Source organism: Metaclostridioides mangenotii (genome assembly GCF_018917235.1).
Classification (GTDB): Bacteria; Bacillota; Clostridia; order Peptostreptococcales; family Peptostreptococcaceae; genus Metaclostridioides.
The window spans coordinates 1-57671 of record NZ_JAHLOF010000008.1; the positions used below are offsets into that span (position 1 = coordinate 1).

The 57671-nt window shown below is 30.1% G+C and carries 68 protein-coding genes (1 of these 68 running past the window's edge); 22 read left to right on the plus strand and 46 right to left on the minus strand.

All coding sequences use genetic code 11. The annotated features are described in order from the left end of the window. Positions 1 to 471 precede the first annotated feature (471 nt). Positions 472 to 660, minus strand: coding sequence for a hypothetical protein (locus tag KQI18_RS14590; protein WP_216468146.1), 189 nt, complete (start codon positions 658 to 660; stop codon positions 472 to 474). Position 661: 1 nt separating this feature from the next. Continuing rightward, positions 662 to 2578, minus strand: coding sequence for an anaerobic carbon-monoxide dehydrogenase catalytic subunit (cooS, locus tag KQI18_RS11455; protein ID WP_216468007.1), 1917 nt, complete (start codon positions 2576 to 2578; stop codon positions 662 to 664). Between the two features lie 277 nt (positions 2579 to 2855). Here cooS and KQI18_RS11460 point away from each other — a divergent pair, with 277 nt between their 5' ends. Genes KQI18_RS11460 through KQI18_RS11470 form a run of 3 tightly spaced genes read left to right on the plus strand, consistent with a single transcriptional unit; the run spans position 2856 to position 3965 of the window. Further along, positions 2856 to 3107, plus strand: a complete 252-nt coding sequence (locus KQI18_RS11460; RefSeq protein WP_216468008.1) for a spore coat associated protein CotJA — start codon at positions 2856 to 2858, stop codon at positions 3105 to 3107. Beyond that, complete coding sequence (locus tag KQI18_RS11465) at positions 3097 to 3369, plus strand: spore coat protein CotJB (protein WP_216468009.1); 273 nt, start codon at positions 3097 to 3099, stop codon at positions 3367 to 3369. Before KQI18_RS11460 ends, KQI18_RS11465 begins: the two co-directional genes overlap by 11 nt. A gap of 23 nt (positions 3370 to 3392) precedes the next feature. Beyond that, positions 3393 to 3965 (plus strand): manganese catalase family protein, encoded by a 573-nt coding sequence (locus tag KQI18_RS11470; protein ID WP_216468010.1) that lies wholly within the window; start codon positions 3393 to 3395, stop codon positions 3963 to 3965. Between the two features lie 898 nt (positions 3966 to 4863). On the opposite strand, the gene KQI18_RS11475 is transcribed toward KQI18_RS11470, so the two are convergent. Further along, a complete protein-coding gene (locus tag KQI18_RS11475; RefSeq protein ID WP_216468011.1) occupies positions 4864 to 5553 on the minus strand; it encodes a hypothetical protein in 690 nt (229 codons plus the stop codon). A gap of 327 nt (positions 5554 to 5880) precedes the next feature. Between KQI18_RS11475 and KQI18_RS11480 the strand changes: the two genes are divergently transcribed. Together KQI18_RS11480 and KQI18_RS11485 are read left to right on the plus strand one after the other, a co-directional pair. Next, positions 5881 to 6960, plus strand: a complete 1080-nt coding sequence (locus KQI18_RS11480; protein ID WP_216468012.1) for a hypothetical protein — start codon at positions 5881 to 5883, stop codon at positions 6958 to 6960. Positions 6961 to 8241: 1281 nt separating this feature from the next. Then, positions 8242 to 8739, plus strand: a complete 498-nt coding sequence (locus KQI18_RS11485) for a ferritin-like domain-containing protein (RefSeq protein WP_216468013.1) — start codon at positions 8242 to 8244, stop codon at positions 8737 to 8739. A gap of 213 nt (positions 8740 to 8952) precedes the next feature. On the opposite strand, the gene KQI18_RS11490 is transcribed toward KQI18_RS11485, so the two are convergent. Next, positions 8953 to 9201 (minus strand): hypothetical protein, encoded by a 249-nt coding sequence (locus tag KQI18_RS11490; RefSeq protein WP_216468014.1) that lies wholly within the window; start codon positions 9199 to 9201, stop codon positions 8953 to 8955. Positions 9202 to 9203: 2 nt separating this feature from the next. After that, positions 9204 to 9458, minus strand: coding sequence for a hypothetical protein (locus KQI18_RS11495; protein ID WP_216468015.1), 255 nt, complete (start codon positions 9456 to 9458; stop codon positions 9204 to 9206). Between the two features lie 1222 nt (positions 9459 to 10680). Here KQI18_RS11495 and KQI18_RS11500 point away from each other — a divergent pair. The 6 genes from KQI18_RS11500 to KQI18_RS11525 all read left to right on the plus strand — a co-directional run bounded on the left by KQI18_RS11500 (position 10681) and on the right by KQI18_RS11525 (position 19715). Further along, positions 10681 to 13707, plus strand: coding sequence for a cell wall-binding repeat-containing protein (locus KQI18_RS11500; RefSeq protein WP_216468016.1), 3027 nt, complete (start codon positions 10681 to 10683; stop codon positions 13705 to 13707). Between the two features lie 753 nt (positions 13708 to 14460). Beyond that, positions 14461 to 15051: a rubrerythrin family protein gene (locus KQI18_RS11505; RefSeq protein ID WP_216468017.1), complete on the plus strand. Its 591-nt coding sequence runs from the start codon at positions 14461 to 14463 to the stop codon at positions 15049 to 15051. A gap of 1066 nt (positions 15052 to 16117) precedes the next feature. Beyond that, positions 16118 to 16861, plus strand: coding sequence for an amino acid ABC transporter ATP-binding protein (locus KQI18_RS11510; RefSeq protein WP_216468018.1), 744 nt, complete (start codon positions 16118 to 16120; stop codon positions 16859 to 16861). Between the two features lie 14 nt (positions 16862 to 16875). Next, positions 16876 to 17541 (plus strand): amino acid ABC transporter permease, encoded by a 666-nt coding sequence (locus KQI18_RS11515; RefSeq protein WP_216468019.1) that lies wholly within the window; start codon positions 16876 to 16878, stop codon positions 17539 to 17541. 53 nt (positions 17542 to 17594) lie between these two features. Next, a complete protein-coding gene (locus KQI18_RS11520) occupies positions 17595 to 18437 on the plus strand; it encodes a transporter substrate-binding domain-containing protein (RefSeq protein ID WP_236887751.1) in 843 nt (280 codons plus the stop codon). Between the two features lie 66 nt (positions 18438 to 18503). Further along, complete coding sequence (locus tag KQI18_RS11525; protein ID WP_216468020.1) at positions 18504 to 19715, plus strand: M20 metallopeptidase family protein; 1212 nt, start codon at positions 18504 to 18506, stop codon at positions 19713 to 19715. Positions 19716 to 20036: 321 nt separating this feature from the next. On the opposite strand, the gene KQI18_RS11530 is transcribed toward KQI18_RS11525, so the two are convergent. The 19 genes from KQI18_RS11530 to KQI18_RS11615 all read right to left on the minus strand — a co-directional run bounded on the left by KQI18_RS11530 (position 20037) and on the right by KQI18_RS11615 (position 26892). Further along, complete coding sequence (locus tag KQI18_RS11530; protein ID WP_216468021.1) at positions 20037 to 20372, minus strand: sigma factor-like helix-turn-helix DNA-binding protein; 336 nt, start codon at positions 20370 to 20372, stop codon at positions 20037 to 20039. Between the two features lie 286 nt (positions 20373 to 20658). Then, a complete protein-coding gene (locus KQI18_RS11535) occupies positions 20659 to 21153 on the minus strand; it encodes an RNA polymerase sigma factor (protein ID WP_216468022.1) in 495 nt (164 codons plus the stop codon). Positions 21154 to 21256: 103 nt separating this feature from the next. Beyond that, the gene (locus KQI18_RS11540) at positions 21257 to 21523 is read right to left on the minus strand and encodes a hypothetical protein (protein ID WP_216468023.1); all 267 of its coding nucleotides are present in this window, start codon (positions 21521 to 21523) and stop codon (positions 21257 to 21259) included. A gap of 13 nt (positions 21524 to 21536) precedes the next feature. Then, the gene (locus KQI18_RS11545; RefSeq protein ID WP_216468024.1) at positions 21537 to 21884 is read right to left on the minus strand and encodes a DNA adenine methylase; all 348 of its coding nucleotides are present in this window, start codon (positions 21882 to 21884) and stop codon (positions 21537 to 21539) included. 69 nt (positions 21885 to 21953) lie between these two features. Then, positions 21954 to 22103 carry a hypothetical protein gene (locus KQI18_RS11550; protein WP_216468025.1) on the minus strand — a complete coding sequence of 50 codons (150 nt, stop codon included), beginning with the start codon at positions 22101 to 22103 and terminating at the stop codon, positions 21954 to 21956. A 62-nt stretch (positions 22104 to 22165) separates the two neighbouring features. Next, on the minus strand, positions 22166 to 22294 hold the full coding sequence (locus tag KQI18_RS11555) for a DNA adenine methylase (protein ID WP_216468026.1): 129 nt from the start codon (positions 22292 to 22294) through the stop codon (positions 22166 to 22168). Positions 22295 to 22297: 3 nt separating this feature from the next. Continuing rightward, positions 22298 to 22531 (minus strand): hypothetical protein, encoded by a 234-nt coding sequence (locus KQI18_RS11560; protein ID WP_216468027.1) that lies wholly within the window; start codon positions 22529 to 22531, stop codon positions 22298 to 22300. Positions 22532 to 22534: 3 nt separating this feature from the next. Then, positions 22535 to 22861 carry a hypothetical protein gene (locus KQI18_RS11565; RefSeq protein ID WP_216468028.1) on the minus strand — a complete coding sequence of 109 codons (327 nt, stop codon included), beginning with the start codon at positions 22859 to 22861 and terminating at the stop codon, positions 22535 to 22537. 3 nt (positions 22862 to 22864) lie between these two features. After that, entirely contained in the window at positions 22865 to 23290 is a 426-nt protein-coding gene (locus KQI18_RS11570; protein ID WP_236887752.1) for a DUF3850 domain-containing protein, read from the minus strand. 42 nt (positions 23291 to 23332) lie between these two features. Next, the gene (locus KQI18_RS11575) at positions 23333 to 23485 is read right to left on the minus strand and encodes a hypothetical protein (protein WP_216468029.1); all 153 of its coding nucleotides are present in this window, start codon (positions 23483 to 23485) and stop codon (positions 23333 to 23335) included. Position 23486: 1 nt separating this feature from the next. Beyond that, complete coding sequence (locus KQI18_RS11580; protein ID WP_216468030.1) at positions 23487 to 23672, minus strand: hypothetical protein; 186 nt, start codon at positions 23670 to 23672, stop codon at positions 23487 to 23489. Between the two features lie 12 nt (positions 23673 to 23684). Next, the gene (locus KQI18_RS11585) at positions 23685 to 23897 is read right to left on the minus strand and encodes a hypothetical protein (RefSeq protein ID WP_216468031.1); all 213 of its coding nucleotides are present in this window, start codon (positions 23895 to 23897) and stop codon (positions 23685 to 23687) included. Positions 23898 to 24115: 218 nt separating this feature from the next. Further along, positions 24116 to 24349, minus strand: coding sequence for a hypothetical protein (locus KQI18_RS11590; RefSeq protein ID WP_216468032.1), 234 nt, complete (start codon positions 24347 to 24349; stop codon positions 24116 to 24118). Further along, positions 24339 to 24470 carry a hypothetical protein gene (locus tag KQI18_RS14355; RefSeq protein ID WP_272876229.1) on the minus strand — a complete coding sequence of 44 codons (132 nt, stop codon included), beginning with the start codon at positions 24468 to 24470 and terminating at the stop codon, positions 24339 to 24341. Before KQI18_RS14355 ends, KQI18_RS11590 begins: the two co-directional genes overlap by 11 nt. Further along, positions 24471 to 24629 carry a hypothetical protein gene (locus tag KQI18_RS11595; RefSeq protein ID WP_216468033.1) on the minus strand — a complete coding sequence of 53 codons (159 nt, stop codon included), beginning with the start codon at positions 24627 to 24629 and terminating at the stop codon, positions 24471 to 24473. It lies immediately after the preceding gene. Positions 24630 to 24663: 34 nt separating this feature from the next. After that, complete coding sequence (locus tag KQI18_RS11600; RefSeq protein ID WP_216468034.1) at positions 24664 to 25524, minus strand: helix-turn-helix domain-containing protein; 861 nt, start codon at positions 25522 to 25524, stop codon at positions 24664 to 24666. 16 nt (positions 25525 to 25540) lie between these two features. Further along, positions 25541 to 26440: a phage recombination protein Bet gene (gene bet, locus KQI18_RS11605; RefSeq protein ID WP_216468035.1), complete on the minus strand. Its 900-nt coding sequence runs from the start codon at positions 26438 to 26440 to the stop codon at positions 25541 to 25543. Beyond that, positions 26415 to 26693 carry a hypothetical protein gene (locus tag KQI18_RS11610; protein WP_216468036.1) on the minus strand — a complete coding sequence of 93 codons (279 nt, stop codon included), beginning with the start codon at positions 26691 to 26693 and terminating at the stop codon, positions 26415 to 26417. Before KQI18_RS11610 ends, bet begins: the two co-directional genes overlap by 26 nt. Further along, a complete protein-coding gene (locus tag KQI18_RS11615; protein ID WP_216468037.1) occupies positions 26668 to 26892 on the minus strand; it encodes a helix-turn-helix domain-containing protein in 225 nt (74 codons plus the stop codon). The genes KQI18_RS11610 and KQI18_RS11615 overlap by 26 nt, the downstream gene beginning before the upstream one ends. Positions 26893 to 26962: 70 nt before the next feature. Here KQI18_RS11615 and KQI18_RS11620 point away from each other — a divergent pair, with 70 nt between their 5' ends. Next, positions 26963 to 27499, plus strand: a complete 537-nt coding sequence (locus tag KQI18_RS11620) for a hypothetical protein (protein ID WP_216468038.1) — start codon at positions 26963 to 26965, stop codon at positions 27497 to 27499. Between the two features lie 204 nt (positions 27500 to 27703). On the opposite strand, the gene KQI18_RS11625 is transcribed toward KQI18_RS11620, so the two are convergent. The 6 genes from KQI18_RS11625 to KQI18_RS11645 are packed head-to-tail and all read right to left on the minus strand — an operon-like array spanning position 27704 to position 29583. Continuing rightward, a complete protein-coding gene (locus KQI18_RS11625; RefSeq protein ID WP_216468039.1) occupies positions 27704 to 27952 on the minus strand; it encodes a hypothetical protein in 249 nt (82 codons plus the stop codon). Between the two features lies 1 nt (position 27953). After that, on the minus strand, positions 27954 to 28076 hold the full coding sequence (locus KQI18_RS14360; RefSeq protein WP_257430762.1) for a hypothetical protein: 123 nt from the start codon (positions 28074 to 28076) through the stop codon (positions 27954 to 27956). 24 nt (positions 28077 to 28100) lie between these two features. Beyond that, positions 28101 to 28265, minus strand: coding sequence for a hypothetical protein (locus KQI18_RS11630; RefSeq protein WP_216468040.1), 165 nt, complete (start codon positions 28263 to 28265; stop codon positions 28101 to 28103). Positions 28266 to 28280: 15 nt separating this feature from the next. Continuing rightward, complete coding sequence (locus KQI18_RS11635) at positions 28281 to 28577, minus strand: hypothetical protein (RefSeq protein ID WP_216468041.1); 297 nt, start codon at positions 28575 to 28577, stop codon at positions 28281 to 28283. Positions 28578 to 28607: 30 nt separating this feature from the next. Continuing rightward, complete coding sequence (locus KQI18_RS11640) at positions 28608 to 29357, minus strand: ORF6C domain-containing protein (protein ID WP_216468042.1); 750 nt, start codon at positions 29355 to 29357, stop codon at positions 28608 to 28610. Between the two features lie 16 nt (positions 29358 to 29373). After that, on the minus strand, positions 29374 to 29583 hold the full coding sequence (locus KQI18_RS11645) for a helix-turn-helix domain-containing protein (protein WP_236887753.1): 210 nt from the start codon (positions 29581 to 29583) through the stop codon (positions 29374 to 29376). A gap of 160 nt (positions 29584 to 29743) precedes the next feature. Between KQI18_RS11645 and KQI18_RS11650 the strand changes: the two genes are divergently transcribed. The 4 genes from KQI18_RS11650 to KQI18_RS11665 all read left to right on the plus strand — a co-directional run bounded on the left by KQI18_RS11650 (position 29744) and on the right by KQI18_RS11665 (position 32036). Then, a complete protein-coding gene (locus KQI18_RS11650; RefSeq protein ID WP_216468043.1) occupies positions 29744 to 30157 on the plus strand; it encodes a helix-turn-helix domain-containing protein in 414 nt (137 codons plus the stop codon). A 14-nt stretch (positions 30158 to 30171) separates the two neighbouring features. Beyond that, positions 30172 to 30615: an ImmA/IrrE family metallo-endopeptidase gene (locus KQI18_RS11655; protein WP_216468044.1), complete on the plus strand. Its 444-nt coding sequence runs from the start codon at positions 30172 to 30174 to the stop codon at positions 30613 to 30615. Positions 30616 to 30624: 9 nt separating this feature from the next. Next, complete coding sequence (locus tag KQI18_RS11660) at positions 30625 to 30837, plus strand: hypothetical protein (protein ID WP_216468045.1); 213 nt, start codon at positions 30625 to 30627, stop codon at positions 30835 to 30837. Between the two features lie 71 nt (positions 30838 to 30908). Then, positions 30909 to 32036, plus strand: a complete 1128-nt coding sequence (locus tag KQI18_RS11665) for a tyrosine-type recombinase/integrase (protein WP_216468046.1) — start codon at positions 30909 to 30911, stop codon at positions 32034 to 32036. 430 nt (positions 32037 to 32466) lie between these two features. On the opposite strand, the gene KQI18_RS14595 is transcribed toward KQI18_RS11665, so the two are convergent. The 6 genes from KQI18_RS14595 to purR all read right to left on the minus strand — a co-directional run bounded on the left by KQI18_RS14595 (position 32467) and on the right by purR (position 38382). Further along, the gene (locus tag KQI18_RS14595) at positions 32467 to 32916 is read right to left on the minus strand and encodes a prepilin peptidase (protein ID WP_216468153.1); all 450 of its coding nucleotides are present in this window, start codon (positions 32914 to 32916) and stop codon (positions 32467 to 32469) included. Between the two features lie 15 nt (positions 32917 to 32931). Next, positions 32932 to 34023, minus strand: coding sequence for a type IV pilus twitching motility protein PilT (locus KQI18_RS11675; protein WP_216468047.1), 1092 nt, complete (start codon positions 34021 to 34023; stop codon positions 32932 to 32934). A gap of 354 nt (positions 34024 to 34377) precedes the next feature. Next, positions 34378 to 35328, minus strand: a complete 951-nt coding sequence (locus KQI18_RS11680; RefSeq protein ID WP_216468048.1) for a ribose-phosphate diphosphokinase — start codon at positions 35326 to 35328, stop codon at positions 34378 to 34380. A gap of 37 nt (positions 35329 to 35365) precedes the next feature. Next, a complete protein-coding gene (gene glmU, locus KQI18_RS11685; protein WP_216468049.1) occupies positions 35366 to 36742 on the minus strand; it encodes a bifunctional UDP-N-acetylglucosamine diphosphorylase/glucosamine-1-phosphate N-acetyltransferase GlmU in 1377 nt (458 codons plus the stop codon). Between the two features lie 290 nt (positions 36743 to 37032). Then, positions 37033 to 37311 carry a septation regulator SpoVG gene (spoVG, locus tag KQI18_RS11690; RefSeq protein WP_024621149.1) on the minus strand — a complete coding sequence of 93 codons (279 nt, stop codon included), beginning with the start codon at positions 37309 to 37311 and terminating at the stop codon, positions 37033 to 37035. A 138-nt stretch (positions 37312 to 37449) separates the two neighbouring features. Next, positions 37450 to 38382 carry a pur operon repressor gene (purR, locus tag KQI18_RS11695; protein WP_216468050.1) on the minus strand — a complete coding sequence of 311 codons (933 nt, stop codon included), beginning with the start codon at positions 38380 to 38382 and terminating at the stop codon, positions 37450 to 37452. Positions 38383 to 38635: 253 nt separating this feature from the next. Between purR and murC the strand changes: the two genes are divergently transcribed. Then, the gene (gene murC, locus KQI18_RS11700) at positions 38636 to 39982 is read left to right on the plus strand and encodes a UDP-N-acetylmuramate--L-alanine ligase (RefSeq protein ID WP_216468051.1); all 1347 of its coding nucleotides are present in this window, start codon (positions 38636 to 38638) and stop codon (positions 39980 to 39982) included. 137 nt (positions 39983 to 40119) lie between these two features. Here the strand turns inward: murC and KQI18_RS11705 are convergent, their stop codons facing one another. The 8 genes from KQI18_RS11705 to KQI18_RS11740 all read right to left on the minus strand — a co-directional run bounded on the left by KQI18_RS11705 (position 40120) and on the right by KQI18_RS11740 (position 51327). Next, positions 40120 to 42780 (minus strand): cation-translocating P-type ATPase, encoded by a 2661-nt coding sequence (locus KQI18_RS11705; protein WP_330654414.1) that lies wholly within the window; start codon positions 42778 to 42780, stop codon positions 40120 to 40122. 151 nt (positions 42781 to 42931) lie between these two features. Continuing rightward, a complete protein-coding gene (locus KQI18_RS11710) occupies positions 42932 to 43387 on the minus strand; it encodes a MarR family winged helix-turn-helix transcriptional regulator (protein WP_216468053.1) in 456 nt (151 codons plus the stop codon). Positions 43388 to 43756: 369 nt separating this feature from the next. Continuing rightward, on the minus strand, positions 43757 to 44545 hold the full coding sequence (locus tag KQI18_RS11715) for a hypothetical protein (RefSeq protein WP_216468054.1): 789 nt from the start codon (positions 44543 to 44545) through the stop codon (positions 43757 to 43759). A gap of 286 nt (positions 44546 to 44831) precedes the next feature. Then, positions 44832 to 45947, minus strand: a complete 1116-nt coding sequence (locus KQI18_RS11720; protein WP_216468055.1) for a M20/M25/M40 family metallo-hydrolase — start codon at positions 45945 to 45947, stop codon at positions 44832 to 44834. Between the two features lie 185 nt (positions 45948 to 46132). Next, positions 46133 to 47557 (minus strand): hypothetical protein, encoded by a 1425-nt coding sequence (locus tag KQI18_RS11725; RefSeq protein WP_216468062.1) that lies wholly within the window; start codon positions 47555 to 47557, stop codon positions 46133 to 46135. A 65-nt stretch (positions 47558 to 47622) separates the two neighbouring features. After that, complete coding sequence (gene rsmA / locus KQI18_RS11730) at positions 47623 to 48492, minus strand: 16S rRNA (adenine(1518)-N(6)/adenine(1519)-N(6))-dimethyltransferase RsmA (protein ID WP_216468064.1); 870 nt, start codon at positions 48490 to 48492, stop codon at positions 47623 to 47625. 31 nt (positions 48493 to 48523) lie between these two features. Beyond that, positions 48524 to 49060 carry a ribonuclease M5 gene (gene rnmV / locus KQI18_RS11735; protein WP_216468066.1) on the minus strand — a complete coding sequence of 179 codons (537 nt, stop codon included), beginning with the start codon at positions 49058 to 49060 and terminating at the stop codon, positions 48524 to 48526. A gap of 239 nt (positions 49061 to 49299) precedes the next feature. After that, positions 49300 to 51327, minus strand: a complete 2028-nt coding sequence (locus KQI18_RS11740) for a thioredoxin domain-containing protein (RefSeq protein WP_216468068.1) — start codon at positions 51325 to 51327, stop codon at positions 49300 to 49302. A gap of 197 nt (positions 51328 to 51524) precedes the next feature. Here KQI18_RS11740 and KQI18_RS11745 point away from each other — a divergent pair, with 197 nt between their 5' ends. Continuing rightward, positions 51525 to 52238, plus strand: coding sequence for an MBL fold metallo-hydrolase (locus KQI18_RS11745; protein WP_216468070.1), 714 nt, complete (start codon positions 51525 to 51527; stop codon positions 52236 to 52238). Between the two features lie 65 nt (positions 52239 to 52303). On the opposite strand, the gene KQI18_RS11750 is transcribed toward KQI18_RS11745, so the two are convergent. Beyond that, the gene (locus tag KQI18_RS11750) at positions 52304 to 53029 is read right to left on the minus strand and encodes an L-2-amino-thiazoline-4-carboxylic acid hydrolase (RefSeq protein WP_216468072.1); all 726 of its coding nucleotides are present in this window, start codon (positions 53027 to 53029) and stop codon (positions 52304 to 52306) included. Positions 53030 to 53253: 224 nt separating this feature from the next. Here KQI18_RS11750 and KQI18_RS11755 point away from each other — a divergent pair, with 224 nt between their 5' ends. The 4 genes from KQI18_RS11755 (at position 53254) to KQI18_RS11770 (ending at position 55898) form a co-directional block, all read left to right on the plus strand. Further along, positions 53254 to 53697, plus strand: coding sequence for a MarR family winged helix-turn-helix transcriptional regulator (locus tag KQI18_RS11755; RefSeq protein ID WP_216468076.1), 444 nt, complete (start codon positions 53254 to 53256; stop codon positions 53695 to 53697). 64 nt (positions 53698 to 53761) lie between these two features. Beyond that, a complete protein-coding gene (locus KQI18_RS11760; RefSeq protein ID WP_216468078.1) occupies positions 53762 to 54361 on the plus strand; it encodes a nitroreductase family protein in 600 nt (199 codons plus the stop codon). A gap of 62 nt (positions 54362 to 54423) precedes the next feature. Next, positions 54424 to 55266, plus strand: coding sequence for a pirin family protein (locus tag KQI18_RS11765; RefSeq protein ID WP_216468085.1), 843 nt, complete (start codon positions 54424 to 54426; stop codon positions 55264 to 55266). Between the two features lie 251 nt (positions 55267 to 55517). After that, on the plus strand, positions 55518 to 55898 hold the full coding sequence (locus tag KQI18_RS11770; protein WP_216468086.1) for a YxeA family protein: 381 nt from the start codon (positions 55518 to 55520) through the stop codon (positions 55896 to 55898). 85 nt (positions 55899 to 55983) lie between these two features. On the opposite strand, the gene KQI18_RS14475 is transcribed toward KQI18_RS11770, so the two are convergent. Next, positions 55984 to 57671, minus strand: the 3' portion of a protein-coding gene (locus tag KQI18_RS14475; protein WP_216468088.1) for a cell wall-binding repeat-containing protein. The gene runs 601 nt beyond the window's last position; the window shows 1688 of its 2289 coding nt (coding positions 602–2289); the start codon falls outside the window, past its right edge; it ends in the stop codon at positions 55984 to 55986.

Genomic DNA, 57671 nt, shown 5'->3' on the forward strand with positions numbered 1-57671 from the left:
ACGTTGGAGTTACAAATGCTTCATCAGATCCTATAAAAATATCAAATGTTTCATTTACATTCTAATATTAATTTAATTTACATATTTACTATCTAAACATATTTAATTTTTTTATTTATGGGTTCAGACTTTAATACAAATTATAGTAATCAAAAATAAAAAAGCAAATTGTAATTAATAGACAAATCACTATTTTTCGATAATTTAATCGCTTAATTCATTTAAAAAAGCTACCATATATTACAGTGGTAGCTTTTTTATTGCAAAAATTCATTATTTGCAATATCTGTCAAGCTAAGGGTAGGTGGTGGATTACAAGATCCATCCGATAAATTTTTGATTTCAAGTATTAAGCATAATATCTAATGAAATTAATTACGCTAACTTATTATCTTAAATAACCCTCTTTTCAAAAAAATCCGCAAACTCAGGTATAATTAAAAATAAGGGTAGCAATTAAGCTACCCATGTTTACTCTCTACATTCATTCGGCAATTTATCTTCTCTTATTCCCTTTAATACTGGTTGCCTTAAACTGCCCTTATCATTCGGCATATACTCTACTGTACATACTAGGGTAGGCTCTATCCAAACTCCATATTCATTATTAGAACCACTAGATACGTACTTAATTAGTGGATTAAACCAATTAATAAAAATATTATTTAAGTCTAAGTTTTTGTCTTTTGCTAATTATATGTGCTTCCATAGACTTCGCAGCTTCAATTGGATCATCTCCTAAAGCTACTTTCCCCCCTGTTAATCCCTCAACATCTTCAGTAAGAAGTTTTACTAATTTAGGAGCACCAGTAACAAACGGAGTAGGAGATAAGTGTGTATATGCCCCATATGCTACAGCAAATATCCCATCTATAGTAGCCTTTTGTTCCATCCACTCTGGAGCAGTAACTGCTATAGGAAGGTCTGGTATATCAACTTCAAGATGATCTGCTAATGCCGTAACAAGCATTGATATTCTACCTGTATCGGTACAAGTACCAAAACTTAGTACTGGAGGTATTTTAAGCATATTACATATTTCTTTTAAACCATCTCCTGCATATTTATCTACAGAATCTAAGTTACATAATCCTGCTACTTCAAGAGCATGATTACCACAACCTCCAGCTACTACTAATATATCTTTTTTTATTAACTCTTTTGTTATATTAACTGTATTCCAGTCTTGAGGCCCATTTCTTAATGTAGAACAGTTTGCAAGTGCAACGATACCTTTTACTTTCCCTGAAGCTATTACATCAACTAATGGATCAATTTTATTTCCAAGAGCACTTAAAACAGCTTCTGTTGAAAATCCTGCTATTGCCTTTGTAACATGTTTAGGCACCATAGGCTCTATTTTACCATGTCTTTTCTTAAAGTTATCTATTGCTATTTCGATTAAATTATCTGACATTTCATTAGCCTTTTCAGGATAATACGGAATTTTATGTTCTGTACCAGGTACACCTATTATTGTGCTTATGCTAACTAATGCAACTTGATATTTTTCAGCATATTGATCTATGGCTGGTGGCGAACAGTTTTCATCCATAGCAATTGCATCTACCGTTCCTGTAGCTAGGAGTGGCTCTATAGCCAACCAATTGCCCATAAGACCTACGAAAACATCGTCTACTTCATATCTTTGTAATAACTCTTGTCCTGTTTCTATAGAACCAACTACCCTAATACCTTTAGCTCCTGCTGCTATAGCCTTATCTTTATATTCACCTCTTCTAAGTTTTTCTATAGTAAGTGCTCCCACCCAAGGTTGATGCCCATTAAAAACTATATTTACATAGTCGGGATCCATTATGCCTAAGTCAACATTAACTTCATGAGGCATAGGAGTTCCAAATAATATATCTTGCACCATTTCAAGTCCTATTTGTGCTGTGTATATAGTGGATAGTCCTAATCTAAGTGCTTTTGTAGCAAGTGATACATAATCACCATCTACATTTGTTAAACAGCTTGCAATTGTGTTTTCTACTTCATGTTGAACACCAGAAGGATAAATATGAAGCTCTTTCCATACTGGTTTTCTTTTTTGCGGGGCAAAAACTTCTGTCATTATACTAGGTTGATCAGGGCCTACTTTCATTTCTTTGTCAAGTAAATCAGCTAATTGAACAGCAAGTTTATTGATGTCTTGATTAGCATCAATTCCAACTTTTTCACACATCCACTTTAATTTAGATTCATCTTTTATTTTAAATGGTGATTTTCCTTCTCCAGTAGATCTAAGTGTTCTAAAGGCTTCGAATGCATGATGTCCATACGTAGCTGCACCCATTATGTTTCTCATAAGGAAATTTCTCATAGCCATTGCATCTGCTCCGATACCACAAACTCCTTTATCAACTCCTGTTTTTTCATTAATTCTACAAGGGCCATGTGTACATAATTGACAACTTAAGCCTTGAAGACAAAACTTACATCTTATTTTTTCTTGTGGTTCCCATCTAGAAAAGACACTCGAAAGTCCGTCAGTTTGTATTCTCTTTAACATTTCCTCGACTGAGTCATGATAACTAACTCGTCCTTGAAATCTTTCTCTAATTGTATCGCTCATATTTTTATATAACTCCTTCCTAAATTTACAGTTTGTCTTTTATTATCTACATATAAAATACATATTATTCTAAATTTGTATTTTATATATAGAAAGAAAATTAATTAGTCATGAAGATTACTTATAGCTTTTTTTACATTTTTAACTTAAGAATTCCTTTTTGTTCTATAAAAATATAAAATTCGATCATTTATACTATATTGTAACAATTTTTTATAAGAAAAATATTATATATTAGATAGATTTCCTATCAATAAAAATAAAGGAGGTATTTGCATTGAGCTATAATTATAAAAATACTGATTGTAATTGTTCTGATTGTTGTGATTCTCAAACTGGGTCATATAACAAATCATTAGCAAGACCATATGTTAAAAGACAAGTATATGATGAGTTATATAGATTTTCACTAGCTTTAAGTTTAGGAACTATATTTCCAGAATTAGATTTATGGGACTCTGATTTATATAACAAGGATCAATACATCACACCTAATAAGTACTATGGAGGTTGTTGTAATGGAAAATAAAAATTGTACTAGACAAGAACTTTTAACTAAAATAAGTGAAACAGGATTTGCAGCTGTTGATATGAATTTATATTTAGATAATAACCCATATGATAGAGATGCATTAAACACATATAACAATATTAGTTATAACTTTACACAAGCTATATTAGATTACGAGCATATATATGGTCCGTTGACTAACTTCGGTTACAGCCTAAGTGATCCAGAATGGCAATGGATTGATGAACCATGGCCTTGGGAAAGAGAATTTTATGAATAAAAGAAAAATTGGAGGAATTAAAAATGTGGATATATCAAAAAACTCTACAACATCCTGTGAATCTTAAAAGAAAAGATCCACAAATGGCTAAATTTTTATTAACACAATTTGGTGGACCAAATGGTGAATTATCAGCTGCTCTTAGATATTTAAGTCAGAGATATACAATGCCAACTGGAAAATCAAAAGGACTTCTAACGGATATAGGAACTGAAGAACTTGCTCATGTTGAAATTATATCTTCTATGATTTACCAACTAACTTCTGATGCAACTCCTGATGAGTTAGAAGCTGCAGGTTTTGGAACTAATTATGCACAAAATGGATATGGTATATATCCATCAGATTCACACGGAGTTCCATATACAACGGCATATATATCTGTTATGGGTAACCCTATAACTGATTTGCATGAAGATATGGCAGCCGAACAAAAAGCATTATCAACATATTATCAATTAACAAATTTAACTGATGATGTTGATATAAAAGAAATTTTAAGATTCCTAGGACAAAGGGAGTTAGTTCACTATCAAAGATTTGGTGAGGCTTTGATGGATATTTATGATTATGAAGAGTGTCAAAGAATCTTCTAGTCCATAAGCAACAATGACAGGATAATTATGATATAAATCAAAGTTATTTTTATGAATGAGTGGATTTCACAACTATTTAATTGAATTCTCCATATTTAACCTATGATTTGGATAAATTTTTTATTTGTGAGATTCAATTATTACTAAAATCGTATAGTATATATAAGGATAGCATTTTGCTATCCTTATTTACCTATATAATTGTTTAAAATGTTCATATATTACACTTATTTCATAAAATACTTCGTAATCAATTCCTATTTAAGTTATTATTGTGAGTTTCATTGTATTGTTAAGATTGATTTGTGTATACCTCTACATTAGTAAAAAAAGAGCCTATGTATTAATTTACAAGGCTCTTTTTCGTTTGCAAAAATTACAATAATATGAGAAAAGTTCAATTCCAGTATACCATTTCCTCGGATATATTTAAATAGAAAAATCAATTATCAATAAAATCACTGGTTCACAAATTGTATAAATACTGCATATTATATAGCGAACAATAAAATTTTCAATAAACAATTCCTTTTAAAATTTATTATGAGGTTCATTCTGCCCATGTAGAAAATATATTAATTTAAATGCCATCTTATTATAGTTAAGTTGGCATTTTTTTGTTTAATTAAGATTCTTATATTTTACATAAAAAACTACCTACAATTAAGCAGGTAGTTTCGCAATAAACAGTTATATCCATTTTTGTTTTAACTCTATCCGTTATCTTATTTATAATTTCCATAAAATAGAATATTAAATACAGTAATAATAATTGATACAAGTTTAAAAATCCATTCTAGCAGATGATTTCATACATATCTACTAGAATGGATTTACTAAAATCTAATACTGTTATATAGTATCCTCTGTAATATCTAAAGGTATTATAAGCAATCTACTATACAGTTGTGCCAGTAGTTGTGCCAGTAGTTGTACAAGTTGTACAAGTTGTAGCTTGTGTATCTCCAAAACATTGTGCAGGTGGTAATGTAGGGCAAACTCCAGATATTGGAGCACATTGTTTTGGTATGCAGAAACCATAGCTAGGAACAAGTAATTGAACGTCTAAAGTACTCTTTATAACTATACAAGCTTGAATATCACAAGAAATAGTCGCAACGCCACCAACTAAAGCTGTTACTACACAGTTGCAGCCTACTATAGTACTTCCTTCACAACTAACGTCAACTCCTGCTGGAGCACATAATCTAACTTGTTTAGCAAAAACAAAGCTGCTAGCAAATGTTAGAGTATCATCAATTGGATTAGTTAATATTAATGGTACTGTAATTACTAGAGTTACATTATAGTAACCATCTCCAACAGGAACACGAGGTCCAGATTCTACGCAGGTAATTCCTGTTACTGTATCAAGTGCACAGTTAACTAGATCTCCTACGGCTAAACCTGCTGAAAAAACAGCAGTAGTTACTATATTTTGATTTCTATTATCAACTTGGTAACAGCTATCATAAACCTTTTCTACAGTTATACATTCTATTCTATCTGGTGGTGGACATTGTGGTAATCCTGTTTCTGGGTTAATTGGGCATAAACCTGGTTGTATTGCTTGTTTTAAATTTGGCATATTGTAAAAAACCTCCTATATACTTTTAATTTCCAGAAGCAAATTTTGTTGCTTCTTGATATATTGTATTGTAAACAGTCTAAAATTGTTACAAATCAGAATATTTTTCTATAAAATGTATATTAAAAAATATGATGAGGTTGGATAATAGAATAACATATCAAGAAAAATACATTTTGTATCAATATTAAAATAATTATTACTACCAATTAAAAATAGAACATTGCGTGAAATTAATATATACAGAAAGCATTCTAGATTTAACACAGTTTTTTTATAATTAACATACTATATAATATAAAAACAAAAAATTGGGGTGATATAACCATGGGTAGTATTATGTTGAATAAAAATAAAATCATGGATTTTAATGATAATGATAAAGAATATTTAATTGATTATTGTAGTACGATGGGAGTTAAATATATTGTAGATAATGAAGATATTGTGCTGTTTCCAAGATTATTTGAAAAAACATTAATATTAAAAGATATAACTAATAATAAAGAAGAAAGAAAATTAGTTGAATCAATAAAAAATATACTAATAAATGAAGGTGCTACAGTAATCAGTGATGAAAGCTTTATTGATAAAGCTTCTCTTGAATATATTGATGTGCAATTATCTATTGTTATTTCTTTTGAAGATAGCTATAAAGATTTAACAATATATAAATCATCTTATAATAAGGAAACAAGCACTTTGGTAGCAAAACAGCTTCTTAAACAAATAATTCTTTCAAAGAAATTTATAACTTACAAGATAGCTAATATGTGGAATAAATTAAAGAAAATAAAATACTGGACTTATTTATTTGGTAATTCTACTTCAACACTAATACTAGAAATATCAAGGTCTGCTTTATGTGAAGATTTTTCAAGCGATTTTGAGGACATTTTAGTAAAAAGCATTATTGAAGAACTTGGTGATAAGCCGTCTTATGAAAAAGTAGAAGAATTTATCTGTAAATCTTGTGAAAAAGTAGAAGAACTTATTTGCAAATTAAAATCTTATAAAAACCAATTAAATGAACTAAATCAGTCTTATACAAATAATGTAAAATTTGAGAATATAGAAAATACTGAAGACAAAGAATCCATATCAAATGATGAAGAAAAAAAATCCTTATCAGAGGATGAAGAAAAAGATTATAATGATAATAAAAAGTTAGAAGAAAAAACGGATAAAGAAAAAGATAAAGCTAAATCTAAAAAGATATATTTACCTAACATACCAATAGACAATATTAACCAAGCAGATTTAAACCACCAAATTCAATATCCTATAATGTATCCAGGGGAAGGTCCTGTACACGAATTTCAAAGACCAAAATTAGAAAACAAAAAATCAGAAGTACAAGCTGATACTATAAAAAAGATAAGAGATGAAGACGAGGAGGAGAAATAACTTTTTTTAATAAGCCCTTTCACCCCCCTTATCTAAGTTTACCTATGATTACTTAAAATTTTTTTATTCATATACATTTAATTAAATTGTATACTGTTTAGTGCAATAGGTGTGTTTTTAATTTACACACCTAATAACTATTTTTTAAAATCATTCTCTTTTTTTGATTTTTACGTCACCTCAAACAATCAGTATACACTTAACTTATATTTATACATATATTGTATTAGTGGGAATAATTAATCCACTATAAATAATCTACAGTTTTATAAGTTTCTTTAAATGTTTATAAATGTTTCCTTTTAATCTTTATATAGATATAGTGATTTAGAGCATGCCATCTTAATAATATAGTAGGTGGCATGTTTTACGTTTTTCAATATGCTCTCAACTATTCTAAATACTAATTTTCTCATCTCAGCAATTAAATTGACTTAATATATCAAAATTATAATATAAATAGAGTAGCTATTACGCTAATCTTCTTTATTCTCTACATTCTTTGGCTAATTTATCTTCTCTTATTCCTTTTAATACTGAAGAATTTTTATTATATCACCGATAAAACCTCTTAAAAAGAAGGAATTATTAAAAATTTGTAGAAGTATATTTCTGAATTATTCTTTCGACAATTCGATCAGCGTTTAGAGCCATACGGAGTGACGACCCTGTGGCTCTTTTTTTCCCATTATCGCTGCTTTTTCTATGCCTCTTCTTCTATCATTGTATCGCAGAAAGCAGTATGTTAAAATTGATTTGTGTATACCTCTACATTAATAAATGAAAAAGAGACTATGTATTAATTTACATGGCTCTTTTTCTCTTGAATATAATAATATTTTAAAATTGTTGAAAAGACTACTCTGTTATATCATTATTTCGTTTATATATAAATAAAAAACACCCGCTTGGACTACGGATGTTTTTCGATTAGTATGTGGAAGATTGTTTTATTTAAAACTATTCTCGTTTTCATATAACATATTATACTAATACTGCATATTATATAGTGAGCAATAAATTTCAATAATCATTTCCTTTTAAATTTATTATGAGGTTCATTCTGCCCATGCGGAAAATATAGTAATTTAAATACCATCTTATTATTGTTAAGATGGTATTTTTTATTAACATTGGTTTGATTTTTTCATCGAATATATCCATATAATCACCTCTTGGGTTAGTATTGTCAATGGTGGGTTATTTTAAGCAATTATTTAATAAGTATCTAAAATATTATTCAACACATATATCTATAGTAAAACAATTAGGAGGTTTATAATGTATAGAAAAACTTTTCGGGATGCTTTAGATCAGGATACTATAAATATGATTGGTGAAGCTATAATATCTAAGGAAAGAAATCTACAATATTATCAGTGGGTATTTGACAATATTAGATTAATGGATCTTTCTCCTATACCTAATCTTACTACCACCCAAGTAAGTGGATTAATAACACTTTTACAATCTATAATAGATGATGAATTAAAACACACTTCATTACTGCAAAATTTATATTTTCGTCTTACAGGTAATTATACACCGTTATACACGGGAACCTTTGTACCACCTAAAGGTTTTATATCGGCATTAAAGTACGCTCTTGAAGAAAATTTAGTATCAATTGAAAGACTTAAGTTGATAATGAACAAACTACAGGATCCTGATTATAAAGAATTGATTTCTAGTATCATAACTGATGAACTTAATCATACAAACACGTATTATTCACTGCTTCATCAATTTGAAATACACAATAACAATAAACAAGGGTAGCAATTAAGCTACCCTTGTTCTGTTTACATATATTTTCTACCATCCAGTCACTCAACCACTTTTCTATAAGTCTCTTTAAAGTCATTACCTACGAATATATCCATACTATCATCTCTCAGTTAAAGTATTGGGGTTTATCTAATCCTTTGCTTGCTCCACCACCTATAACGTAAGCATCCCTGCACATATAACTCTTGTAATCTGCTATATCTACTATAGTTTTACTAGATCGTACTTCTTGCCATTTATACGAGGTAGTTTATAAGTTCTTTCCTGACTCTTACTTGTGAATTGCCTCTCAGGACAGATTATAACATCTACTGTGCAACCTACAGCTCTAAGTATTTTCGCTAAGAAATCAGATAACATTTTGCAATATTGATATTCGTTTACTACTCCGTTTTCAATAGTACATAATCCACTTTTTAATATACAATGTCCTACAGTTATTGCTATTCTCATCTTTATTCATCCGTTCTATCTGTGAATTTATCAAGTTTTTGTTCAATTCTTCCATTGCCTTGCTCGACATTCTCAACTCTATAACTTAAAGTCTGTATGCTTTCTGCATATTGTTTTGATGTCTCTGTAAATGTCTCTACACTCTCTCTATATAAATCCCTATCTTGCTTCTTTTCATCTAACGTATTTTTAAATAATACATACGCTACTATACCTACTGCACCAATGTTTACGAATTGTGCAACGAAATCTTCCATAAATACCTCCGGTTTTAAAAATTATGTATAATAATCTACCCCATTTATTGCGATAAAAAACACCCACACTTTGTAGATATTTAAGTGAATTCCATTTTAATTTGAATAATTTAACATAAAAAAACACCACATAAAGCGGTGCTTTTTTATAGACGATTTAGTGATTATTCTAGTACTAAACATTTTAAGGCAGTAATGTATTTAGTACTAATATAAGTATATTAACAATACCTATACCTATAGTTAATACCATTTTGTGTAAAAATAACTACATAAGGTAACAGAGCCTTATCGTGTAAATATAAACGCAAGAGAAGTACTGATAAATTAAATCTCAAACTATTATATGCATTAATTAAAATTACATACCCAAAACACCTAATCTTCAATGTTATTATAATTAAACTAAAATCGTTTATATACATAGAAAAGCACCTACAGATGTAGATGCCTTTGCCAGTAAATACAAAAATCTAATTAGTACTATATACACTTAGGATGTGATGTATAAGCACTATATATTATATTAAATATACCTTTGATTTATTCCTATTATTATTATTTTAAAAGAAAAAACACCTCTATCCTGAGGTGAATTATTTAATGAGATATAATTATTTCGATTATATCAAGGTGTTTTTTCTAAGCCATGTTTAGGAGAAATTATTTAACCCAATTGAACTAATATTATTATATTCATTTTCATTTTGATTACTTTTTATACATTAAAAAAGACTACTTAGTACAATTGATAATGATTGTCTTTATCGTAACAATAGAACAAAAAGTATAACTTGTCAAATATTAATATTTATTAAATAAACATTAATAAGAATCTAACTTCTATATAAACTAATGAAATTCATCGTTCAACTAATTATAATTATTGGGTTATTCTACACTATCATATAATAGATATATCTCCCATATAAATATTTTAGTGGTATATTAAATCTATAAATCATCTAAAGCTCTTCTTAATACAAATTTATTTAATTATCTATTTATTCCTTTTTTATATTGTGGATATAGTAAATCAATATGCCACCTTTTTAATTCAATAATGTGGCATATTTTTTAATCATCATATTTATATATAATAGGATTGGGGTGATTAAAATGAGCAATCCTTTACTCTTGAATAATTAATCTATTTGTGCTATTCTCGTGATATTGACATTCATTCTCAAAGAATAAATAATAAAATAAGGAGAGTATTCATATGAAAAAAGCAATAATATTACCAGCTATGATTATTTTTACAATGACATCCTCAAGTTTATCTTTTGCAGATACAAATTCAATTAATAAAAATTATTACGTAAAACCAGTTGAGATTGACGCAATGACAAAAGCTACATTTAATCCTGGCTCTGGTACTGAGGGTTTTAATGGCGGATACGAAGATTCAGATGAAGATAACACCCCTAAAATAGAAAATATCGATGAAAGTAAGATAAAAACAATTATTGACAATGAATTTGTAGAAGAGTCTATTTTTCAAAATGAAACTGGCCATTTAATACTAACAATAAACGAGGACAAGTTAAATGGTGATTTCAAAAATGCAATCAGTCATATTGGAATTAATAATACAAAATATGAGCATTCTGATGTTAGTATAGATAAAGCCTCTTGGTTTGATATATATATTCCCTATAAATTCTTGATAGAAGGTAATAATAATATTTACTTCTATCTAAATGATAATGTATATAAGTATCCTATAGCAACACCAAAAGATTTTTCTGACTTAAAGTTAACTCCAGATCTATCTGCAAGTGAGATGGGAGAAGGTGAAGGATGTGTACTTAAGTTAAAAGCTAAAAACTTAAATGCAGATGAGTGGATTAATTCATTGAAAAAGGAACATCTAACTATTGTAAATAGAAGTTTTGGAACAAATGTAAGACCTGAAAGTTATAAGTTGGATGTAGATAAGAAGAATAATGAAATTACTATATCTTTTTTAGAAACAACTTATCAATTCGATATATATCAAATGGAATTTAGAGTTCCTGGTTTTATTGATGAATATAAAGTGATTTCTCCATTACTTCATCCACCAAAATTATATGGAAAATTTAATGAAAATGGAAATTTAAATTATACAATTACAACTGAGGAACGTGAAGAATCCTACTTGACAAAATATATGACTAAAATATTATTATTTGATTCGGAGAATAAAAAAACTACTCTTGAAAAAGGTATTGATTATAATATAAATAGAGATAAGTTAGAAATTAAACCGAGTCTTTTTAAACAAGGTGAAAAATACACTATTAAAATAAAAGCAAGTTCTTATATTTCAGGACAATTAGACTTGACTGTACCTAATATAGATTTATCTGTTAAAGAAAGCCCTAGTTTTGATTTAGACTATATAGAGCAAGGCCAAGATTTAGAAATAAAACATATTGATAATATCGATTGGTTAAACAATATAACTAAAATAAGTATTTTCGATCCAAGAGGTTTTGAAAAAACATCAAATTATTCAATCAAAGATAACAAGCTAATCATAGATAAGGAATGTTTCTTAGATAGACAAGGTAAATATACTTTAGAGATTGAATCAAAAGGATATACGGATCTTAAAAAGAGTATTCAGTCGAAAAAATTTGCAGATGCAAATATAAGTATAAAATATGAAGACCTTATTATAGCATTTAAAAATAAAAATAAAGAAAGTCTTTACGATATTGTTGATAAAAACCTTTCAATAAAGATAAATGGAAAAATAGTTGATTATAATGACTCTTTCACAGCTGAAGTATCTAAAAAAGAATTAATTATAGGTGAAAACATAATGGAGATTAGTCACCCAAATTACATAGATATAAGAAAGAAAATTGATTATACAGGCGACGACAATCTAACTGTAAGCAATATAGAATATAAGATAGATAAAACAGAGTTAGAAAAAATAATAAATAATGCAAATTCATTAAAACCATCTGAAGGAAAGATTTTTTCAAAGAAATCAAAAAAAATCTTTGACAATGCCCTTTCTAATGCAAAAGATGTATCAAGAAAAAATTCATCTACTCAAGATGAGATAAATAGCACAATAAAAGACCTTGAAACTGCAATGGATAATTTAGTTGAAGTGAATGATGTAAATAAAGAAAATCTAATTAAGGTTATGGAAGAAGCAAAATCTAAAAAACCTTCAAAAAATAAAGAATTTACAGCAACAAGTAAAAAAGCCTTGGATGAAGCTCTTAAGAAAGCAAATAATATAGTATCAAAAGAGGATACTACTCAGGAAGAAATAGATAGTGTTATAGTTATACTAGAGGAAGCTATATTAAAATTAGAGGAAAAAGACATACATAATAATTCCGGTGGTTCCAGTAATACACAATTTAACAAAAAAGACATTGTAATTATTGGTGGGACAAATAGCATTAATAATGATTTTGAAAATGGGTTATCGAAACACAATGTATCAAGAATAGCTGGTAATGACAGATATCAAACATCTGTTGAGGTAAGTAAAAAATTCAAGAATGCAGATGTTGCCATAATAGCTAATGGTGAAAATTATACCGATGTAATGTCATCAACACCTTTAGCAGATAACCTAAAAGCTCCTCTGCTACTTACAAAACAAAATAATATTACAAAAGAAGTAGAGAATGAATTACAGCGACTTAATGTAAAGAATGTAATTATTATAGGAGGTAGCTCATCTATTTCTAAGGATATTGAAAACGTATTAAAAAATTACAATATAGATAGGATTGGTGGAACAGATAGATATGAAACTTCTGCATTAATAGCACAAAAAATTGCTGATTCCAAAAGTTATACTAAAAAAGCTATTTTAGTTGATGGAACTAATTTTCCTGATGCAATAAGTATGTCTGCTATGGCAGTTAAAGAAAAAATGCCTATCTTATTGACAACACCAGATTCATTATCAAATGAAACTGCCAAAACTATAAAAGATTTAGAAATTAAAGACATAACGATAGGTGGAGGTTCTAAATCAGTATCTGAAACAATAGAGAAGAATTTAAAGAATACTCATACTGTAAAGAGAGTAGCTGGAGTAGATAGATATGAAACGTCTTATCTTGTAGCAAAACATATTTCTCCTAACTTTAAAAATATTGTAGTAACTACAGGAGAAAACTATCCGGATGCACTAGTAGGCTCTGTATTTGCTACACAAAACAATCGATCTCTTCTTATTTCTAATAATGAAAGATTAGAAGGATTCTTAAAAAATATTAAATAATATAAATGAAATTGCATTATTAACAGTATTTCACTTTTGATAATCAATTAAAAAGATATTAATAATCGTAATACTCAAAAAAGGGTAGCAAATTAGCTACCCTTTTACTATCTACATTAATTTCTATTTTCCAACCACTCAACCACTTTTCTATATGTATCTATGATAATTCAACCTAATTAGTAATAATTACCATCTATCTAGTTATATTGCCCAGATCTATCCATTTCCTTAACAGTCTTCTATAATAACTTCTTACGTTCTAACAAAGGTAAATCTGTTACTAAATTATCTTTATAATAAATAATATCGTGCAATAAAAAATACAGGATATTTTTAGCTGATAGTTGAATTTTAAAGAGATCGCTTAATAAAATCCTTCTTTGCAATTCGTAGAAGTCTGGTACTCCATTGTTCATCGCTAAGTTCATGGCATTTTTTCAAATTATAATTAAATAATTAATTAAATTTTCTTTAAATTTATATCATATAAAGAAATATGAAAGAAGAAATACCCCACTACTCTTTACATTACTTTTCTATTTTACATTAGGTTGGTATACAAACACTATAATCTTAAAATATTTGAATTGAATTTATTTTTATAAATTTGATTGCTCTACCAATATTATGAATATCAGAAAATAGAAGTGCAATTCAGGAAACGAGTATAATATATGTTATCAATTATATTACAAAACTGTATAATTTTGGGGTGATCTGGAAATATTAAAAAAGAAAGGAGTGTATCATATGAATCTATCTGAAAGCATTACAAAAGAGAATCTTTTACGAGCATTTGCAGGAGAATGCCAAGCATGGAGAAGATATCAATTCGCAGCGGAAATTGCTAAAGAACAGAATCTTCAGGTTCTTTATTTTTTATTTAATTATACGTCTGAACAGGAAAAAGAGCATGCAGAAGTATTTTACAATCATTTAAAAGAATTTACAGGTCAGGGGATTTCCATTAATTCAGATTATCCTATAGACAATACAAATGATATCATGGAACTTTTAAGACTTTCGTCAGAACACGAAGAAGCCGAACATACCACAATATATAAGGAATTTGGAGATAAAGCACAGGAAGAAGGATTTACAGCAATTGCAAACTCTTTTCATCAGATTGCTGCAATCGAACAAACTCACAGTATTAGATTTAAACATTATATGTCTCTAATGCAGGGCGGAAAACTGTTTACAAGCTATACCCCTGTAGATTTCATCTGTCTAAACTGTGGTCATATCCATCATGGAACCTCAGCTCCACAAAGCTGTCCTGTATGTAGCCATGATCAGGGTTATTTTATACGTCGTACATCTTCTCCGTTTGAGAATTAGAATTAATAATCGCATAAGATGTAATCAAGTTGAAATTAATACATTTTAGTTGGCTTGTTAAATAATCAAAGGGATAGGCTCATAGTGACCCTATTAATATCTAGTTTCTATAGTTAATCAACTTTTATTTAATACTTCTCATGGTATTTTATATTTTATTACTACTATGGCAAACAAATTGGTACACATTTAGTTTATGTGTACCAATTTATTATATGTTTAATAACACTTTCCTTTTTTGTCATATTCGTCCTTTGTTATTGCTCTCATATCTTTTAAATGTGCTAACTCTTTTTCATCTTCTCTATTGGTTATAACTCCTATAATGATAATTAGAATACCCCAAGATTCCTATTGCAATAGTCGAGTATATAATGATTTCCCCCTTAACAAAATATCTCTTATTTATCGGTTATAGCTTTAATTTAACTTATAAAAGTTGGTTAATTGATGATTATTAAAATTTGTATAAAAATATTTTAGGGTTTCTGAAGAGGTATCTTGATTTACTTCTTCTAAAACTCCTTCTTTTGAATTAAATCAATGGTAAAACATACCAAAATACTCCGTTCGTTGGCTTGTGTGTAGATATCTTTTTCAGAAGTATATTCATAAAGCCTTTCTCAAAATAAAGCTTTGCAGAGATATACAATAACTTTTATAATTGTAACTTTACAGAGTATTGCTCCTTCAAGCTAGTTTTAAATACTTTGTCCAAAAATCCTGCTTCAAGTCTTATACATCTTAGAATTTGAACACTCTTAATCAATAAGCTTGGCCGACCTGTGGCAGTAAAGCTGTCTGTCCTTCATTGTGGGACAAGTAGTGTCAATAAAACCTCTTTAGGAGTAACTTCTACTTCCATGTTAATGAAACTGATTTAAAAAAATTATAAACATTTAAACTTGCATTTCTGAATAATAAATACCTATAAGTTATAGTATTTATATCGATATTATCAATTGGCATCAAAATAATATCTAATATATAATTAAATTTGACAAATATCGATATAAATTTAATAGTTTTTTATTAATATAATTGTTATTCAAGAAAGGAAAACGTTATGATAAGTATTAAAAATTTAAATAAAAGGTTTGGTGACTTAGTTGTTCTTAAAGATATAACTTTAGATATAAAAGAAGGTGAAGTTGTTGCTTTGATAGGTCCATCTGGTACAGGTAAATCCACATTACTTAGATGCTTAAATTATTTAACTGAACCTACGGAAGGTGTAATAACTATTGATGGATTTACTATCGATGTTAAAACTGCAACAAAAAAAGATATCTATAATCTACGAAAAAAAACCGCAATGGTATTTCAAAATTACAATCTATTAAACAATAAAACTGCATTACAAAATATTATGGAACCGATGATTACCGTGCAGAAAAAACCTAAAAAAGAATCAGAAAAAACGGCTTTAGATATATTAGATAAAGTAGGCTTATTAGATAAAAAAAATGCTTATCCTAGAGAAATGTCTGGCGGTCAGCAACAAAGAATAGGAATTGCAAGGGCTATGGCAGTATCAGCGAAAGTAATATTATTTGACGAGCCAACATCTTCTCTTGATCCTGAATTGGTAGGAGAAGTATTAAATGTAATAAAAAAATTAGCAGAATCAAACAAAACAACTATGATAATTGTTACTCATGAAATGAAATTTGCAAAAGAAGTTGCAGACCGAATGATTTTTCTTGAAAATGGATTAGTAGCCGGCATGGGTACTCCCAAGGAGATATTTGAAAATTGTAAAAACGAGAGAATTAGAAAATTTGTTAATACAATAAATGGCATAGAATAGAAAGGATATTTTATATGAATTTTAATTTTGAATGGTTTTTTAATTTATTTCCAATAGTTTTACCTTCTTTAAAGATGACTATTGGAATTTCGTTATTATCTTTAATTTTTACTTTGTTTTTATCTATCATTATATCTATTTTCAGGTATTATAGGGTACCGGTTATAAACCGTTTATTTGGATATTACATAACATTTTTTAGAGCAACACCATTAGTTGCTCAGTTATTTATCCTTTATTTTGGATTACCTACTGTAATAGTCTCATTGCAATCAATGTCTGCTTTCCAAGCAACTATTATTGCATTAACTCTTAATACATCAGCATTTATGGCAGAAAACTTTAGGGCTGCATTGGAATCGGTAAATAAAGGACAACTTGAAGCTTGTTATTCCATGGGAATGACAAAATATCAAACTATGATAAGGGCTGTATTACCTCAAGCATTTGTAGTAGCTTTGCCTTCCATCGGGAATCAGTTTATTGGAATAATAAAGGGCTCTGCGCTTGGATTTACAGTTGGTTTGGCAGATATTATGTCTGCAGCAAAAATTGAAGCAGCATTAAGTACACGTTTTTTTGAAGCATATTTATGTGTAACAATTATTTATTTGATACTAGTTGTCTTAGTAGAGAAAGTTCAAAATGTATTAGAAAATTATGTGGCAAAATTATATTAAGTATATAAATAAACTTTATATAAAAATAATCATTAAGGGAGAGGAACTTAATAATGAAACTTAAAAAAGTAACAGCAATTCTACTATCACTATTAATGGTTGTTGGATTTACAGCTTGCTCTAGCAATAATAACAAGGAAAAGACTGACGCAGATACTAAAGCTGAAAAACCAACTAAGATTGTAGTTGCATCTGGATCAAGTTCAGTACCTAATTCATATGTAGAAAGTGGAATTCATAAGGGGCAAGAAGCTGATATATGGAAAGAAATATCGAAGAAAACAGGACTTGAAGTAGAATTTATTACAGGGGAATTTAATTCATTATTTGGCTATTTAGATTCAGGTAAAGCAGACACTGTTGGAAACACTATTACTATAAATGAAGATCGTTTAGAAAAATACAATTTTTCTGAGGCCTATGCATATATTCCTGAAAAATTAATAGTTCATGCTGATAAAACAAATATCAAGAAATTAAAAGATATTGACGGTTTAGTTTGTGGATTTACATCAGGTTCAAATGGTAAAAATTTATTTGAACAAGTAGCTAAAGATCAAGGTATAAACATAGATGTAGTTGCTTATGACAGTGCAGAACTTTTAGATGAAGCTTTTAAACAAAAAAAGGTGGATGTTATGCTTCTTGCTGCTGGAGAAACAGCTTATAAGATAAAAGAAGGAATATTAGATGCAAGAATGGTTGAAGAAGATGTTACAGTAGGTGCCAAAGCTTATCCATTTAAAAAAGGAGATAAAAAATCTGAGGAACTTTGTAAAACAGTAACAAAAGCAATACAAGATATGAAAGACGATGGAACTCTAGCAAAGATTTATGATAAATGGTATGGAATGGATTTTTCAAATGCACCCGAAGGAGTAGAAATATTACAATAACAAATAACAAAATAGCTGTAGTTTAGAAATCTAATCTACAGCTATTTTATTTGAAAGGAGGTTTATATGAAAAAAGAAATCTTAAAATATATGAATGAAATCCAAAATAAACTTCTTGATATCAGAAGAGAGCTTCACAGTATACCTGAACTATCTATGCAAGAATATTTAACTTGTAATACCATAAAAAAATATCTAAATTCTATTGATGGAATTGAAGTTATAAGTATTGAAGGACAAACAGGATTAGTTGGTATTTTACAAGGTGAAAAAAAAGGAAGCGGTAAATGTGTAATGTTAAGAGCTGATATGGATGCACTGCCAATTACGGAATCTAATGATTGCGAATATAGATCATTAACTGAAGGTATGATGCATGCATGTGGGCATGATGCTCATATGACTTGGCTACTAGGGTCAGCTATGATTCTGTCTAAATTGAAAGAAAGATTTTCAGGCACAGTAAAATTTGTGTTTCAACCTGCTGAAGAAACTGGTGCTGGTGCAAAGTTAATGATCAGTAATGGAGTATTAGAATGTCCTTATGTTGACACTGTAATTGGAGCTCATTGCTTTCCTGAATATCAAGCTGGTAAAATTATTATACCGACTAAAACTGCCTTTTCTGCTACAAGACCATTTAGTATAATAGTTGAAGGTAAAGGTGGCCATGGTTCATGGCCGGATAAATGTATAGATCCAATAGCTGTGTCCACTCAGATATACAATGGATTACAACAAATTGTATCTAGAAAATTAAATCCAATGGAACCAGCTGTTCTTACTATAGGGTCTATACATGCTGGTCCTATTGATAAAGGTAACATTATACCAAATACGTGTACAATGAAAGGTACCTTACGACACATAACTAAAGAAGGTTTAGAGAGTATGATTAATAACGTAGATAGTATGGTTTACAATATAGCAAAAGCAAATGGTGCTATGGCTAATGTAGTATGGTCAAATGGAGTTAACCATGTTATTAATGATAAAGAATGCACTGAAATAATATATAATTCTACTGTTCAGCTACTAGACAGAGAGAATGTTGAGTATTCACATGAAAGTTATCTAGGTGGTGAGGATTTCTGTTTTTATTCCGAGGAAAGAAGAAGTGCATACTTTTTCGTTGGATGTGTACCTCTAGAAAATGTAGGAAAAGTTTCCCTGCATTCTTGTGACTTTTGTATATGTGAAAATATATTAAGTAAAGTATCTGGTATATTTGCTATGACGGCTGTTAATATATTAAATGGTAATAAATACCCATTTTAAATATTATAAAGAGCTAGTAATGTTAAATTATTTAGTTCTTTATAATATTAGTACCATGTTAAATTTCAACATATTTACTATAAGTATTCATTCGTATAATAATTCAGACAGCACCTCCCACTATATAATATTTAAGAGGTACCTTTATAAGCTAGTCATCAAAAGTTTTCTTATACTATATACTTTATTATAATCAAAAATCCATTTATTTTTGCTTTATTTACTCTTTGTTAAGGGAATCTATATAATTAATTGTAATATTTTTATGAAATTTTTTGATCCTAATAAGTTTATTGAATAAAATAACGCTAAGTCACTATATCAATTAATTTCATTAAATAATGTTTGCACAATTATACTTACGGCTTCTTTATTCCTATTGTGAGCTGTCCTCTTACTACAAGATATACTTTCACTTATCAACTCCCAGTCCAAATGATCTATATATCTTAGTTTAATTAATTCCTTTTGGTCAGGATTTAACTTACTCAACGCCTGTTCTAATTTATTTACTAACCTTTTCGTTCCCTCTATATCGTCATTACTAATACTGAATATATTATTATCATTTATTCCATCTATAAAAGACCTTAACTCCTTGTAATATCTTAATATATCAATTGAGAACTTCTCTATCTCTTTTGTCGCCTTGACCATAAATCCTTTATCCCCCTCGCGCGCATGATAAAAATATTTATTTATATTTAAATAGCCCCCCTCCCCGTTGCTTGGTTCCCCAAATAAACTTCCATTTGATTTAACCCGGGGGCTTTCTGTTTATGTATTATTATTTTAAATTTTAAATAACAATCAGTTGAATAACAACCAACAACCAACATGTTAATTGTTAAATAATTTTATAGTTAAATTAAACTCAAAAATTGATTATAAAATACTGGACTATTATTACTTTAAGGTGATAAATAATTTTATCACCTTATCTCTATTTGATAATTAAATCATACAAATTAGATTCATCTTCTTTAAAGGTCTTGCCTCCAAATAATTTTACGGCTATTCTTTTAACTGCATCACTTCTCTTATACTTTAATGATCTCTCACTATAAGATGTTTTATCAATTATTTCTTCCCAACTTAGACCATCTATGTATTTGTACTTGATTATTTTTTTATGTATAGGGCTTAAATTATTTATAGCATTATCTATTTTATTTATTAAACCATTTTTTCTTTCAATATCATTTTCTAGTTCCTCTATCTTACTTAAGGTCCTTATAACCTCTTCTTCTACTATTTTAGAGACTTTATTGGTTCTAGATATTTTTTCAATATCATATGTAATAGATTGTGTAGTATAATCACACTTTAATTGATCTTTAAATTTCTTTAATTCTTCTAAATGTAGTAATTGTTTTCTATACCCTTTTAACAGTTTTACTGTAAGCCCGATACAATCTTTTTCTAAATCATTAGCCATAACATCACTCCTATAATTACCTGCAATTACATTTATTTAATCGACCTTGGCTATCTATTTAAAATCTAGACAGCTCCTTTTCTCTCAACTATTTAATTTCTCTTTATAGAGTTACTCTACCCTTTATATTCCAACCTCTGTCTCCTAACTTTGAAATATGCATTATTCCTCCATTCTCGATGTCGTTTACCTTTATACCTTTTAAATACATTACACCTATCATTTCTTGCACCACCTCATAAAACTCGGATAATATTTCTTCATTTGTATCATCGTCTATTACAGCATGTACAAAATCCGAGTATACTTCACTAACTTTCCCTAACTGTTTATATATAGTTGTTTCTTTCGGTAACTCTAAAACTAACATTTTAAATCCCTCCCTATATAATATAATTAAGCCATAAACATTCTATTTTTATATCCTTGCTTTCTGTCCTAGACTCAACTTCATATTTGTTCCAATCTTTTAAATACTGCTTGTATAAATCTGAATCATAACCACTTAATATTATCTTTGATTTACTTTCATTAATTGTTTTAAGCAACTCTATATGTTCTAATTCTGTAATTTCGTTATTGTAATATTTATTAGATCTAGTCTCCAATAGATAAGGTGGATCTATGTATATCAAACAATTTTTATCGTTATATTTTTTTATTAGTTTAATCGCATCAGTATTTTCTATTTCAGCATCTTTAAGCCTTTGTGCTGCTGCTAATATATTCACTGGAAGCCTATTCCACTCATTTACTACTCGTCTATTTTTAGCAATACTTTCTTTTGGACCGGCTGTTCTTCAGCCTGGTTTATAATGTTGAACTCCGCCTCTGGCCTTATTGCTTCTTACTAGAAATCTCCTAGCCCTTTCAACACCTTCATCTATATTTAAATCTGCATTTGAATATTCTTCTCTTGCATATGGAGTTAAGTAAATTGCTGTGGCCAATTCATTTGGATTATCTCTAATGACCTTAAATAAATTTACAACATTTCCGTCTAGATCATTTATTATCTCACTATTGAGAATACAGCTCCGCTCCCGAAATATGGTTCTATATAACATTTATGATCTGGCATTAAAGAAATTATTTTACTGGCCATTCTCCATTTTGAGCCTGTCCATTTTAATACCTTCATACTCTAATCCTCCATATCCTTAATATATATTTTAGGTACTATACTCAATGTCGGTTTAAACAACCTATCTGAATTTGCTAATCTCTCATTTTGCATATCAACTGTAAAGTCAATCTCTCTAATTTCTCTATTTCCAAAACGTTTTAAAACTATATTTTTAGTTAAACAACCTTCATCAGATATGCAATAAAAAGGAAAGTTATTTTTGCTAACTTTTATAAACCCTTTAACCTTCATACTCTAAACCTCCCCATAAATCATGAGTTGCTTATTTCTATATAAATTTAAATATTCATTTATATAATCACATATCTTTTCTGTACGCTTAAATTTCATTTCAACATAAGGATGATTAAAATCTAGCATTTCCTGTGTTATTCCTAATTTATCTAAACTTATGTAAAAGTCTTCACTCCTATTGCAAATTCTCAAAGCTTCCTCTTTTGTATATACTCCAACCTTACTTAAGTCGCTATAATATCCGCTCCGATTCTTTCCCCAAAACACTAAATTATCTCGATTGAAATATCCGTATCTTAAACAGATTATTAGATATTTATTATTCACACTCTAATCCTCCCAATCCGCTTTTCTAAAACTAAACACGACATATCCGTCCTGCTGTGCATAGTCCGTTACATATGTAATAACACCTTTGAAGTACCTTCCTGTGTATGTTTTTTTATCGTCCTGTAGTTCGTTTAAAACTATCCTGTCTCCCACTCTGTAATTTCTATCATTCTTTCGTATTTCAAAAGTTTTAGATCCGTTTAACACTGGTTCAAAATACTCTTTATAGATTTTAAGTTCATGTGTAGTAACCTCATCTTTTTGAAAATATTCTTCAAGCATCAATCCGAACAATACCTTGTCATTGTCACTCATTTTATCTTTTGGTCTTCGTATCATGCGTATATCTTCTTTAAGTAACTCATCATAACAAGACTTGCATAAAAATATTTTACGGGGTAACTGTTTTGATTTGCAAAGTTCCATCTCCTTCTGGCACCTAGAACAGCTTATTATTCTTTTCATACTCTAACCCTCCAATTTATCTATCATATCTATTAATTTTGTTAATGTCTCCCTTGTCATTTTGTAGTACTCTTTCTTGTCCATGCTAAGCAAATTATGATCATCTATCCACTCGTATAAGTCTTCTAATTCTTCTTGCAATTCCATTGGATCCATATTACTCAGCCCCCTTATATTCTCTATGCCAACATTTTATACACTCGCCGTCACAATCCTTACCAGGTATTTGGTCTTCAATGCAAGACCAATGTTCAATACAACCATTTTCTAGTATCTCCATTTTCACAAAGCCTCTTAGTTCATCTACGCTCATTTCATTAACTAATTTGTCTATAATAGTCATATTACTTACCTCCTAAAATGTTTTCTCTAATTGTTCTACAAGCGGTATTAATTCTTCGTCTCTATCTTCGATATATTTCAATTGTTCATTTGTTGCGTTTACTGTTAGTTCTTTTATTCTTGCGATATAATTTGGAATGTCTTTAGTTTCTTTTATTGCTAATTTAACAGAATTTATTACTTGATCAATTAACATTTTAACTTCTTTAAATTCTTGTTCATCCATATTACTTACCTCCCATATCCTTAGTTAAATTATTCAGACTGACCTTACTTCTCAAATACTTATTTTCACGATTCAACTGTATGCATCTACAATAAACTTCATCCGATAACTTGTTACTTTCTAAATGACTTCTATATTCCACCCAACGACCAAGTAAGAATACCGCAATTAACGTCCCTATCGCCACTAGGACAAGTATTATTACGATTGCTATATCATTAATCATTTTGCACCTCTTTTTCGCTTACAGCTTGTTTAATTGCATCTATTGCTTCCCTAGGATTATAAAAACTATCTGCAAACTCCCAAGCTATATTATTAATAATTTCAGAAACCTCATAATACAGCTTCCTTTCGTGGTTCTGAAAAATCTCTATTGTAAAAAGTCTGTTATTAACGGATATTGTTTTATAGTGTCTTACATAAGTTAACTCTATTAGTCTAGTTATCATATTCACCCTCCAAAACTATCTCAGCCTTAATTATGGCTTCAAGAATGCTATAACCTTCATCTATCCAATAATGCCTTGCTAGATCAATTAAGGCTTGTCTATCTTCTAGTTTTACTTTCATTTACTGCTCCTTTTCGTAAGGACATTCTTCTATATCCTCTTCACCCTCTAATAAAGCACAATACCAACCTTTTTTTATACATTTATATTTTTCATTGCAATCCTTACAGCATCTACTGTCATTGTTTTCACTGCAACCGCTTTCTGTGCAAATTCTCATGTAATCACACCTTTCTAGAGGGGTTGTCCCCCTCCTATTTAAACTTTTCTCTTTGGCTCTTTCTGATTATCTCGTCCAGTTCATCAGAAGAGTATTGTGTGAATGATTCCTCAAAGTTATGGAACCCTGTCTTTTTAGATCTATAATTCGTTTCTTTACTAGTTGTTTTTCTTTCCTTCGATTTAATTTTCCCTTGCTCTCTTTCCAACTCTAGAGCTTTCAGTTGTTCATATGTAGTTATGTTGTTATCGTTCCATTGTTTAATGATCCCTTTTAGATAGCCTTGTGTTAACTTTCCACGTTCTGTACATATTTCTACTGCTCTTCTAAATAAATCTAATTCCATTTCCTTAGAAAGTTCTACAAGCCATTGTGCAGTGATCCCATTTACTACCCCGATATTTTGTTGGTAGAGTTTACTAAATTCTCCTAAAGAGTTATCCACAGGCTCGTCCTCATTTTCTATATACATACTTGTTATATTAGTATTGTTAATATTAGTATTGTTACTGGCTCTCACAGACCCTACCTGTGGGTTCTCACAGACCCTACCGTTGTGTCTCTCTGAACCTAGGTTCTCACAGACCCCACCTTTTGCACTCATAATATAATACAAGTTACTATTGTTTTCTTTCTTGCCTTCAACTTTTCTAGTTACCTTTTTTATCAAGGATTTATCTTCTAAACTTTTTACAGTTCGCTTTACTGTAGCAACACTACATCCTGCTTTTTTAGATATAGTAGACATACTTGGAAAACAATTACTATCTTCATTTGTGTGTCTTACTAGGACTATGTAAATCATCTTTTCATATGTAGTTAACTGCAAATTATCTATTAGTTCATTCTCAACCATAAACCAGTTCTTTTCTCTGTTGTCCTTAAGTAAATTCAAGGCTTATCACCCTCTTTTATAACTCTTTAAAACTTGCTTGTTGTTCCGTATCTTCTTTATCTTCAACCTCTGTAAAATCAGCATCTATTATTGGATTGTCTGTTTCCTTTGGTTCATATTTGCTAAGTATATCTAGCAGCTCGTCCACTTCTTCAAACTTTAATTCTTGTAAATCAAATCCGTTGCTAATGCAAAACTCTTCTAATTTAGATGTATCTTTTTTATCATCATAACTATACAAATCTTTCATGCTTGCAAGTTTTAAAATGACTTGTTTCTGATCTGTACTTGCCTTTCCTACCTCTATTGGTTTTTGTGGTAAGTTTTTATTAACTCCCATTTCTTCCTCTTGATATAATCCTCTTAATTCTTTTGGGAATGCCTCTCTTAATGCCTGAGATTGTGCAACTTTTCTAATCATTGTTGCCCCTTTATTTGACCACATACTATTTAATTTTCCTTCTTTTGTTTTTTGAGCGTATTCTTCAAAACTTGGAACTGATCTGACTGGAAAATCTTTATCTTTTAAATAAACTTCACACCAACCACCTACAAGATCCTCACCTGGTAGCTTTAAAGCTCCTTCACGCTCTTTTAATTCACCGTTTTTGTCTATTACTACTACTCCTGCTTTCATTCCGTTAAAATTTGGATTATCATATGCTCTTTTTATAAATACATCCTTACCAACTATAATTTGTGCTTGTTGGCTTCCGAATTTAACTAAGTATGCATCCCTTACAAAAGGATTTAAGTTTTGTGCCTTGCATAACTCTAGAAACATTAAAACTTCTTGATCTGTAGCATTCTGGCCACCTAGGTAGTTCTTTACTGTCTCCTTTGTTAATCTTTGTCCACCTTCAAGAGTGAACTCTGCTAATGATAAAGCATTATTTTTTGTTAATTGATTGCTCATTCTTTGCCCCCTCCAATTCTTCTATTAAGTACTTAAAACAACTTGTATATCCATCTATGTAACTTCCGTAATAATCTTTGTTTTCTATATCTTTTAAATGTTCTCTTAGTTCTTCAATTGTCCGATTTTCTTCATACTTTTTAATAAAAGAATCAAGTGCTTTGCAACAGCCTTGTCTATATTCCTCTTCGACTCCTTCACATTTGAAAAACCTTGCTTCTAATAATCTATTTTCTAATTTTTTCATATGCATCTATATCACACACCAATTCATCTACTGATACTTCGAAAGCATCAGCTATCTTTTTAACTATTTTTATAGTTGGGTTCGTATTTTCGTTTCTGATTATTCTATATAAGTTACTTGGATCTGTTTCTATTTTTTCTGCTAATATGTATGCTTTCATATTCTTATCGAATAATAATTGGTTTATCTTGTCTCCTATTGTCATAATTTTCCTCCTTGGTATGATATAATTTATTTATGGCTTAAATACCAAAATTATTTTAAGGTGGTGCATAATGAAAAACTGGGAACAAATTTTATCTATAATGCTTAATCCAGTTATGGTACTAACTGTCGGAATTTTAACTATACTATTTAATAGTAAATCTAATAGAAAATCTACTTCTTTTATAAAATTGGAAAAAGTGTACCATCCCTTGTTTTTAGAAATTGAACCATATCTTTTTAAGAATATCTCCCCTGAATTTACAAATGATTTTATTGAAAAATATAATGAAATATATGAAAAAAATTCATTATATGTTGATATAAATTTGCATTATGATCTTCAAGAATTTCAATACTTTTTACGTATCGGTTCTGAGGAATGGTGCAATAAATATTGGTTCAAAATATGCAACAATATCAATAACAATTATGATAAGTTATGTAAAACTACTGATTTGCCTATCAGAAGTATCTTATATAGATTAAACAAGCAACAATATAGAACGAAACTGGAGATGTTCATTATGTTTTTAAGAGCAAGAAATGCACATGTTTTTGCATTAGTGTACTTAGCTGCTTTACTGATTGCCTATTTATATCTCTAAAATATATCTAATAACAGCAACAAAAATAGTGATTAATCCAACATAGATTACTTTTTTTCTATCTTCAAAGTGAACAATAGGAACGATGAGAACCATAAATGTGGTTACTATCAATATCCATGAAATAATGTAATTCATTTTTTTAATCTCCTATGGTATAATTTAAATACATTTATAATCAATAGTAGCCATTGCCGTGGCTATCTAGCAATATTGAACTGGTATGGGTATCTCTCGTTCCAGTTCTTCTTGCTCTATTAACATTTCTATTTTTTCTGTATACTTCTCTATTTCTTTATAATCTGAGTAAGCCTTATTTACTATTTCCTCAGCTTCATCTGTTGTCAATCTTCTATTATTTCTAACCTTGTATTTGATGCTTAAATACTTAAGATATTCTTGTTTTCTTAGTTCTGATATTCTACTTAATTTCATTTGTAAAGCTTCATCCATTCTATATCCACTCCTTTAATTCAGATTTAGCGTTTTCTATTACATTTACACAGTCTACGTAGTGCTTTAGAGACGGTCTTTCTTTGTGTTTGATACAACCTATTAAATAAGATATAAAGTTCATTTTATTACCTCCTATTTGTCTAATTTATTTGTTTTCCAATTCCAAAATCCTATGATGTTGTTGACTATTAACCTCTTCTAGATCTGAGATTCTATCGTATAGATGATTAACGTTATAAGTAGCTAATGCTCCAATTGCTAAACTTGATAAAATTAGAACCCCTGCTATAATTTTTGATAATTTATTCATTTAATTACCTCCTGCTTATTGAAATTTACCGCCAGTTTTTCTAAACCAATTTTTAAATGACACCTTATCAATTCTATAATCTCTACCTACTCTTAAAACATCAAAGGCTCCAGTAGCTTCAGCTTTCTTTGCCATGTCTCTAGCCTTACCTTGCTTAATACAAAGCCATTCACAAAAGCCTTTGATGTCTACAAACTCGCAATCCAATCCTTTCTCATTTTTGAATATGTTTATTACGTCAGCTGCTTCGTCTCTTGTAAATAACTCTTCCACTATCTCCCTTGTTGAAAACTTTCTAAGTAAACTTTTCATATTAATCCCCTCCTGCCCTTATAATAATTCCTAGTTAACCATCTTAAATTCTATTTGATTATTCATTTCTTTTATTTCTAACATCAGATTAGTTCCTGGTGTCCATCCTTGTATGTAATTAATTGCTTCTTCATATCTTTTTACAGATAGGTTTTTATAGCTGTTAACTTTGAAATAACCTTTTAGATCTCTATGTAGTGCGCTATATGCTTTCTTGCTTAATTTCTTATATGCAGGTGAATTATAGCCACCTAAACTATGTACCGCTTTCGCACTAATCTCTGATCTGATATTCTCGGCTAGTTCATAATTGATAGTCATTTTATTTTCTAAATTAGTAACTTTTTCAGTTAGAACTTCTTGTCCTTTTTCTAGCTCCTGATGTTTTTTATCCATCATGAATATTGCTTGTAATTCTTTTGATAAGTTCATATATGGGTTTTCTTTTACTCTGAAATATGTTTCCTCTAAATTGTCAAACTGTTCCCATGCTTTATCTGTGTCTAAAATTTTACAATGTCTGTTTGCTCCTCTTTCTGTCCAAAGATACAAACTAGAAGCAAATTTATTTACAGGTAACCCACTTTCAGTAGACAAGCTCTTAAATTGTTTCAGTTCCTCGCCTTGAAGAAAATAATAATGCTTATCTTCTTCGAAATTCTTTTCATTTCTTTTAAAGTTCATTTGAATATTCTTAACATCTGTTCCGTATACTTCAGCTAATAACTCTGTAGTTATTACATTTTGATTTTTAAATTTAATTGGTATTAAATTATTCATGTATTAAATCTCATTTCTAATTAACTTCACTATTAGTGCATTTTTTAAAGAAAATATTAATATCTTTATCAGGAAATTCTCTCTTAAATTTCTCTAAAAAACCACGTCCAGGTCTTTTAAATTCACCCTCTACTTTTGAATAGTAAGACTCTGATATACCCATTTTTATAGCCATTTCTTTCTGAGTTAAATTCAAACTCAATCTAAAATCTATTAAATCCTTCAAATTATCATCTCCTTCACTTATCGTGATAAATACATAATATCACTATCAGTGATTTTCGTCAATACTTTTTATCTCTTTTAGTGATTTTTAATTAAAAACACTTTCTAATTTTCACTTATAGTGATACAATTTAGCTATAATTTAACAAGGAGTGATTATTTTGTTTTCAAAGAGAGTAAAAGAATTAAGGAAGAAAGCAGATTTAACACAGTCTGATTTAGCTAAAAAAATAAATAGCTCTACTAGTAAAGTAGCAATGTGGGAAACGGAAAAAAGAGATCCTACAAATGAAGATTTAATGGTACTATCGAAATTATTTAATGTAAGCACTGATTATCTTTTAGGAGTCACTGATAATTCAAGCTTAACTACTAAAGATGAAAAAAGCATACAAAAAGACTTGAAAAAAATAATGGAAGAATTTAAATCTGGACAAGATGGACCCGCTTTTTATAATGGTGAGGAATTAGACGAGGAAGAACTATATCTAATAGAACAAGCAATGGAAATAGCTCTTAAAACCGCTAAAATAAAAAATAAAGAAAAATATACACCAAAGAAATATAAAAAATAACAGAGGGTGAGTGTGTGAGAAATAATATAAAAGTTCTTGTTAATCATTTAATAGATAAATTTAATACCAACGATCCTTTCTCATTAAGTGAACATTTAAATATAAATATTATATACACAGATTTGAAAAACATTTGGGGAATGTATCGTTACATAAAAAGGAATAGTTTTATATTTATTAATAATAATATAAGCGATATTGAAAAAAGATTTGTTCTAAGCCATGAATTAGGTCATGCAATATTGCATACTAAAAACAACTGTTTCTATTTGAAACACAATACTTTCATGAAAGTATCAACCTTTGAGAATGAGGCAAACGAATTCGCTGCGGAATTATTAATTACTAATGAAGATATAAAAGAAGCAATCGATAAGCAATTTTCAATTGAACAAATGGCTTGTTATTTTGAAGTTCCTTTAGAACTTGTAGAATTTAAATTTAATCATAAAATATAGGAGGTTAATATGACAAAAGAAGAAATTATAGAATTGATTAAAAGAGATGAACTTAAACTACCTGGTTTTAATACTAAAAATGAGGCAATAGATTCTATCAGTAAATTAGAAGTTGGACTTACATTGGTACCTCTTTTTGCAGGAGATATAACCAAAGAAAATTTTGATAATCTTGTTAAGGAATATCCGACGATTGATATAACTGAATATAATAAACACTAAATCTAGAGTAGCATAAACTACTCTTTTATATATAAATTTAAACAAACATACATTCTGCAAAGGAGGAAAATATGAACATAAAATCAGCTTTTATAAGAAAAAGAGGTCAAAGATATTGTGTAATGATTGAGTATTTAGATTATGATACAGGTAAGTTAAAACAAAAAACTGAGGATTCTTTTAATTCGAAGAAGGACGCAGAAAAACATTTAATAGAAGTTAAATACCGCATAAATAATAATAAATTTATGAAGCCAACGGAATTAACTTTAGTTGATAGATGTAAATTATATGTAAAGGAAATTGAGAAAAAAGCATCTCCAAACACATTGGATAACTATAACAATTGTATTAAGAATCATATTGCGCCTTTTTTTAATAATGTAAACTTAATGGATGTTAACCCCACTATGTTACAATCGTATATTAATAAAGCCTATGATAATTATTGCGAAAGTACTGCAAATCTAAATACACGTTTTCTTAAGATTGTTTTAAAGGAATGTTACAGACTTAGAGAGATTCCAGAAAACATATGCGACTTTGTAAAAACTCCAACAATTATAGAGCAAAAAGAAAATGAAATTAATCCATATGATAGAAGCGAAGTTAAGCTCTTAATTGAAAAGATAAAAGGACATTTTCTTGAGGTTCCTATTTTATTAATGCTTACACTTGGATTACGTAAAACCGAAGCAACCGGATTAACTTGGGATTGTGTTGATTTTGAAAATAAAAAAATAAGCATAGAAAATATTCTATACTATAGAAATAAAGAAGGATTTAGTTTAAAGAAACCTAAGACAAAATCTTCAAAACGTACATTAACAGCACCGCCAGAATTAATGGATAGACTTAAAACCGAAAGAATCAGACAAAACGAATTGAAATTGAAAGGCATACTGACTAATAAATTAAATTTAGTTTGTTTAAATACAAAGTTAAACCCCATTTACCCAAGGAACGTAAATAAAAACTTTGATAATTTCTGTAAAACAAATAACTTAAGAAGAATTAAAATTCATGATCTTAGACATACAAATGCAACTTTGCTAGTATCTTCTGGTACTGATTTCAAAACTATCTCTGAAAGATTAGGTCATGCAGATATAAGTATTACATTAAATAGATACTCTCATGTTCTAGAGGATATGGATAAAAATGCAAGTGAAAATATAGGAAATATATTATTTAAATAAAATGTCAGTTAAATGTCAGTTTTTTTGTAAAATGTCAGTTGAAATCAAGTTCACTATAAGATACAAAAACACGTAAAATCCACTTATATACTCACTTTAAAGGCGTAAACATTATTATAAAATATTAGAGTCTTACAAAGTACCGTTAAGTCATATACATTTCTACTGTAAATATCAATAATGGAGACGATTATAATAAATGGAATCAACAGTATATATCTGATTGTATCGACGCTTTTTCCATATTTTATACAAACTGCTAAAAATAGTGACAACATACATATATTTGTGACAAATAATCTCTTTATGTTTTTTTCTATTTCATCACATAAAAAACAAATCACCTTGTCAGACAAATACGATAATATTAAACAAACTGTAAGAATTGATATCAATTTTAAAATTAACCTGTAATAGCGAGATTATTAGATTATTTTATCAGTAACACAAATACCGTAACCAATGAAATTATAGGCGCAAAAGGTATAAATTTATTGTACTCTCCATATTTGAATTTACTGTAAATTACATAAGAAATTCCTATAAAACTTGCAATATACAAGCTAAAAAAATAAATTATTATTGTTGTATTAGCTCCCAGATATAATCCAATCATACCAAATAACTTGATATCCCCAAAACCAATACACTCTTCTTTAAATATTTTTTTCAATATAGAGGCAATTATGTATGTAAATACTACCATTATAATGCAGCCTGAAATACTTATGGCTAAGCCTACTCCCTTTCCTACAATATTTAGTAAAATGCATATAGATCCTCCAAAAATTAAACTTAAGTTAGGTATTATGTATTTTAAAAAGTCTATTATTGATATTACAGTAAGCAGAATAATTAAGGTAAAATAATACAGGTTAATTGTGTCACCCCACTTCTAATTTTTTATAAATCTTCTAACGAATTCAGTATCATTACATCTTGAGATTAAATTATCCTCAGAAATAGCACCCTCAAAAAATAGATTTATAAGATTTTGATCCATTGTAATCATTCCGTACTTCGAACCTATCTGAATTAAATTTGATATCTGATGTGTCTTTCCTTCCTTTATTGAATTTTTAATTGCTGAAGTTCCCAACATTATTTCAGTAGCAACTACCATAGAACATGATAGAATTTCCCTGCCTAATACATTTTTCTCTGATATATTTTTTCTAGGGATCAATTGTTGTGAGAGCATCCCCTCAAAAGCCGATGCTAACTGAGATCTAATTTGGTGGTGCTCCGACGGACTAAACATATCAACAATTCTATCTATACATTTACCCCCTCCAGTAGTATGTAGTGTAGAAAAAACTAAGTGACCAGTTTCGGCTGCCCTAAGCGCTGCTATCATACTCTCTGCATCTCTTATTTCACCAATGAGTATTATATCTGGGCTCTGTCTTAAAGCAGCTCTAAGGCCAGTATTGAAATTTTTAGTATCTTTACCTACCTCTCTTTGATTTACAATACTTTTTTTATGTCTATGTAAATATTCAATTGGATCCTCTATTGTTATAATGTGTTTTTCTTGAGTTGAATTTATTAGATCCAATAAACTTGCAATAGTTGTACTCTTTCCACTTCCCGTCGAACCCGTAACTAAGATCAAACCAGAACGCTTTTCAGTAAAACTCTTTAGTGTCGGCGGCAGAGAAAGTTCTTCTAAACTTGGTATTTTGTTTGGGATTATTCTTATTGCTAGTGAAATATTCTCCTTCTGCATGAATGCATTTACTCTATATCTCCGTTTATCACTTGTTTCTAAAGAAAAGTCTCTTTCCCCTTTTGATTCAACGTTTTTGTATATATTTAAAGAAGAAATATCTATTAAAATTTTTTTAGATAACTCTGGTGACACTATTGTATTATCTATATATCTAAAGCTCTCTCCTATTCTTGCTGTGGGCACAGCCCCTACCGAAATGTATAGATCCGAAGCACCTATTATTGAAGATTTTTCTAATAAGTTATTTATATTCACTTTTTCACCTCACATATATTTCTATCTAATGTAATTATTGACAAAATAAATTTATAAAAATACTTTGTATTGCATATTTTATAAGTTTATTTATATAAAATTCTACATATATCTAGTTTCAAACTGTGTTTATTACTGTGTTTATGACACTATATCAACTGTCACTTATTGTGTTTATATAGTATAATGTCTGTATAAAACTTAAGGTAAACCTAGATTAGAGGACCTTGATCTAATTGTTACTAAAAGCAAGAACTTGAAGTTAGAAAATAAGATTTATAAAAATTAAAACGACATCTTTAGAAATTCTAAAGATGTCGTTTTAATTTTTATATTATACTATTTAAAATTTAATTAAAATAATTTACTTACTGACTCATTTGTAAAAATCTTTTGGATAGCATCTCCAAATAAGTTAGCAACAGTTTTTATCTTAATTTTATCTATTCTTTTCTCTTCAGGTAGTTGTATAGTATCAAGTACTATAAGCTCCTTTATGTCAGACCCAGCGATTCTTTCAATAGCTGGTCCTGATAGTACACCGTGAGTACAACAAGCATAAACATCTTTAGCTCCGAACTTTTTAAGTGCTTGAGCAGCATTTACTATAGTTCCAGCTGTATCTATCATATCGTCCATAAGTATTACATTTTTACCTTCAACTTCACCGATTATATTCATAACTTCACTTACGTTTGCCTTTGGTCTTCTCTTATCTATTATAGCTATTGGAACTTCTCCTTTTAGAGAATTAGCAAACTGTCTAGATCTGGTAACACTACCCAAGTCTGGAGATACTACTACTAGGTCATCTATATCCATTTGGTTAAAATGATCTGCTAGTATCTTTCCTCCTAGTAAGTGGTCAAGTGGAATATCGAAATATCCTTGAATTTGAGCAGCATGTAAATCCATAGTAAGAACTCTATCTGCACCAGCCGCTGTAATTAGATTAGCAACTAATTTTGCTGTAATAGGATCTCTTGCCTTAGCTTTTCTGTCTTGTCTTGCATATCCATAGTATGGAATAACTGCTGTTATTCTACCTGCTGAAGCTCTCTTAAGTGCATCAATTAATATAAGTAGCTCCATCAGGTTGTCATTTACTGGGCTGTTAGTTGATTGAATTACGAACATGTCACAACCTCTTACAGTTTCGTTCATGTTTAAACATATTTCACCATCACTAAACTTTCCAACCTCACAATCTAACATCGAAACACCCATGTAATCAGCTATTTTACCTGCTAATTCCTTAGATGAATTCCCAGCTATGATTTTAATTTCACTTCCACTAGTATTCATTTATTTAATCCCTCCTGAAAAATTTAAAGACAACTTATTATTTATTGCTATCTCGTTTATCCTTTTTTTCTACCCAACCTTCTTTTACCACTTGTCTTTGCCTAGCAATCGCTAGTGCTCCATTTGGTACATCGTCAGTTATTGTAGATCCTGTTGCTATATAACCTTTTTCCTCTATTGTAACTGGTGCAACTAGGTTACAGTTTGAACCTACAAATGCGCCATCCTTTACTACTGATTTAAACTTGTTTTTTCCATCGTAGTTTACAAATACCACTCCACAACCAATATTTACATCTTTGCCTACTTCAGCGTCTCCTATGTAAGATAAATGTGAAGCTTTTGATCCATCGCCTATCTTAGCATTTTTTACTTCAACGAAATCTCCTATTTTTACGTTGTTTCCGATATCAGACTTTGGTCTTAGGTATGCGTAAGGGCCAACATGAGTGTATTCTCCAACAACACTGTCAACTATAGTAGAGTTTATTACTTCTGTATGATTTCCAATCACAGAGTTTGTTATACTTGAATTCATACCGATTGTGCACTCAGAGCCTATTTTTGTGTTTCCTATAAGCATCGCACCTGGATAGATTATAGAATCATTTCCTATTTGTACGTCTGATTCTATATAAGTAGAATTGACATCTAGTATTGTTACTCCATTTACCATGTGCTTTTCATTTATTCTTCTTCTCATCAACTCTTCAGCTTTAGATAGTTCTACTCTTGAGTTTACTCCCATAAGTTCTTCTATAGTAGATCCATTAAATGCACCTACTTTATGTTGTTTATCTCTCATTATTTTTATCGTATCAGTTAAATAGTATTCACCCTGAGCGTTGTTGTTATCAATCAAATCTAAAGCTTCTCTTAAACTTGATCCTTTAAAACAGTATATACCCGAATTTATCTCTTTTACTGATTTTTCTTTTTCACTTGCGTCTTTTTGCTCAACTATTTTAAGTAGATCTCCATTTTCATCCCTAATTATTCTACCATAACCGTGTGGATTGTCCATACTTGTTGTGAGTACTGTCGCGTGATATTCATGTTTTATATGATATTCAAATAGATCTTTTAATGTATTTTCCTTAATAAGCGGAGTATCTCCACAAAGCACTACTATAATGTCTTCATCTTTTATATAGCCCTTAGCCTGTAAGACTGCATGTCCTGTCCCTAGCTGTTCCTCTTGTTTTATTGTAGTAGAGTCACAAGCTAATTTTTCTTTAACACGATCTGATTCATGACCCAATATAACTACAACATCTTTTACTCCAGAATTTTTTGAAACATCTATTACGTGGTTTACCATTTCTTTTCCACATACCTTATGTATTACTTTAGGATATTTAGACTTCATTCTTGTTCCTTTGCCTGCAGCAAGGATAATAGCTTTAAAGTTCATTTATTCACTCCATTCAATCAAATTTAATTTGATAGATTATTCTTATATATATTTATAGATCATTCTATTATTGAAGATCCCTTTAATAAACTAATAAATTAAATATTTAGTTATAATTATTATTAATTATTTTGGAATATTTTAAAGATTTAAACCTCTTAATATTGTTATATCTCAGTATATTCATTAATAATATAGCATTTTTTTAGTTAAAAGTACACATGCAAATAGAAAAAAGGACCTCATCGAACAGGTCCTTTTATTATTCTAGTGATTAAAAGTACTATTAATTACTCAGCAGCAACTTCTAATTGTGCTATAGATTCATGGTAAGCTTCTAAAACGGCATCTTCTAATATTTGTCTCATTTCTGCATTTATAGGATGCGCAATATCTCTAAAATTACCTTCGCCTACTTTTCTACTTGGCATTGCTATAAAAAGACCATTGTGCCCTTCTATAACTTTAATGTCATGCACAACAAATAAATTATCAAAAGTAATTGATACTATGCATTTCATTTTTCCTTCATCTGTTACTTTTCTTACTCTTACGTCAGTTATTTTCATATCTAAAATATCCCCCTTCATGATTTGACAGAAATTTAATTTATATTAATGCGAATTAGATAATATAAACCGTTTTTTAAAAGATTCTATAAAATCTTGGGATATCCTTTTTATTTTGGAAAATTTATTTAATTTTTTTTATTTTTCTTTATAATTTCCTTTTTCGCTAGAGTTTTTTAGAGTATTTTCACATATTTCATCTGTTTCATCTAAATCTAACTCTTGAAATTTAGACTCTCCATTTTCATCGTTTTTGTACTCGTCTTTGAAAGTTTTTAAATTAGGTTCAGCAGTTATTACATCTCCCTCGACATTTAACTGGATTAGTGATATATAATCATCTACAAGTTTATCCTTTGGTGTTGCTTTTGATATAAAAACTCCTGTTCCTATAACCTCTGCGCCAAACTCATTCATAAGATCTATCATGCCTCTGATAGTTCCTCCACCTCTCATAAAATCGTCGATAATGATAACTTTACTATTTGGTTTTAGTGCTTTTCTTGGTAAACTCATGCTTTCTACCTGTGAACTGTTACCACTTATATATGTTGTACTTAAAGTTGGCCCTTCAGACACTTTTGTATCTTTTCTGATTATTACTAGAGGTAAATTCATGGCCTTTGCAGTCATAAGCGCCATCGGAATTCCCTTTGTCTCCATAGTTACTACGTAGTTTGCCTCTTCATAATCTATATTTGATGCGAAAATTTTACCAACTTTTGCCGCAACAGTTGGATCGTAAATCAAATCTACTAAATATAGAAAACCTCCTGATAGTATTCTTGATCCATCATTTATCTTATTACAAAGATCCATAAGTACTTGGTTATTCTCTTCAACCGAAGTCTTAGGTATATATTTAACTCCTCCAGCAGCTCCAGATATAGTTATAACTTTGCCTAATTGTAATTTCTCGAATACATTTTTAACTACCAACAAATCTTCACTTATAGTAGATTTTGCCGCATTAAATTTATCTGTAAAATAGCCTAGTGTATAAGTTCTATTTGGATTGTCGGATAATATCTTTACAATAGCTCCTATTCTCTCTGTTCTTTTAAATTTCATAATAATATCCTCCTACGACTTCTCTTTCAAGTGAGTATTAATTATAATGCATATCTATGCCAAATATGGTATAATATTGTCTATGATTTTATTGTAATAACAAGTATATAAACAATAATATAATATATTATATTATTGTTTTATTTTGTATTAATTATAATCTCGATTTTTAAAATATCGAACATTATATTATTATACCATAAAAAAAGTTCATCATGTAGGACTTTAATAAAAAAAGGATGGTGATTTTATTATGAATATACATTTTATCGGAATCGGTGGAATAAGTATGAGTGCTCTAGCTGAAATTTGCTTAAACAAAGGCTATACTGTAACAGGTTCTGACATGACAGAGTCATATTTACTAGACAAACTTAGAAGACAAGGCGCAAAAATATTTGTTGGACAAAAGAGAGAAAACGTAAGCGATGATATAAACATGGTTGTATATACAGCAGCTATACACCAGGATAACGAGGAATTAATAGCTGCAAAGGAAAAAAATATTTTAATAATGAACAGAGCAGCATTTTTAGGCCAAATTATGAGAGAGTACAAAAACTCTATAGCGGTTTCCGGGACACATGGAAAAACAACTACAACTTCTATGTTGTCTACACTGTTCGAATTTGCTAACTTAGATCCTACAATATTAGTTGGAGGAAATTTAAGTTCAATAGGTGGAAATGTAAGAATAGGTAATTCTAACCATTTTATAACAGAGGCGTGTGAGTATGTAGATAGTTTCCTTAACTTCAATCCTAAAATTGCTTTAGTGTTAAACATAGAAGAGGATCACCTTGATTATTTCTCAGGTATAGATGAAATAAAAGCTTCATTCAATAAATTTGGTAAATTACTTCCAAGCGAAGGTTTTTTCATTATAAATGGCGATGATGAAAATACAAAAGATATTTTATACGATGTAAAAGCACAAACAATTAAATATGGAAGAGATTTAGATAACGATGCAATAATCAAAAATATCCACTTTACAGATGACGGATTTGGAGTATTTGATATCCTTTACAACGGTAAGAACCTTGGTACTTTCGAATTATCCGTTCCGGGACTTCACAATATATACAATGCTACAGCGGCAATAATCACAGGGCTTATGTCAGGAATAAATGTCGAACTTTGTAGAGAGAACATAAGAAAATACAGAGGTGTTGGAAGAAGATTTGAATCTAAAGGTTACTACAACAATACTCTAGTAATAGATGATTATGCTCATCACCCAACTGAAATAAAAGCAACTTTAGCTGCGGCTAAAAAGCTTAAGAAATCAAAATTATGGTGTATATTCCAACCACATACATATACAAGAACAAAAACTTTAATAAACGACTTCGCAGAAGCGTTCTATGCAGCGGACAAAGTAATAATAACTGATATCTACGCTGCTAGGGAGGACGATCCAGGAGATATTCACTCAAAAGATTTAGTTGAAAAACTTTATCAAAATAATGTAGATGCAGTATATATTAAAGAATTTGAAGATATAGCTCAGTATATACGTGACAACGCCGATGATAACGATCTTGTAATAACTTGCGGCGCTGGTCCTATATTTAGGGTTGCGGAAATGTTAGTTTAAATAATTCATTTATATAGCTATTGAATGGATTATCTCAATTTTGAGTTCCCAAATGATTTTAAGCCGAGAAACTACAGTTTATAGTTTCTCGGCTTATTTGATTCCAATATTTTTCTTTATATAACTACTAATCTTTTCTAGTCAACAACTGATATTTGCTTCCATTTAAATCCGTAATTATCTGAGTACTTCCAAACCTCTGCTACAGCTGTTGGGATTATTGAAAGTGAAATGACTATTACCCAGTGTCCCATACCTATTGTAGTCAATCCAAGCATACCACCTATAGATGGAATTGTAACAAGTAGCACCAAAGATATCATCATACCAACTGCACTAACAACCAAAGGCCAATTATCACTTATAGTACGCTCAAATATTGACTTTCTACTTCTGACAGTGAATATATGCATAATTGATGTCAATCCTAAGACTAAGAATGCCATTGTCTGACCTATCATAGGTGATGAATCTATTCCAGAAATAAATCTTGTAGACATTCCAGTATAGTAAGCAAGAAGTACTACAAGAGAACAAATAAGAGTTTGGCGTACAATTACTTTCATTAGTCCACCACTAAAAATACTTTCCTCTCGTTTTATAGGGTCGTTTTGCATAATCCTTGAATCAGAAGATTCCTTTGCCAACTGTAGTCCTGGTATACCATCTCCAAGTACATTTATTAATAGCAACATAACTGGTGTTACTAAAACTCCCCATCCAACTATTTGGGCGAAAAGCATAACTAGTATTTCCGATAAATTACATACTAACAAGAAGTAAATGGTTTTACGTATATTGGAGTAAACCATACGTCCCTCATGTACAGCCTCAACTATAGTCGCAAAATTATCATCAGTTAATACAATATCTGATGCGCTTTTGGCTACCTCTGTTCCAGTATTACCCATGGCTATCCCTACATCTGCTGCTTTTAAGGCTGGGGCATCGTTAACACCATCACCGGTCATTGCAACAACTTCTCCATTTTTTTGCCATGCTTCTACTATTCTAATTTTATCTTCTGGGGAAACTCTTGCATATACTGAATAATCTTTTACTGTACTCTCAAGCTCCTTATCTGACATTTCTGATAATTGAGAACCTGTTAATACCTTCTGCCCCTTTGGCAATATACCAATATCTTTAGCTATAGCTCCTGCTGTAGTCGCATGGTCACCTGTAATCATAATCGTTCGTATACCCGCTTCTTTTGCTTTTTCTATAGCTTTTGCTGCTTCTGGTCTTGGTGGATCAATCAAACCAATCATACCTAGCAAAGTAAGGTCTTTTTCTACATCCTCAATTTTATCTTCATCAGGCAGATAGTCTAAACGTTTAATACCTAGAGCAATTACTCTGAGTGCGTCTTCAGCAAATGAATCGTGCACTTCTTTTATTTTTATATCTATGTCTTTTTTTGAATGATCTAGAGGTATTCTATCTAATGCACCCTTAGTAAGTACAATATAACTACCATCCGGATCTTTTAATACCACTGTCATCATTTTTCTCTCCGATGAGAAAGGTATTTCTGCAACTTTAGGATAACTTTCCTCTATTTGTGATTTTCTTATATTTTTTTGTTCTAAAAGACGCATTATAGCGATTTCGGTGGGATTACCAAGAAATTTAGACTTACCATCTTTCCCTGTTTCTACAGTAGCATTGCTAGCCATAGCCATCATTTTCAAGAATGTAAGCTGTCTATCGTTGAACTCATCTGAATCACCAATTGGTTCATCTCCTACCATAAAAAGGCGTTTTATGCTCATTTGGTTTTGTGTAAGTGTCCCAGTTTTATCTGAACATATAACTGATGTGCTACCTAATGTCTCAACTGCAGGTAATTTTCTAATCAAAGCATTTTTGTCGACCATATTTTTTACCCCATGAGATAAAGATAGTGTTACGATTAAGTTTAGCGTTTCCGGAACAGCCGCAACTGCTAGTGCAACCGCCATTAAAACCATACTCCAAAAATCTTCTCCTTGTCGTAATCCTATTGTAAATAAGAAAACTGCAGACACAATTGCAATAACACTAATGTTTTTTCCAACCTTGTCTAGCCTTTTTTGTAACGGAGTTTTTCCGTGTTTTGTATTTCCTAAGAACCCAGCAATTCTACCAATTTGTGTGTCCATACCAGTTGATGTGATTACAGCTTTACCTCTCCCAGCTGTTACAAGACAACCAGAAAACACCATATTAATCTGATCCCCAATTGGAATTTTACCAGATAATTCAACTGATGAGTCCTTCTCTGATGGATCACTTTCTCCGGTAAGGGATGATTCATCTACTTCTAGCCCAATGCTTTCTATTAGGCGGGCATCTGCTGGTACAAGAGATCCAGATTCTAGTAAAACAATATCACCTGGAACAAGTTTAGATGTGTCGAGTTCTTTCTGAATTCCTTCACGTAATACAATACACGTAGGACTATTTAAATCTGATAACGCATCGAGCGCTTTTTCTGCCTTTCCCTCTTGCGTTATTGCAAGTACCAAATTCATAATAACAATTGATACAATAACCATTGGCTCAATAAACCCATGGCCCTCTTTTATGGCTAACATAAATGATAAGGCAGCTGCCATTATCAAAATTATCGTCGATACATCTTTTAAATGCCTGAGGATTGTTTTGCAAAGCCCATCTTTTTTCTGCTCTGAAAATACATTTTTACCATATTCGATTAATCGTTTCTCCACAGTATCTGAAGAAAGCCCCTTATCAATATCTACCTCAAACTTTTCTACTACTTCATCTACATTAAATTCATAAAATCTAATAATACATCATTCCTCTCGATTAATTTTTTGTAAATAGATAGATAATCTACCTATTTATATACAGAAAATCTACCTAATTTTGTATAAATTAATTAAGTAGAATATCTACTTAATTTTTTAATATAATAGCAGGTATTTACCTGCTATTATATTTTTATCGCTTAGATTCTTCTGGGAGGTTATGGCAAACTTTAGCCAATAATTGAATTAATGTTTCTTTTTCCTCCTGCGTCAATCCGCACTGAAGTGCCTGCTCAATATTAAAAAATACACTTCTAACTTCTTTTACGAGTTTTTCTCCTTTATTTGTCACTGACAACACCATGGCTCTAGCGTCATCTTTTCGCGTTGTACGGGTAATATATCCTTTATCTTCTAATCCCCTTAATATGCTAGTGACTGATGGTCCTTTGAGATGCATAATGTCCTCTAAAATTCTACGACTTATCTCTGTACCATCGTTGATACTATCATATATCACGCTCAGAAGGCGTCCCTGCTGGTTTGTAATTTCAAGTGATTTTAAAGTTTGATCACCCATATAGTAAAGCTCATGAGATATGCTTCTAACATAATATCCCAAGGATTCATCTTTACCTCTTCCAACCATAATATTCACCTCTTAATATTTTAAACCAATATAAAAATCGGCAATAAATAGTGTAATCTTGAGCTATATATACATACGGAGAATATGCTATCCGTGTATTTGCTTTTCCTCTATCTTAATTGCATCTTACCTTTTACAAGGTATTTTCAATCGCTTTTAGGTAGATCTTCTACGTAGATTACCTACTTATTTTAACATTTATTTTTTGATACGTCAAGTTTATATATGTTAAGAAATTGTTAATAAAAGTATTTTTTTATTTACTTTAATCATATAAAATAAAGTTTTTATTAAAATAAGCTGAGAAAACTTTATTTCTCAGCCTACAAAATATCCTTATTATTTACACATTAATACACTATCAACATATTATTTAATTTTAAAAACGTCATTTTTTATATAATCAAACAACCCTGTGTAAACTTCGTAATATGCAATAGTATCTTTTGACGTAACCTTTACATAATCTCTTCCCATCGTCTCTACCTTAATTTTATAATTTTCACCCTCTATATCTATGGTAAAATTATATTCACTTCTATTTTTACTTTTTTCAGGTTGCACTTTTCCAACAAGTCTTTTAGCTATCATTTTATGAGATAGATCATCAAATTTCCATTTGTGAATCTTGTTAACTTCTTTTCCATTTGTTATCTGTACTGTCTTCCAACTCTTGTATTGGCTTACTAGATCAAATGAAGTATACAAACTCTTATCTATAAGATCTTTAAACTCTTTTTTCGTGTTTATTGGAATTTTATAGTATTCCTCTTTGCTTACAGTGTAAACCCTAAAGTAATCGAAATCTGTAGAGAATTTTATACCATCATCTGAATATCCCTCGTATATCGGATGATATGATTCAGCATTTCTTACCTTTTTAAACTCTATAAATGAATAAAGGATCTCTTTCCATGAATCTTCTTCAATTTTCACATCTGAAACTTTATCATCTGATATGTAAATTTTCTCTTTTTCCTTCAATTGAGTTAAAAGGGATTTATTACTTTCTTCTTGGCTCACAACTTTTTTAGGAATATTATCTGTTTTCTTATCCATAGTTGTCCCAAATTTAAAAGCAATAAAATATACTATAAAGAATGCGATTATTCCTATTAATAATGCGACAGGTTTCTTTAACTTCCTTTTTTTAGCCATTTAGAACCCCCTAGTAATTTTATCATAAAATTATTATATAACTTTTTAACTTATTTTTTAAGACTCTATTTATTTAACCACTATTATACCAAATATACTAGATACTGTCTTATTATATACATATGACTCAAAAAGTAAATACATATGAAAATTTATTGACTATAAAATTTATTGTTAAATCTAAGTAGAGCATTAATAAATAAATTAAAAACTAAAAGAGCTACCTCTTTTGCGAAAATTCACCTTAGTAAAATCACATATGAGATAGCTCTGTATTAATTCTAAATTATATTTCTTTTACTATTTCTATAAGCATATTAGCTGAATTATATAAATCTTTAATAGCTATATACTCATTAAGTGTATGTGCATTTTTCATACCTACTCCAAGGTTTATAGCTAGGATACCATTTCTATTTAATATGTTAGTATCACTACCACCACCAGAAGCTCCTGTATAAGCTTCTATACCCATGTTGGCAAAAGCTTTTTTAGCTAATTTAACTATGTCTGAATCAACATCTACATTAAGTGGAGGATACACTCTATCCACATTTATTTCAACTTCTGCATTATAGTCCTCTGCAGCTTTTTTAAATGTATCAACCATGTGCTTTGTTTGTACATCAAGCTTTTCTTCACTTAAACTTCTAGCTTCAGCATCTATTTCAACTAGATCTGTTACTATATTTGTTGCTGATCCACCCTTTATCATGCCTATATTAGCTGTAGTATTCTCGTCTATTCTAAGTAAAGTCATATTATCTATAGCCCTTGCTGCTACCATTATTGCACTAATGCCGTTTTCTGGTTCCATACCTGCATGAGCTGTTTTTCCTTTTATTTTAACTTTTATAACATCTTGAGATGGGGCTTCAACTATTATTTCTCCAGGCGATCCACCACTATCTAATACAAATGCGTAATCTGCATCTATCTTAGAGTAATCTAAATTTTTAGCTCCGACTAGACCACACTCTTCACACATTGATAAAACTACTTGAATATCTGTATGGTCAATATTATTTTCTTTTATATATCTTAGTGCCTCAAGTATCGCTGCTATACCAGCTTTATCGTCTGAACCTAGTATAGTAGTTCCATCACTCTTTATGATCCCTTCAGCTTCATCAACAATTGGCTTTATTCCAAGTCCAGGTGTTACAGTGTCCATATGAGAGCTAAATAGTATCTTCTTACCGTCCTTATTACCTTTTAGAGTTGCAATTATATTACCTGTTTCTCCTCCAGTATTTTTTCCCGCATCGTCTACATAAACTGTGCACCCAATTTCTTCTAATTTTTCAATTAGAACTTTTGCAAAATCAGCTTCTTTGTAAGATAGACTGTCTATTTGCACCATTTCAAGAAATTCATTTAAAATTCTTTTCTCGTTTATCATACTCATATCCTCCAGAACTAAAATAGATTTTCACCATCTATTGTAGTTTAAGTCATAACTATTATCAACATTATTATAATTATTTGTAATTTTCTATCAATAAAGTTAATGATTATTAGGAGTTTTTGAAATTATGCTATGTTTAGACTCTATTAAATCAAAGAATTATATTAAATTTATACGATTTATTTTACTATACTTCTAAGTCTTGCATCAATAAGGCACATCCAGTAACCTACATTACTATTAGATCTGTTATCTGAACTTTGGAACCTAATAAAACCAGTATTTCCATTATCAGGCTTTTCATTTTTTGCTCCTGGTATAGCATAGATATAGTGTTTTCTCTTATTGTAATCATCGTACTGCACTCCAAATAAATAATGTCTATGTTTATATGCATTTATAACGACATCACTATACATAGTATAGTTAAGAGCATTTACGTATCCTAAATTAGGCATAGAGTAACCACAAAGAGTTGTTGGATTTATATCTATCTTCCACCATCTAGTGTTGTCAATCTGATCGTCTACGAATGGCTTTACTTCTTTAAAATACTTAAGACCTTTCTTTATTTGTCTTGGCATCATAAGGGTTCCTGGTGTTTTACTTTGCTCGTGGTTTTCCACCTGTTCTTCCTCTTGTTTAGAAGTTTTATAAGATTTATTTATCACTTTTTTTCTATTACTTACATATTTAACTGGATCATCTTCCTCATCTAAGTCGTCATCTGCGTATTTTTCTCGGTATTGTATCTTATTGAAATTGTTAAGTTCAACCATTTCATCATTACTTATATTTTCATTTTGATACAAATCATCGCCATTGTAATCTGAATTTGTATTGTCTCTTTCAAATACATCTTCTTCACTGTCCTCTAAAAACTCGTCTTCTTCATCATCGAAATAATCATCTTCTTCATCAAAATCATCTCTGTATTCACTATCTTCATATTCAAATTCGTCTTCTTCATCAAAGTCTTCATCTCTATTGTATTCTTCTCCATATTCCTCATCATTTGATTCGTCCTCTGCTTCATCGGAATTATTATCTTCCTCGACATAATCTACATCTTCTTCATTGTCTTCACTATCTCTACCTACATCTAATTCACTTTCGTCAGTATACTCATCATATTCCTCGTCATATTCTTCATCCTCATCATATTCTTCATACTCTTCGTCATATTCTTCTTCTTCGTCATATTCATCTTCATACTCTTCCTCTACTTCAAAAAGTATGTCCTCGTAATTTTCAAGTTTGTTTCCCTTAAACCCTATTAGAGGTACTTTATCTTCATGTACGATTGCTATACTTTTTATATCGTCTTCATCGCCATCTAAATCTAATATAAATTCGCCTCTACCCTGATCATTTAATACAATCTTTCCTAAATCCAATACATCGTATTTTGTTGTTATTGCCATTGTATCGTAACCGTCTTTAATATACTTAAGATTTTCAACATATAATGCGACAATTGATTTACCTTCATTTACTTCCACCTTGGCAAATGCTTTAGGAAGTACTCTTTCTTTGTTCCTGAAGTTGATGTCCTTAGCTTCTAAAATTATATAGTCTCTTTTAAACTTTTTCTTAGAACTCACTTCAATCCCCCCTTAACATAATTTCTCTAAATAATATATGATTACAAAGAAAAAAAAAGTACCTTCTATTTAGAAGATACTTTTGAATTTACAATATTAGAAAGATTTGCGAACTCGTCTACGCTAAGAGTCTCTCCTCTTCTTTTTTCATCAATATTTGCCTCGTTAAGGATCTCTTTTAATTGCTCCTTTTCAAATATTCCAAGTCCTCCAAGTGAATTTAAAAGAGTCTTTCTTCTTTGTCCAAATGACGCTTTTACGGTTTTAAAGAATATTTCCTCATTATCTACGTTATACTTTTTCTCAGCCCTAACCCTAAGACCTATTACTATAGAATCTACATTTGGTTGAGGAACAAACATATGCCTAGGAACTTTAGCCACTATGTCCGTATCACAATAATACTGAACTGCCACAGAAAGAGCCCCATAGTCTTTTGTACCAGGACTTGCATTCATTCTATCAGCAACTTCTTTTTGTACCATAACAACTATATCCGTTACTGGAACGTGTTCTTCTAAAAACTTCATAACAATTGGTGTAGTTATGTAGTATGGTAAATTTGCTACAAGTTTCACAGGACCACCATCAAGTTTTTCTTTTATTAAACTATGAATATCTGCTTTAAGTATATCTTCATTTACTACCTCAACATTGTCTAGCTCTGATAGAGTATCCTTAAGAATCGGGATTAATGACTTGTCTATCTCTACAGCCACTACTTTCTTTGCTACTTTTCCCATCTCTCTAGTCAAAGTACCTATGCCAGGTCCAACTTCAACTATATAGTCACCATCTTTTATATGTGCACCATTTACAATGCTTTCAACTATATTATCATCTATCAAAAAATTTTGTCCTAAAGATTTTGAAAATTTAAATTTATATTTATCAACTATCTTCTTTGTTTCTTTATGAGATGAAAGTCTCTCCATATATGCCTCCATTTATCTTATTTTGTATATTTTAATTGTCTATATCATCAACGGCGTTTACAAACTCTTCTCTTGTGACTCCATAATTATTTAGTCTATTTAAAAATTGTTTTGCATTGCCATATCCTATTCCAAGTACCTTGCCTATTTTGTCTCTTCTTAATGAAGCTTCTTCATTTCCAATAAGTCCGTTTCTTACTAAATCGACTCTATTAAATTCACTTCTATTCCCTTCTATTTCAGTCCTTACTTTTTTGATAGCAGCAATAATGCTTTCTGGAGTCGCATTTTCAATCCCTATGTCGCCATCTTTTTTAGCTTCTTCCCTTGGTAAAAATGCATGCTTACATCCTGGAACTTCGTTTGCAATTTTCTTTCTAATTTTTTCCCCTGCAAAGTCAGGATCCGTAAAAATAATAACTCCCCTTCTCTCTTGAGCGGCTTTAATTCTCTCCATGACTCCCTTAGGAAATCCAAAACCACTCGTTGTTATAAGTTCGGCATCCAAAGCTCTCTTGACTGCTGTGACATCATCTCGTCCTTCTACTATGATTACTTCCTTTATCATTATTAACACACCTTTAATTTTTATAATCTCTTATTCGTCATTTTTTTCTACCATCTATTTATTCTACGTTTTTTATTTTGTATTATCAAGCTTTAGATTAAATAATTGCAATTATAAAATAGGAATGATATCTATTTAGATGTCATTCCTATCTCTATATGTGTGCTTTATTATAAATTTAAGTCAATTAATGTTGTCGTTAATACCTATATTTTTATTTAAAAACTCAAATCAAAAAACTATAAATATTTTTCTAATAATTCAAGCCCATTAAATGGTGGATTACAACTCTTTCCTTCACATATATAATATGTTGAATTATCATTCTTGAGAACATAGTCTTCTAGTCCATCTAAATTTTCGCTCTCCCATATTTTTTTGACAACAACAGTAATATTGGGACTATAGTTTTTCATCAATTTTTCTTTAAATCGTTTCATATCGTCTTTGTTCTTTAGAACAGCAATAATTTCTTTAGATTCATAAAGTTCGTACATAAGGGATAACAAATAAAAACTGTAACCAGTTGGAGACCTTCTTAAGCTATCTGTATATAGATTTAATAATGATTTAGAAATATCTTCTAATCCTATATCTTCAGTCATTCTGCTTAATTTTATTAAATTTAAAGAAGCTACAGAATTTCCTGATGGCATAGCCCCATCGTACAAGTCTTTTGGCCTAATAAATAACTCTTCACTGTCATTTCCATATAGGTAAAATCCTTTATTTTCATTGTCCCAAAATAAATCTATACAATCTTTATTAAGCTCAATAGCCCTAACTAAATATTTATTTTCATAAGTAGCCTCGTACAGCTCAATATACGACCAAACTAAAAATGCATAGTCATCTAAATAAGCTAGATAATCGGAATGTCCATCTCTATATCTTGCTAATAGTCTACCATCTCTAAATAGTTTTTTCTCAATAAAGTCTAAACATTCAATTGAATACTTTAAATACCTTTCATCATCTAATACTTTATAGGCTCTAATCATAGCGATTACCATTAATGAACTCCATGAAGTCAATATCTTATCATCTTTGTGAAGATCCATTCTCTCTAGTCTGTACTCAAACACTTTTTTTATCATAGTGCAAATTTTATCATTACGATAATTAAATTTTTCGTTTTTAATAAGATTTGGAATGTTTTTTCCTTCAAAGTTTCCTTGTATACTTATATCAAAAAAATCTGTAAAATATTTCCCATCTTCGTCTCCAAGCACATCTAAAATTTCTGGATACGTAAATGTATAAAATTTACCCTCTTCACCTTCGCTGTCTGCATCTTGCGCAGAATAAAATCCACCTTCACTATCTTTCATTTCCCTAGCAATATATTCTAAGGTTCTTACTACAATATCTTTGTACAACTCATTATTTGTAATTTGATAAGCCTCTAAATATACGATTACAAGCATCGCATTATCATAAAGCATTTTTTCAAAATGTGGAGCTAACCATTTTTCATCTGTTGAATATCTAGAAAATCCGTAACCGATGTGGTCAAACATTCCACCTCTATACATACCTTGGAGCGTTTTCTCGACCATGTCGAGGGCTTTTTTATTATTCTCTAGTTTATAATATTTCATTAAAAACATTAAATTCTGAGGACTTGGGAATTTTGGTGCTTCTCCGAATCCCCCATATTTACTGTCAAATAAGTCCTCAAATAGTTTAAATGAATCATCTATCAGATTTTTTGATATTACATTATGATTCAGCTTTTTATTTGTAGCTCCTCTTATATGGTCAACTATTTCTTCGCTTGATTCAAGTAATTTATGTTTCTCATGTTCCCACATATAAGATATTTTTCCGAGCAATTCTATCATACCTATCCTTCCGTACATATTCTCTTTTGGAATATACGTACCAGCAAAAAAAGGTTTTTTATCTGGAGTCATAACAATAGACATTGGCCATCCTCCGCTCCCTGTCATAGCTTGACAAACAGCCATATAAACACTATCTACATCAGGTCTTTCCTCTCTATCTACTTTTATTGATATAAAGTCTCTATTTAATATATCCGCCACATCGTCGTCTTCAAAAGACTCGTTTTCCATTACATGGCACCAGTGGCATGTAGAGTATCCTATACTTAAAAAGATTGGCTTATCATCTTCTTTTGCTTTTTTAAAAGCCTCCTCTCCCCAAGCATACCAATATACAGGGTTGTAAGCATGTTGAAGCAAATATGGGGATTTTTCATTTATTAACTTATTTGGTTGTCTACTTTCATTATTATTTTTCATATTATAATCCATCCTTTGAATTTCTTTAAAGTTATTATACCCAAAAAACTCAGGTCTATAAAAAAACACTTAAATATATAAATTATTATATTAGAATCTAAAATCGGTAGTTTGACTTTTATAAACATAAATGTTAACATTAATAGAAAATTTATGTAAAGAGGTGTATCCTTATTTATAGAAAGGTTGGAATATCAATGAATTTTAATAAGATATCAGAAAGAGTTTTCTATCTTGAAAATGGTGAGGAAACAGACAGACCTCTTTTAGGATATATTAAAGGTGATAAATATTCATTAATGATCGATGCAGGCAACTCAAAGAACCATGTTGAATTATTTATGCAATCAATAGAAGAAGCAAATTTGAAACTTCCTGACTATGTCGCGATCACACATTGGCATTGGGATCATACTTTTGGTATGAGTTTTGTTCCTGGAAAAACCATTGCATGTCATATAACTAATGAAAAATTGAAATCTATGGCTAAATGGAAATGGACAGATCAAGAAATGAAAAAACGTCTTCAAACTGGTGAAGATATTGAATTTGCAGATACAAATATCCGTAAAGAATATAAGTATCTAAATGATATAGAAGTAGTATCTTCTAATATTGTGTTTAAAGACTATTTAGAGATAGATTTAGGTGGGATCAAGGTCATACTACAAAATATTATCTCTCCCCATTCACAAGATTCTGTAATAGCCTATGTTCCAGCAGAAAAAGTAGTGTTTATAGGCGATGCATATAGCAAAGATTTTTATAATGGCTGTAAGTATGATATTGATAAAATTAAGAGCTTATTAAATACATTAGAAAATTTAGATTTTGATATTTGCTTATTATCCCATCATAGTCTACCTCTAAAAAAAGAGGCTATCATTCGATTTTTACATACACAATGCTAAACAATAAAAGATAACTATATAGTTATCTTTTATTGCTATTTATTAATATTAACATTCAGTATAATTTATATAACTAAGAAATCCTGTTGTGATTCACGTACTATTGCATTTTTCTTGTCTTCACCAAATATTTCTTGATAATCTTTCATGGCAGAATCAATTATTTTATTTCCATCTATTATACCTAAATTAAAAAATGCTACTCTCTTAAAAGCGTTTAAAACATGTCCACACTGATATAAGAAATCTTTGATAACCTTATCTAAAACTCTACTTCTCTTGTCAAACATTTTATTTAATTCTTCCTCGCTTTTAAATGAGAAGTTCGTCCAATTAAAAGTACAATACGAAACACCAAATGAGATTGAAGTATCTAAATTAAATTTATTATCTGGATTAAATCCATATGCTAAACTTACATCAACATTTGAACAGTATATTTTACTATATTTTTCTAAACCATATTTTTTCCAACTATTGCTCCAACCACAAGATGTCATCTTTGTTTTAAATGATGGTGATATTGTCTCAATTTCCGATTGTGACCATGCCCTATTGTCGACCCATTCTCCATAAACCGTATAATTTTCTACACTAAGTTCCTCACCATCCTGTAAACAACGCATAGCACATCGCATTCCTCTTTCTCTTCCAAAAGTAATTACTGCTTCTTCTGCTACTTTTAGACCGTTTTCTTTACTTATCATTTCTGAGTACTTTGACAGAAGCCCAAATAGTACAGCATGATCGTCAATGTAGAAATCTTTCGCTAGTTCCTCTCTAGTTTTCACAATAACTTCCCCCTTATTATTAAAGTAATTTTCTATAACATTTAATAACCTTAGTAAATAACACTTTTATTAATCTTTTTATAACTTATTAAATAATTATTTTACACTATTTGTAAGTATTTGATTTAATTATACTAGAACTAATCTATCAAGTCACCTTAGATAAAACAATAAATTTTTAAAAAGGCATTGCATTTATTACTAATTAGTAATATAATTAAATCATGAAAACAAAAAATAACTCATATGGAAAAGAAAATGACTTAAATCTAAAGACATTAATAGCTCTTACAAGAAGTACAAATAAACTTAACAGAAGATCGAATACAGTTTTTAGAAATCATGGATTATCAACTATGCAGTTTGCAGTTTTAGAAGTTTTATACCACAAAGGAGACCTTCGTATTGGTGAAATTATAGAAAAGATTCTAGCAACTGGTGGTAATATGACTGTAGTTATAAATAATCTAGTAAAGGAGGGAATGGTCGAAAAATACACTGATCCTAAAGATAGTCGATCTAATATAATTCACATAACAGACAAGGGAAAGAGTAAAATCGAAGAAATATTCCCAGAACATTTACTGGATTTAGACGATTTTTTAAAATATATATCTTCTGAAGAAAAGCACAAATTAATAGACATTTTAATAAAATTAAGCGTATAAAATATACGCTTTAATAAAACAAATATATTACTAGTTAGTACTAAATTACAAGGAGGAATTAAAAATGGAAAGAAATTTTAAAGAAGCATTAAAACATAGAAGAAGTTATTACGGTATAAAAAACGAAAGCCCTATTTCAGACGAACAAATACAAGAAATTATGAATTTTGCAGTGTTACACACACCATCGGCGTTTAATACACAGACAAGCCGAATTGTACTACTACTTGGTAAAGAACATTTGAAAATGTGGGAAATTGTAAGAGAAACACTTAGAAAAATTGTTCCTGCTGAAAAATTTGATCCAACAGATCAGAAAATGGATTCTTTTGCTAATGGTTATGGAACAGTATTATTCTTTGAAGACTTTGCTCCATTAGAAGCTGCAAAAGATGGTGCAGGTTCCTATGCAGATAAGTTTGATGATTGGTCAAATCATACTGCTGGAATGCATCAACTAGCAGTCTGGACAATGTTAGAAGATGCTGGATTTGGTGCTTCCCTGCAACATTATAATACTATAATCGACGATGAGGTAAAAGAGACTTGGGGTATAAATAAAGATTGGAAACTCGTTGCTCAAATGCCTTTTGGAATGCCAACAGCTGAGCCAGGTGAAAAGGAATTCGGACCTCTTACTGAAAGAGTTCAAGTTTTCAAGTAAGTTGATCATAATAATAAATTCAATAATAAGTTTATAATTAATATAGATTGGTGGTTAAAAATATGAAAAGAGAAATTGTTAAGATAGTAAAGGGACAACGCGCAGTTGACGGAGCTGGTGTTAATTTAGTAAGAGTGCTTGGACACGATACAGTAAATGATTTTGATCCATTTCTAATGTTAGATGCATTTGATTCAACAGACCCAAATGATTATATAAAAGGGTTTCCATTCCATCCACATAGAGGTATTGAAACAGTAACATACCTAATAAATGGTGAAATGGAGCATCAAGACAGTTTAGGTAATAAAGGTGTAATAAGAGACGGCGAATGCCAATGGATGACTACAGGTAGTGGTATAATGCATCAAGAGATGCCTAAAGCATCGGATAGGATGCTAGGACTACAACTTTGGGTAAATCTACCGAAAGAAGATAAAATGGCTGAACCGCATTACTTTGACATATCTGGAGACATGATAAAAACTGTTGAAAATAAGAATAGCATTGTGAAAGTTATTTCAGGTAACTATATGGATAAGGCCAGAGGGGTTGATCCTAAATATATAAAAGTAACTCTACTGGATGTAAATGTAAAACCTAATGAAGAATTCAATATAGATTTAAACAAAGAAGATAATGTATTTATATACGTAGTTGATGGAGAAGGAACTGTTGAAGGCAAAAAAGTCGAAAGCAAATCAGCTGTTTTATTTAATAAAGGCGATGAACTAAGTATTAAATCATCTAAAAATGGAATCAGATTCGTACTATTCGCTGGAAAACCTCTACATGAACCCATTGCTTGGGCAGGACCTGTAGTAATGAACACTAAAGAAGAACTTCAAAGAACTTTCAGAGAACTTGATGAGGGTACTTTTATTAAACATAACCCAAAAAAGTAAATAAGTAATCTACTAATTATATTAAGTAAATGTGCCCTCTATTTAAAAGAAGATCTTATAGATGATCGTAACTCTTTATAGTGGGCATATTTTATTTTTGTAAAAATTTTACGGAATATACTGTATTAAGAGTTTAGGCTCCCTTACACTAATAAACCGATAAACTCACCTTACAAAAATGATAGAATATTATATGTTCTATGTAACTTTAAAATTATAAAACAATGTTACAATTTATTAGGGTGATAAATATGAAAACAAAAACAAAACTTTTTATAGGCTTATTAAGTCTATCCTTAATAGTTTGTGGGGGCTTATGGAAATTGTACAATGATAATTATGGCGGTAATATATATTATACTCAAATATTAGTTACTCCAGAAAAAGAAAATGAAAAGGATAGTAAATCTAATAACTGGTCAGTTTACAATTACGACCAAAATGTCTATAGTGAAACAAAGAAAACAAAAATTGTCCATATGAGAGAACATAGAAATTCTCCATTAAGATTAAACGCATATTTAAAATTATTAGTTAACGATAAAAAAGGCGTTCTGACTTGGGGAGAGGTTGAAAAGAGCGAAATACCACAAAAAGTCTTGGAGCAAATGAAAATAAAAACTTCAAATTAAAATGATCAATTTTAGCAAGTAAAAAGATGGTATCTCAAATTACATATAAATAGTTTGAGATACCATCTTAATATATTTATTATTTTTATTTACTTCCTAAAGCTTTACCTGTTTGAGATAGTCTTTGAGATATCTTTACTGCTGTTTCATATCTATCTTGACCAGCAACTCTTTCTTTTTTACTTACACCTAAGTTATCTTCTACTTCTTTTGATACTGAGTTATATCCTCCGCCTATTAGTATATTTTTAATTGACCACTCTTTTATCTTATCTGCTGTTAAACTGTTTAGATGTTCTGGATCTGTTAGCATTATCGGTGCCTTAAAGTAAGATGCTAAACTATTTATTGTAATTCCATCTGGGAAATCCATCCCATCTACTAATATCATATCATCATTGTTTCCTGATATTTTTCTAACCTCATCACCTATTAGCCCAGCAGTTTTGTATCTATCTTCCCCACCAAATCTAGTTATTTTACTTACTCCTAGGTTATTCTCGATATCTTTAGATACAGAATTATATCCTCCACCTATAGTTATATCATTTATTCCCCAAGTTTTTATCGTATCTTTAGCTGCATCTGTCAATGTTTGTGGCTCTGTTAGAAGTATCGGTACTTTCTTCTGAGATGCTAAACTTGACATTGTTATTACATCCGGGAAGTTTGTCCCATCCACTAACATTGCTCCCTCTTTATTACCTGTTTTTCTTACTTCGTTACCTATTTTTTCTGCAGTTTCGTATCTATCTTGACCAGCTATCCTTGTAACATTATAATCTTTTAATTGTTCTTCTACTTTATTTGATACAGAATCTGTACCTCCTGAGATTATTATATCTTCTGCATTTAATCTCTTAATCTCTGCTAGAGTTTTCTCATCTACTCTATCTTTTTGAGAAAGTAGTATTGGAGCATTTTTCTCATTTCCTAATACTGTCGCTGTAAGTACGTCTGTATACTTCTCTCCACTTGCTATTATTACAGTCTTTGATGGAGATGGTGGATTTGGTCCTGGATCAACTGAACCTCCACCACCTCCACCTGATGATTTTTTCATATATAATGTAACACTATCATTGTATTCGAGACTATCTGGTTCAAAATAAAGCTTACTTGAAGCAGTTGAGTAGTCGTACTCAGCATATACTCCATAAAGATATGGCTTTAATTCTATCTTGTCACCCTTATAATCCTGTGGTATAGTATATGTTTTTTTGTAATTTATAGTTTGACCAGGCTCTATAGTCACCCATGTATCATTTTCATCTTTTAAATTAAATTCATCAACCCTATTTTCTTCTCCTGTAGACTTGATTACATCATAGCCTCCTGTAAGGAATTTATTCTTTATGTATTGCGTTGGGTTATTAATCTCTATTTCTAGATTTACAACATCCCCTGGATTTAAATCTCTTGTCTTATCAGGGGTAATTTTTATATCTGATGTCTCATAATAAGGATATTTTATGGATGTCCTTGATTCAGTTCTGTCATTTGTAGAGGTAGTGTACCAATCAAAGTAAGCATCAAAATATTCGTAAAATCCTTTTTCATATACAGGTTTATCTACTGTTGTGTAGTGAAACTCAGTTGGTGATTTTTGCTCAAGCTTATTTATACCTCTCCAGTATATTTGTTCACCTTTTTCATTTACAGGTATATAGTAAATAAGATATTCATTTGGCATTTCTATATCATCGTCATTAGAAGGCACTTCTTTTCCATCTGCAATCATTTCTTTTTTGATTGCATTTAAGATTTCTTCTC

Bases quoted from the DNA above. Each gene is read 5' to 3' on its own strand.
- cooS (WP_216468007.1), bottom strand. From the start codon at position 2,578: ATGAGCGATACAATTAGAGAAAGATTTCAAGGACGAGTTAGTTATCAT.
- KQI18_RS11465 (WP_216468009.1), top strand. From the start codon at position 3,097: ATGGAAAATAAAAATTGTACTAGACAAGAACTTTTAACTAAAATAAGT.
- KQI18_RS11470 (WP_216468010.1), top strand. From the start codon at position 3,393: ATGTGGATATATCAAAAAACTCTACAACATCCTGTGAATCTTAAAAGA.
- KQI18_RS11475 (WP_216468011.1), bottom strand. From the start codon at position 5,553: ATGCCAAATTTAAAACAAGCAATACAACCAGGTTTATGCCCAATTAAC.
- KQI18_RS11480 (WP_216468012.1), top strand. From the start codon at position 5,881: ATGGGTAGTATTATGTTGAATAAAAATAAAATCATGGATTTTAATGAT.
- KQI18_RS11485 (WP_216468013.1), top strand. From the start codon at position 8,242: ATGTATAGAAAAACTTTTCGGGATGCTTTAGATCAGGATACTATAAAT.
- KQI18_RS11490 (WP_216468014.1), bottom strand. From the start codon at position 9,201: ATGAGAATAGCAATAACTGTAGGACATTGTATATTAAAAAGTGGATTA.
- KQI18_RS11495 (WP_216468015.1), bottom strand. From the start codon at position 9,458: ATGGAAGATTTCGTTGCACAATTCGTAAACATTGGTGCAGTAGGTATA.
- KQI18_RS11500 (WP_216468016.1), top strand. From the start codon at position 10,681: ATGAAAAAAGCAATAATATTACCAGCTATGATTATTTTTACAATGACA.
- KQI18_RS11505 (WP_216468017.1), top strand. From the start codon at position 14,461: ATGAATCTATCTGAAAGCATTACAAAAGAGAATCTTTTACGAGCATTT.
- KQI18_RS11510 (WP_216468018.1), top strand. From the start codon at position 16,118: ATGATAAGTATTAAAAATTTAAATAAAAGGTTTGGTGACTTAGTTGTT.
- KQI18_RS11515 (WP_216468019.1), top strand. From the start codon at position 16,876: ATGAATTTTAATTTTGAATGGTTTTTTAATTTATTTCCAATAGTTTTA.
- KQI18_RS11520 (WP_236887751.1), top strand. From the start codon at position 17,595: ATGAAACTTAAAAAAGTAACAGCAATTCTACTATCACTATTAATGGTT.
- KQI18_RS11525 (WP_216468020.1), top strand. From the start codon at position 18,504: ATGAAAAAAGAAATCTTAAAATATATGAATGAAATCCAAAATAAACTT.
- KQI18_RS11530 (WP_216468021.1), bottom strand. From the start codon at position 20,372: ATGGTCAAGGCGACAAAAGAGATAGAGAAGTTCTCAATTGATATATTA.
- KQI18_RS11535 (WP_216468022.1), bottom strand. From the start codon at position 21,153: ATGGCTAATGATTTAGAAAAAGATTGTATCGGGCTTACAGTAAAACTG.
- KQI18_RS11540 (WP_216468023.1), bottom strand. From the start codon at position 21,523: ATGTTAGTTTTAGAGTTACCGAAAGAAACAACTATATATAAACAGTTA.
- KQI18_RS11555 (WP_216468026.1), bottom strand. From the start codon at position 22,294: ATGAAGGTATTAAAATGGACAGGCTCAAAATGGAGAATGGCCAGTAAA.
- KQI18_RS11560 (WP_216468027.1), bottom strand. From the start codon at position 22,531: ATGAAGGTTAAAGGGTTTATAAAAGTTAGCAAAAATAACTTTCCTTTT.
- KQI18_RS11570 (WP_236887752.1), bottom strand. From the start codon at position 23,290: ATGGAACTTTGCAAATCAAAACAGTTACCCCGTAAAATATTTTTATGC.
- KQI18_RS11575 (WP_216468029.1), bottom strand. From the start codon at position 23,485: ATGGATCCAATGGAATTGCAAGAAGAATTAGAAGACTTATACGAGTGG.
- KQI18_RS11580 (WP_216468030.1), bottom strand. From the start codon at position 23,672: ATGACTATTATAGACAAATTAGTTAATGAAATGAGCGTAGATGAACTA.
- KQI18_RS11585 (WP_216468031.1), bottom strand. From the start codon at position 23,897: ATGGATGAACAAGAATTTAAAGAAGTTAAAATGTTAATTGATCAAGTA.
- KQI18_RS11590 (WP_216468032.1), bottom strand. From the start codon at position 24,349: ATGATAACTAGACTAATAGAGTTAACTTATGTAAGACACTATAAAACA.
- KQI18_RS14355 (WP_272876229.1), bottom strand. From the start codon at position 24,470: ATGAAAGTAAAACTAGAAGATAGACAAGCCTTAATTGATCTAGCAAGG.
- KQI18_RS11595 (WP_216468033.1), bottom strand. From the start codon at position 24,629: ATGAGAATTTGCACAGAAAGCGGTTGCAGTGAAAACAATGACAGTAGA.
- bet (WP_216468035.1), bottom strand. From the start codon at position 26,440: ATGAGCAATCAATTAACAAAAAATAATGCTTTATCATTAGCAGAGTTC.
- KQI18_RS11610 (WP_216468036.1), bottom strand. From the start codon at position 26,693: ATGCATATGAAAAAATTAGAAAATAGATTATTAGAAGCAAGGTTTTTC.
- KQI18_RS11615 (WP_216468037.1), bottom strand. From the start codon at position 26,892: ATGACAATAGGAGACAAGATAAACCAATTATTATTCGATAAGAATATG.
- KQI18_RS11620 (WP_216468038.1), top strand. From the start codon at position 26,963: ATGAAAAACTGGGAACAAATTTTATCTATAATGCTTAATCCAGTTATG.
- KQI18_RS11625 (WP_216468039.1), bottom strand. From the start codon at position 27,952: ATGGATGAAGCTTTACAAATGAAATTAAGTAGAATATCAGAACTAAGA.
- KQI18_RS14360 (WP_257430762.1), bottom strand. From the start codon at position 28,076: ATGAACTTTATATCTTATTTAATAGGTTGTATCAAACACAAAGAAAGA.
- KQI18_RS11630 (WP_216468040.1), bottom strand. From the start codon at position 28,265: ATGAATAAATTATCAAAAATTATAGCAGGGGTTCTAATTTTATCAAGT.
- KQI18_RS11635 (WP_216468041.1), bottom strand. From the start codon at position 28,577: ATGAAAAGTTTACTTAGAAAGTTTTCAACAAGGGAGATAGTGGAAGAG.
- KQI18_RS11640 (WP_216468042.1), bottom strand. From the start codon at position 29,357: ATGAATAATTTAATACCAATTAAATTTAAAAATCAAAATGTAATAACT.
- KQI18_RS11660 (WP_216468045.1), top strand. From the start codon at position 30,625: ATGACAAAAGAAGAAATTATAGAATTGATTAAAAGAGATGAACTTAAA.
- KQI18_RS11665 (WP_216468046.1), top strand. From the start codon at position 30,909: ATGAACATAAAATCAGCTTTTATAAGAAAAAGAGGTCAAAGATATTGT.
- KQI18_RS11680 (WP_216468048.1), bottom strand. From the start codon at position 35,328: ATGAATACTAGTGGAAGTGAAATTAAAATCATAGCTGGGAATTCATCT.
- glmU (WP_216468049.1), bottom strand. From the start codon at position 36,742: ATGAACTTTAAAGCTATTATCCTTGCTGCAGGCAAAGGAACAAGAATG.
- spoVG (WP_024621149.1), bottom strand. From the start codon at position 37,311: ATGAAAATAACTGACGTAAGAGTAAGAAAAGTAACAGATGAAGGAAAA.
- purR (WP_216468050.1), bottom strand. From the start codon at position 38,382: ATGAAATTTAAAAGAACAGAGAGAATAGGAGCTATTGTAAAGATATTA.
- murC (WP_216468051.1), top strand. From the start codon at position 38,636: ATGAATATACATTTTATCGGAATCGGTGGAATAAGTATGAGTGCTCTA.
- KQI18_RS11710 (WP_216468053.1), bottom strand. From the start codon at position 43,387: ATGGTTGGAAGAGGTAAAGATGAATCCTTGGGATATTATGTTAGAAGC.
- KQI18_RS11715 (WP_216468054.1), bottom strand. From the start codon at position 44,545: ATGGCTAAAAAAAGGAAGTTAAAGAAACCTGTCGCATTATTAATAGGA.
- KQI18_RS11720 (WP_216468055.1), bottom strand. From the start codon at position 45,947: ATGATAAACGAGAAAAGAATTTTAAATGAATTTCTTGAAATGGTGCAA.
- rsmA (WP_216468064.1), bottom strand. From the start codon at position 48,492: ATGGAGAGACTTTCATCTCATAAAGAAACAAAGAAGATAGTTGATAAA.
- rnmV (WP_216468066.1), bottom strand. From the start codon at position 49,060: ATGATAAAGGAAGTAATCATAGTAGAAGGACGAGATGATGTCACAGCA.
- KQI18_RS11740 (WP_216468068.1), bottom strand. From the start codon at position 51,327: ATGAAAAATAATAATGAAAGTAGACAACCAAATAAGTTAATAAATGAA.
- KQI18_RS11745 (WP_216468070.1), top strand. From the start codon at position 51,525: ATGAATTTTAATAAGATATCAGAAAGAGTTTTCTATCTTGAAAATGGT.
- KQI18_RS11755 (WP_216468076.1), top strand. From the start codon at position 53,254: ATGAAAACAAAAAATAACTCATATGGAAAAGAAAATGACTTAAATCTA.
- KQI18_RS11760 (WP_216468078.1), top strand. From the start codon at position 53,762: ATGGAAAGAAATTTTAAAGAAGCATTAAAACATAGAAGAAGTTATTAC.
- KQI18_RS11765 (WP_216468085.1), top strand. From the start codon at position 54,424: ATGAAAAGAGAAATTGTTAAGATAGTAAAGGGACAACGCGCAGTTGAC.
- KQI18_RS11770 (WP_216468086.1), top strand. From the start codon at position 55,518: ATGAAAACAAAAACAAAACTTTTTATAGGCTTATTAAGTCTATCCTTA.